This window comes from [Clostridium] innocuum, from assembly GCA_012317185.1.
GTDB lineage: Bacteria > Bacillota_I > Bacilli_A > Erysipelotrichales > Erysipelotrichaceae > Clostridium_AQ > Clostridium_AQ innocuum.
Genome location: CP048838.1, coordinates 1960833 through 2018503 on the forward strand (window position 1 = coordinate 1960833; position 57671 = coordinate 2018503).

Annotated in this window: 52 protein-coding genes and 1 other RNA gene (2 of these 53 cut by a window edge); 42 read left to right on the forward strand and 11 right to left on the reverse strand. The window is 45.1% G+C overall.

Annotated elements, in window-relative coordinates:
* The 4 genes from G4D54_09375 to G4D54_09390 all read right to left on the reverse strand — a co-directional run.
* A protein-coding gene (locus G4D54_09375) for a glutamine synthetase (protein QJA02623.1) crosses the window boundary here: on the reverse strand, positions 1-840 show its 5' portion. 372 nt of this gene lie to the left of the window's left edge; 840 of the gene's 1212 nt are visible here — the first part of the coding sequence; the start codon lies at positions 838-840; its stop codon lies beyond the left edge, outside the window.
* Between the two features lie 18 nt (positions 841-858).
* Entirely contained in the window at positions 859-1581 is a 723-nt protein-coding gene (locus tag G4D54_09380; protein ID QJA02624.1) for a glutamate synthase, read from the reverse strand.
* Between the two features lie 112 nt (positions 1582-1693).
* On the reverse strand, positions 1694-3199 hold the full coding sequence (locus G4D54_09385; GenBank protein ID QJA02625.1) for a 4Fe-4S dicluster domain-containing protein: 1506 nt from the start codon (positions 3197-3199) through the stop codon (positions 1694-1696).
* Complete coding sequence (locus G4D54_09390) at positions 3190-4293, reverse strand: glutamine amidotransferase family protein (protein QJA02626.1); 1104 nt, start codon at positions 4291-4293, stop codon at positions 3190-3192. Before G4D54_09390 ends, G4D54_09385 begins: the two co-directional genes overlap by 10 nt.
* Positions 4294-4597: 304 nt before the next feature.
* Between G4D54_09390 and gdhA the strand changes: the two genes are divergently transcribed.
* The 11 genes from gdhA to G4D54_09445 all read left to right on the forward strand — a co-directional run bounded on the left by gdhA (position 4598) and on the right by G4D54_09445 (position 18119).
* The gene (gdhA, locus tag G4D54_09395; protein QJA02627.1) at positions 4598-5932 is read left to right on the forward strand and encodes an NADP-specific glutamate dehydrogenase; all 1335 of its coding nucleotides are present in this window, start codon (positions 4598-4600) and stop codon (positions 5930-5932) included.
* A 114-nt stretch (positions 5933-6046) separates the two neighbouring features.
* On the forward strand, positions 6047-8143 hold the full coding sequence (locus G4D54_09400) for a glutamine synthetase type III (GenBank protein QJA02628.1): 2097 nt from the start codon (positions 6047-6049) through the stop codon (positions 8141-8143).
* 23 nt (positions 8144-8166) lie between these two features.
* Positions 8167-9879 carry an ammonium transporter gene (gene amt, locus G4D54_09405; GenBank protein QJA02629.1) on the forward strand — a complete coding sequence of 571 codons (1713 nt, stop codon included), beginning with the start codon at positions 8167-8169 and terminating at the stop codon, positions 9877-9879.
* 268 nt (positions 9880-10147) lie between these two features.
* Complete coding sequence (asnB, locus tag G4D54_09410) at positions 10148-11728, forward strand: asparagine synthase B (GenBank protein ID QJA02630.1); 1581 nt, start codon at positions 10148-10150, stop codon at positions 11726-11728.
* Between the two features lie 47 nt (positions 11729-11775).
* On the forward strand, positions 11776-13203 hold the full coding sequence (locus tag G4D54_09415; protein QJA02631.1) for an amidophosphoribosyltransferase: 1428 nt from the start codon (positions 11776-11778) through the stop codon (positions 13201-13203).
* A 622-nt stretch (positions 13204-13825) separates the two neighbouring features.
* Positions 13826-14143 (forward strand): anti-sigma factor antagonist, encoded by a 318-nt coding sequence (locus tag G4D54_09420; protein QJA02632.1) that lies wholly within the window; start codon positions 13826-13828, stop codon positions 14141-14143.
* Positions 14140-14577, forward strand: a complete 438-nt coding sequence (locus G4D54_09425) for an anti-sigma F factor (GenBank protein ID QJA02633.1) — start codon at positions 14140-14142, stop codon at positions 14575-14577. Before G4D54_09420 ends, G4D54_09425 begins: the two co-directional genes overlap by 4 nt.
* Positions 14555-15280, forward strand: coding sequence for a SigB/SigF/SigG family RNA polymerase sigma factor (locus G4D54_09430; protein ID QJA02634.1), 726 nt, complete (start codon positions 14555-14557; stop codon positions 15278-15280). Before G4D54_09425 ends, G4D54_09430 begins: the two co-directional genes overlap by 23 nt.
* Before the next feature lie 147 nt (positions 15281-15427).
* Positions 15428-16081, forward strand: coding sequence for a GNAT family N-acetyltransferase (locus G4D54_09435; GenBank protein ID QJA02635.1), 654 nt, complete (start codon positions 15428-15430; stop codon positions 16079-16081).
* On the forward strand, positions 16074-17126 hold the full coding sequence (locus G4D54_09440; protein ID QJA02636.1) for a hypothetical protein: 1053 nt from the start codon (positions 16074-16076) through the stop codon (positions 17124-17126). Before G4D54_09435 ends, G4D54_09440 begins: the two co-directional genes overlap by 8 nt.
* A 264-nt stretch (positions 17127-17390) precedes the next feature.
* Positions 17391-18119, forward strand: coding sequence for a sigma-70 family RNA polymerase sigma factor (locus G4D54_09445; protein ID QJA02637.1), 729 nt, complete (start codon positions 17391-17393; stop codon positions 18117-18119).
* Positions 18120-18322: 203 nt separating this feature from the next.
* Here G4D54_09445 and G4D54_09450 read toward each other — a convergent pair whose 3' ends face one another.
* The 3 genes from G4D54_09450 to G4D54_09460 all read right to left on the reverse strand — a co-directional run bounded on the left by G4D54_09450 (position 18323) and on the right by G4D54_09460 (position 21363).
* Positions 18323-19363: a M42 family metallopeptidase gene (locus G4D54_09450; protein QJA02638.1), complete on the reverse strand. Its 1041-nt coding sequence runs from the start codon at positions 19361-19363 to the stop codon at positions 18323-18325.
* Between the two features lie 21 nt (positions 19364-19384).
* The gene (locus G4D54_09455; protein QJA02639.1) at positions 19385-20641 is read right to left on the reverse strand and encodes an MFS transporter; all 1257 of its coding nucleotides are present in this window, start codon (positions 20639-20641) and stop codon (positions 19385-19387) included.
* Between the two features lie 65 nt (positions 20642-20706).
* A complete protein-coding gene (locus tag G4D54_09460) occupies positions 20707-21363 on the reverse strand; it encodes a TetR/AcrR family transcriptional regulator (protein ID QJA02640.1) in 657 nt (218 codons plus the stop codon).
* A 151-nt stretch (positions 21364-21514) separates the two neighbouring features.
* Between G4D54_09460 and G4D54_09465 the strand changes: the two genes are divergently transcribed.
* From G4D54_09465 to nth, 10 genes are all read left to right on the forward strand, one after another.
* Positions 21515-22039: a YqeG family HAD IIIA-type phosphatase gene (locus tag G4D54_09465; protein ID QJA02641.1), complete on the forward strand. Its 525-nt coding sequence runs from the start codon at positions 21515-21517 to the stop codon at positions 22037-22039.
* Positions 22032-23114: a ribosome biogenesis GTPase YqeH gene (gene yqeH / locus G4D54_09470; protein ID QJA02642.1), complete on the forward strand. Its 1083-nt coding sequence runs from the start codon at positions 22032-22034 to the stop codon at positions 23112-23114. Before G4D54_09465 ends, yqeH begins: the two co-directional genes overlap by 8 nt.
* Positions 23114-23398, forward strand: a complete 285-nt coding sequence (gene yhbY / locus G4D54_09475) for a ribosome assembly RNA-binding protein YhbY (GenBank protein QJA02643.1) — start codon at positions 23114-23116, stop codon at positions 23396-23398. Before yqeH ends, yhbY begins: the two co-directional genes overlap by 1 nt.
* A gap of 3 nt (positions 23399-23401) precedes the next feature.
* The gene (nadD, locus tag G4D54_09480) at positions 23402-24430 is read left to right on the forward strand and encodes a nicotinate (nicotinamide) nucleotide adenylyltransferase (protein ID QJA02644.1); all 1029 of its coding nucleotides are present in this window, start codon (positions 23402-23404) and stop codon (positions 24428-24430) included.
* A 16-nt stretch (positions 24431-24446) separates the two neighbouring features.
* Positions 24447-24785 (forward strand): ribosome silencing factor, encoded by a 339-nt coding sequence (gene rsfS / locus G4D54_09485; GenBank protein QJA02645.1) that lies wholly within the window; start codon positions 24447-24449, stop codon positions 24783-24785.
* The gene (locus tag G4D54_09490) at positions 24782-25495 is read left to right on the forward strand and encodes a class I SAM-dependent methyltransferase (GenBank protein ID QJA02646.1); all 714 of its coding nucleotides are present in this window, start codon (positions 24782-24784) and stop codon (positions 25493-25495) included. The genes rsfS and G4D54_09490 overlap by 4 nt, the downstream gene beginning before the upstream one ends.
* Positions 25492-26172 carry a 5'-methylthioadenosine/adenosylhomocysteine nucleosidase gene (locus tag G4D54_09495; GenBank protein ID QJA02647.1) on the forward strand — a complete coding sequence of 227 codons (681 nt, stop codon included), beginning with the start codon at positions 25492-25494 and terminating at the stop codon, positions 26170-26172. The genes G4D54_09490 and G4D54_09495 overlap by 4 nt, the downstream gene beginning before the upstream one ends.
* 180 nt (positions 26173-26352) lie before the next feature.
* Positions 26353-26811, forward strand: a complete 459-nt coding sequence (locus tag G4D54_09500; protein QJA02648.1) for a hypothetical protein — start codon at positions 26353-26355, stop codon at positions 26809-26811.
* Position 26812: 1 nt separating this feature from the next.
* On the forward strand, positions 26813-27349 hold the full coding sequence (locus G4D54_09505; protein QJA02649.1) for a DnaD domain protein: 537 nt from the start codon (positions 26813-26815) through the stop codon (positions 27347-27349).
* The gene (nth, locus tag G4D54_09510; GenBank protein ID QJA02650.1) at positions 27349-27996 is read left to right on the forward strand and encodes an endonuclease III; all 648 of its coding nucleotides are present in this window, start codon (positions 27349-27351) and stop codon (positions 27994-27996) included. The genes G4D54_09505 and nth overlap by 1 nt, the downstream gene beginning before the upstream one ends.
* Positions 27997-28235: 239 nt before the next feature.
* Here the strand turns inward: nth and G4D54_09515 are convergent, their stop codons facing one another.
* The 3 genes from G4D54_09515 to G4D54_09525 form a co-directional block, all read right to left on the reverse strand.
* On the reverse strand, positions 28236-31667 hold the full coding sequence (locus G4D54_09515; GenBank protein ID QJA02651.1) for a penicillin-binding protein 2: 3432 nt from the start codon (positions 31665-31667) through the stop codon (positions 28236-28238).
* Complete coding sequence (gene recU / locus G4D54_09520; protein QJA05182.1) at positions 31636-32226, reverse strand: Holliday junction resolvase RecU; 591 nt, start codon at positions 32224-32226, stop codon at positions 31636-31638. Before recU ends, G4D54_09515 begins: the two co-directional genes overlap by 32 nt.
* A 158-nt stretch (positions 32227-32384) precedes the next feature.
* A complete protein-coding gene (locus tag G4D54_09525; GenBank protein ID QJA02652.1) occupies positions 32385-35036 on the reverse strand; it encodes a penicillin-binding protein in 2652 nt (883 codons plus the stop codon).
* 312 nt (positions 35037-35348) lie between these two features.
* On the opposite strand from G4D54_09525, the gene G4D54_09530 reads away from it, so the two are divergent.
* The 20 genes from G4D54_09530 to G4D54_09625 all read left to right on the forward strand — a co-directional run bounded on the left by G4D54_09530 (position 35349) and on the right by G4D54_09625 (position 56151).
* Entirely contained in the window at positions 35349-35672 is a 324-nt protein-coding gene (locus G4D54_09530) for a DivIVA domain-containing protein (protein QJA02653.1), read from the forward strand.
* A 7-nt stretch (positions 35673-35679) separates the two neighbouring features.
* Positions 35680-36022: RNase P RNA component class B (gene rnpB, locus G4D54_09535), an RNA gene on the forward strand.
* Entirely contained in the window at positions 36017-36247 is a 231-nt protein-coding gene (locus tag G4D54_09540; protein ID QJA02654.1) for a hypothetical protein, read from the forward strand. Before rnpB ends, G4D54_09540 begins: the two co-directional genes overlap by 6 nt.
* A gap of 71 nt (positions 36248-36318) precedes the next feature.
* Positions 36319-37263: a helix-turn-helix domain-containing protein gene (locus G4D54_09545; protein ID QJA02655.1), complete on the forward strand. Its 945-nt coding sequence runs from the start codon at positions 36319-36321 to the stop codon at positions 37261-37263.
* Positions 37247-37837 carry a CDP-diacylglycerol--glycerol-3-phosphate 3-phosphatidyltransferase gene (gene pgsA / locus G4D54_09550; protein ID QJA02656.1) on the forward strand — a complete coding sequence of 197 codons (591 nt, stop codon included), beginning with the start codon at positions 37247-37249 and terminating at the stop codon, positions 37835-37837. The genes G4D54_09545 and pgsA overlap by 17 nt, the downstream gene beginning before the upstream one ends.
* A 2-nt stretch (positions 37838-37839) precedes the next feature.
* Positions 37840-38301: a CinA family protein gene (locus tag G4D54_09555; protein QJA02657.1), complete on the forward strand. Its 462-nt coding sequence runs from the start codon at positions 37840-37842 to the stop codon at positions 38299-38301.
* 32 nt (positions 38302-38333) lie between these two features.
* On the forward strand, positions 38334-39386 hold the full coding sequence (gene recA / locus G4D54_09560; GenBank protein QJA02658.1) for a recombinase RecA: 1053 nt from the start codon (positions 38334-38336) through the stop codon (positions 39384-39386).
* Between the two features lie 152 nt (positions 39387-39538).
* Entirely contained in the window at positions 39539-41092 is a 1554-nt protein-coding gene (gene rny, locus G4D54_09565; GenBank protein QJA02659.1) for a ribonuclease Y, read from the forward strand.
* Between the two features lies 1 nt (position 41093).
* Positions 41094-41879, forward strand: a complete 786-nt coding sequence (locus G4D54_09570) for a TIGR00282 family metallophosphoesterase (GenBank protein ID QJA02660.1) — start codon at positions 41094-41096, stop codon at positions 41877-41879.
* 149 nt (positions 41880-42028) lie between these two features.
* On the forward strand, positions 42029-42202 hold the full coding sequence (locus G4D54_09575; protein ID QJA02661.1) for a 4Fe-4S binding protein: 174 nt from the start codon (positions 42029-42031) through the stop codon (positions 42200-42202).
* A gap of 73 nt (positions 42203-42275) precedes the next feature.
* A complete protein-coding gene (gene miaB / locus G4D54_09580; GenBank protein QJA02662.1) occupies positions 42276-43712 on the forward strand; it encodes a tRNA (N6-isopentenyl adenosine(37)-C2)-methylthiotransferase MiaB in 1437 nt (478 codons plus the stop codon).
* A gap of 201 nt (positions 43713-43913) precedes the next feature.
* Positions 43914-45572, forward strand: a complete 1659-nt coding sequence (locus G4D54_09585) for a ribonuclease J (GenBank protein ID QJA02663.1) — start codon at positions 43914-43916, stop codon at positions 45570-45572.
* Positions 45573-45601: 29 nt separating this feature from the next.
* On the forward strand, positions 45602-47962 hold the full coding sequence (locus G4D54_09590; protein QJA02664.1) for a DNA translocase FtsK: 2361 nt from the start codon (positions 45602-45604) through the stop codon (positions 47960-47962).
* Between the two features lie 139 nt (positions 47963-48101).
* Positions 48102-49205: a BMP family ABC transporter substrate-binding protein gene (locus G4D54_09595; GenBank protein ID QJA02665.1), complete on the forward strand. Its 1104-nt coding sequence runs from the start codon at positions 48102-48104 to the stop codon at positions 49203-49205.
* A 212-nt stretch (positions 49206-49417) separates the two neighbouring features.
* Positions 49418-50959 carry an ABC transporter ATP-binding protein gene (locus G4D54_09600; GenBank protein ID QJA02666.1) on the forward strand — a complete coding sequence of 514 codons (1542 nt, stop codon included), beginning with the start codon at positions 49418-49420 and terminating at the stop codon, positions 50957-50959.
* A complete protein-coding gene (locus G4D54_09605; GenBank protein QJA02667.1) occupies positions 50937-52034 on the forward strand; it encodes an ABC transporter permease in 1098 nt (365 codons plus the stop codon). The genes G4D54_09600 and G4D54_09605 overlap by 23 nt, the downstream gene beginning before the upstream one ends.
* 3 nt (positions 52035-52037) lie before the next feature.
* The gene (locus G4D54_09610; GenBank protein QJA02668.1) at positions 52038-52991 is read left to right on the forward strand and encodes an ABC transporter permease; all 954 of its coding nucleotides are present in this window, start codon (positions 52038-52040) and stop codon (positions 52989-52991) included.
* Between the two features lie 117 nt (positions 52992-53108).
* Positions 53109-54365, forward strand: coding sequence for an insulinase family protein (locus tag G4D54_09615; GenBank protein QJA02669.1), 1257 nt, complete (start codon positions 53109-53111; stop codon positions 54363-54365).
* On the forward strand, positions 54346-55629 hold the full coding sequence (locus G4D54_09620) for an insulinase family protein (GenBank protein QJA02670.1): 1284 nt from the start codon (positions 54346-54348) through the stop codon (positions 55627-55629). Before G4D54_09615 ends, G4D54_09620 begins: the two co-directional genes overlap by 20 nt.
* 201 nt (positions 55630-55830) lie before the next feature.
* Positions 55831-56151 (forward strand): single-stranded DNA-binding protein, encoded by a 321-nt coding sequence (locus tag G4D54_09625; GenBank protein QJA02671.1) that lies wholly within the window; start codon positions 55831-55833, stop codon positions 56149-56151.
* An 89-nt stretch (positions 56152-56240) separates the two neighbouring features.
* Here G4D54_09625 and rpsD read toward each other — a convergent pair whose 3' ends face one another.
* Positions 56241-56843, reverse strand: coding sequence for a 30S ribosomal protein S4 (gene rpsD / locus G4D54_09630; GenBank protein ID QJA02672.1), 603 nt, complete (start codon positions 56841-56843; stop codon positions 56241-56243).
* A gap of 534 nt (positions 56844-57377) precedes the next feature.
* On the opposite strand from rpsD, the gene G4D54_09635 reads away from it, so the two are divergent.
* Positions 57378-57671: the beginning of a septation ring formation regulator EzrA gene (locus G4D54_09635; protein ID QJA02673.1), read on the forward strand. Its footprint extends 1461 nt past the window's final position; 294 of the gene's 1755 nt are visible here — the first part of the coding sequence; its start codon is at positions 57378-57380; its stop codon lies beyond the right edge, outside the window.

The window sequence follows — 57671 nt, forward strand, 5'->3', positions numbered from 1 at the left end:
GCAATTTAATGGATTTAGAAAAAGAGTCATATCACAAACTTTTGCAAGAATGCCCGCAATAATCTGGTGTAAATAATCTGAGTTATCATCTGCCTTAGCTGAAATGTTAATATGAAAACCGTTGCCTGGTTTATCAGCTAGTGGTTTAGGGCTAAAATCAGCTATCAATCCATTACATCCGGCAACGGTTTTCACAACTGTTTGAAAGGTCATTGCATTATCTGCGGCTGTAAGTGGATCAGAGTAGCGAAAATCAATTTCGTTTTGCCCGGGACCTTGTTCATGATGAGAACGTTCGGGATAAATACCCATTTGTTCTAAAGTAAGACAAATTTCACGTCGAATGTTTTCACCTCGGTCATCCGGGGCAATGTCCATATATCCGGCATTATCATATGGGTTTTTTGTGGCTTCTCCGGTTTCACTTACTGTAAAAAGGTAGAATTCCTGCTCAGCACCAAAGTAAAAATGAATACCTGCCTTATCTGCAACCTGAATAGCTTTTTTCAGTATAGAGCGAGTATCACATTCAAACGCCCTTCCATCAGGATACGATATATTGCAGAACAATCGAACAACTCGTCCATGTTCCGGTCTCCACGGCAGAGGCATTAATGTATCTGCATCAGGATGAAGAAGTAAATCAGAATGTGTTTCATCGCCGAAGCCGGCAATAGCGGAGGCGTCAATGGCAATGCCATCCTCAAAAGCATGAGGAAGTTCTTCCGGCATAATGGATATATTTTTTTGTTTGCCAAATACATCACAAAAAGCAAGTCTTATAAATTTAACATCTTCTTCGCTCACATACTGTAAAATTTCTTGTTTTGAATACTTCATAAGCGTACCTACTTTCTTTTAATTTGCTACATACATTTGCTTATATGGATTTTTGCTGTCAGGAGTAATGACGGTAAAAGAGGCATTTAATATAGTTTCTAGATCCTGTCCTAAATCAAGACAATATTCACAAAGGTATTCTTCGATTTCTTTCATATCATCTGAAGTTGCTACTTTGGCTGTAACCTGTTTTGGCAAGTTAATAGTATCATAATTCCCACGTAGATATATTTTACCACCATGCATGCCTGTACATGGGAAATGACCGACAATATGCTCAGTCTTAGAATTTAAGCCTAAAACAATAATGATTCCCCCTGCCTGATACTCACCTAAGAAACTTCCTGCAGAACCGCCGATGATCATGACAGGAATCTTACGTTTGTATGCCTTCATATGGATGCCGGCACGATAACCGGCATTGCCTTTTACATAGATTTTACCACCACGCATAGCATAGCCGGCAGCATCACCGATATTACCATGAATGATGATTTTTCCTTCATTCATGGTATCACCGACTGCATCTTGTGCGTTTGCATTTACTGTAATGACTGCGTCATTTAAATATGCACCGAGGGCATTTCCGGGAATCCCTAGTATGGTGATATTTTTATTAGACATACCGGCTCCGATAAAGCGTTGTCCACAGCATGCTTTTATAGTGTAGCTATCATCCGTTTTACGGATCATTTCATTTATTGTTTTGTAATCTAAACCTGTAGCATTTATCAATTGCATTATAGCATACCTCCCATCACATTTTTACGAGTTTCTTTAGAATGTCTTTTTAATGTCTCAAAATCGATGCTAACAGATGTATCATTTCTCTGTTAAAATCCAAATAAGCCGTTTATTCACCTGCATAAGAGATACCGAGAATTTCTAATTCTTTTTCGTTTAGACCAATTCCACGAAGCATCAGACGGTTACCACGCAGTGCTTCTATAGAATTAATTCCCATACCACCCATTAGTTCTTTGATTTCATGTTGCCATGCCTTCATTACGTTTACTAACCGTTTACTTCCAATTTCTGGATCGAGTCGTTTTACAAGATCAGGATTCTGCGTGGCAATTCCCCAATTACACTTACCACTTTGGCATGTCCGGCAAAGATGGCAGCCTAGGGCAAGTAAAGCGGCAGTGGCGATATAACATGCATCAGCACCTAATGCGATTGCTTTTACTACATCAGCGGCATTTCGGATACTACCACCGACCACTAAAGATACATTGTTGCGAATTCCTTCATCTCTAAGTCTTTGATCAACTGCGGCCAATGCCAGTTCGATTGGAATACCTACACTGTCACGTACTCTGGTTGGAGCGGCACCTGTACCGCCACGGAATCCGTCAATGGCAATGATATCTGCACCACTACGGGCAATACCACTGGCAATAGCGGCAATATTATGCACAGCAGCTACTTTAACGATAATAGGTTTTTTATACGCTGTGGCTTCTTTTAGGGAAAAAACAAGTTGTCTTAAATCTTCAATTGAGTAGATGTCATGGTGGGGAGCCGGAGAAATGGCATCAGAGCCTTCAGGTATCATTCGAGTACGAGATACATCACCGACAATTTTGGTTCCAGGCAAATGTCCACCGATTCCCGGTTTAGCACCCTGTCCCATTTTAATTTCAATTGCAGCTCCTGTATTCAGAAATTGTTCGTGTACACCAAAACGTCCGGATGCCACTTGGACAATTGTATGCTCGCCATAGCAATAAAAATCTTCATGCAAACCACCTTCTCCGGTATTATATAAAATGCCAAGCTCTGTAGCAGCAAGAGCAAGTGATTTATGAGCATTGTAGCTGATAGAGCCATAACTCATTGCAGAAAACAGTAACGGCATGGATAGCTCTAGTTGCGGCGGTAATTTACAAGAGAGCTTACCATTTGAAAGACGCTTGATCTTTTCCGGCTTTTTACCAAGATAAACCCGTGTCTCCATTGGTTCACGCAGAGGGTCAATGGAGGGGTTCGTGACTTGAGAAGCGTTCATAAGTATATTGTCCCAAAAAACAGGAAGTGGCTTTGGATTACCCATGGAGGACAGAAGAACACCTCCGCTATTTGCTTGTTTGTAAATTTCTTTTATAACATCATTCTGCCAGTTGGCGTTTTCACGTAAAGTACAATTGGTTTTTACAATTTTTAAAGCTCTAGTAGGGCAGAGGCTAACACAGCGCTGGCAATTTACGCAATTCGTGTCATCATATTTCATCATGCTTTTTTCTTCGTCAAAATAGTGAACCTCATTCGCACATTGTTGTTCGCATATACGGCAATGGGTACATCTGGTTTCATTTCTGACAACTTCAAATTCAGGATATATAAATTCTAAGCCCATTCATTTACACCTTCCTTCACTTTAACGATAACTGGTTCTCCGCCATCAGGTGCCCAAATGTTTTCTGCATGGGGCTCCATCATGCGTATTGCTGCCTCCTCACTGGCAATCAACACTTTATCGTCTTTTTCGCCAACAACCATCGAGCGTAGTTTAAGACGATCATTAAGAGCCATCAATCCTCCGTTAAAACCGAAAACAATAGAAAACGGACCTGTTATCAAGAGACTGGAAAAGATGGTTCTCAGATATTTTAATTTATCACGTAGTTCTAAGTTGCTTTCAGTAGAAATGGTGCTCCAAAAAGGTGCTGCAATCACATTGGCAACCTCTTCTAAAGTAAGTTCCTGTACGCGAAGAAGATAATCCATCATATATGTAATCACTTCTGTATCTGTCTGTAAGGTACATTTATATCCGAACATTTCAATAAAACGTCTATTTGCATCATAAGAGGAAATTTCACCATTATGAACAATAGAATAATCAAGCAGGGTAAAGGGGTGTGCTCCTCCCCACCATCCAGGTGTATTTGTAGGATAGCGCCCATGAGCAATCCAGGAATATCCTTCATATTCTTCTAATTTATAAAACACACCCACATCTTCGGGAAAGCCGACAGCCTTGAATGTTCCCATATTTTTACCACTGGAAAAAACATGGGCACCGGGCATATCTGTATTGATTTTCATAACAGTTCTGGCTACGAATTCCTTCTCGTCTAATTGCATGGTTGTCATAACGGATTTCAGAGGATCAACAAAATATCGCCAAATAATAGGTTCATCTGTAATGGTAGGAATCTTACATGTGGGAATCAGTTCAGAATGAATAATTTCAAAGTGTTCCTTCAGAAAAGATTCACATTTTTTTCTCGTGGTTCTGCAGTCATAAAACATATGGAATGCATAAAAATCCTTATACTGAGGATAAATACCGTATCCGGTAAAACCGCCTCCTAACCCATTTGAACGCTCATGCATGGGTTTCATGGAATCTATAATCATTTCTCCGGACATTCTGTTTCCTTCTTTGGAAATGACAGCAGCAATAGCACATCCGGACGGGATTCGTATTTGACCTTCTTTCTTCATAGAACTACATCCTTCCTTTCAAATATAACAAAAAAACAAAGACGCTCATTTAAACAGAAACTTACCTGTTCTTTAAATGAACGCCTTTGCTCACTTAAAAAATTTATACACCTGTTTACAGTTTTTGTCAATAAAAAGATTTGTTTTCAGAAAATGAATGAAAAAAAGGTGATTGACAAATGAAAAAAACGGGTGTATAGTCTGTAAGCGTAAAGGCAATGGCGTCTTTGAGGAATATACCTTGAAGAATCTTTGCCTTTTTTATTTTAGGAGACAAAGTAGTGTAAGAGAGGAGAAACATGGTATGACATATGTTGATGAAGTGATTGAACACGTAGTAAAAAAGAATCCTGCTGAGCCGGAGTTCCATCAGGCTGTGAAAGAGGTACTGGAGTCTTTAAGAGTTGTGGTAGATGCAAATGAAGAAAAGTATCGAAAGGATGCCCTACTTGAGCGTCTGGTTCATCCCGAGAGACAGATTATATTCAGAGTACCTTGGATAGATGATAAGGGACAAGTTCAAGTTAATACCGGGTACCGTGTTCAGTTTAATAGTGCAATCGGACCATATAAAGGAGGTCTTAGATTGCATCGTTCTGTAAACTTAAGTATCATTAAGTTTCTGGGATTTGAACAAATTTTCAAAAATGCACTTACAGGTTTACCGATTGGCGGTGGTAAGGGTGGTTCTGATTTTGATCCTAAGGGGAAGTCAGATCGAGAAATCATGGCATTTTGTCAGAGTTTTATGACAGAGCTTTGCAAGTACATAGGCGCAGATACGGATGTTCCGGCAGGGGATATCGGTACCGGTGCGAGAGAAATCGGTTATTTGTTTGGTCAGTATAAGAAAATTCGCGGAGTATATGAGGGGGTTCTTACTGGAAAAGGTTTAAGCTATGGTGGATCTTTGGCAAGAAGCGAAGCTACAGGTTATGGTTTATTATATTTGACTGAGGAATTGTTGAAGCTAAATGGCATTTCACTTAAAGGAAAGACAGTTGCGGTTTCCGGTTCAGGAAATGTTGCAATCTATGCTATAGAAAAAGCGCTGCAATTAGGGGCGAAGGTCGTGACAGTAAGTGATTCTACCGGATGGGTATATGATGCCGACGGGATTGATGTTAGAGTTCTTAAGGAAATCAAGGAAGTTAAGAGAGCAAGACTAACGGAATATAAGAGTTATCGCCCGAATTCAGAATACCATCAAGGTCGTGGTGTATGGTCTGTAAAGGTAGATTTGGCACTACCGTGTGCAACTCAGAATGAACTTACGTTGGAAGATGCAAAACAGTTGGTAGCAAATGGCTGTTTAGCTGTATGTGAAGGTGCAAATATGCCTACCACACTAAAAGCTACTCAATATTTACAGAATAATGATGTTATTTTTGCCCCGGGTAAGGCGGCGAATGCTGGCGGTGTTGCAACATCTGCTTTGGAAATGTCTCAAAACAGTATGAGAATGAGCTGGTCATTTGAAGAAGTGGATTCTAAATTAAAAGATATCATGGTAACCATATGTCATAATATATCGGATGCTGCAGAAAGATATGGAGCAAAGGGGAATTATGTATTAGGCGCGAATATTGCAGGATTTGAAAGAGTTGCAGATGCCATGAGTGCACAAGGTATTGTATAAATTATATAAGAAGTAAAGGCAAAGGCGTCTTACATGCTGTATATGCATGAAAGACGCCTTTCTTTTATGATAAATAGTATAAAAGAAGGACAGATAGAAAAGGAGGAAAACATTATGAAGAATGTTTCGAAGTATTTTGGTAGTCTGGTGTTTGATGATAGGGTAATGAAAGCAACTTTATCTGCAGAAGTATATCAGTCATTGAAGAAAACGATTGATGGAGGAGAACGGTTGGATATCAGCGTGGCAAATGCGGTAGCTGACGCCATGAAAGATTGGGCAGTGGCAAATGGAGCTACTCATTACACACACTGGTTTCAGCCTCTCACCGGAATTACCGCAGAAAAGCATGATAGCTTTATAAGTCCTTCACCGGATGGTGGAGTTATTATGGAATTTTCAGGAAAAGAAATGATTAAGGGAGAGCCTGATGCATCATCGTTTCCATCCGGAGGACTTCGAGCAACTTTCGAAGCAAGAGGATATACTGCATGGGATCCTACATCTTATGCATTTATTAAGGGTAAGACATTATGTATTCCTACTGCATTCTGTTCTTATGGTGGGGAAGCCTTGGATAAGAAAACTCCATTACTTCGTTCTATGGAAGCACTGAATAAGCAGGCTCTTCGGATTTTACGTTTATTCGGAAATGAGGATGTAAAATATGTGCGTACTTCGGTAGGGCCGGAACAGGAATATTTCTTGATTACTAAGGAGATGTTTGATAAGCGCCCGGATCTTCAATATACAGGTAGAACACTTTTCGGTGTAAAGCCTCCAAAGGGACAGGAAATGGATGACCACTACTTTGGTGTCATTAAGCCGAAGGTTGCGGCATTCATGGAGGATTTAAATGATGAACTATGGAAGTTAGGAATTCTCGCAAAGACCGAACATAATGAAGTGGCTCCGGCACAGCATGAATTAGCGCCTATTTATACTACAACAAACATTGCTACTGATCACAATCAGCTTACTATGGAGATTATGCAAAAGGTTGCTATCAGACATGGTTTGGTTTGTTTACTTCATGAAAAGCCTTTTGCAGGAGTGAATGGCTCCGGTAAGCATAATAACTGGTCCCTTGCAACAGATACCGGTGTGAATCTTCTTTCACCGGGGGAAACGCCATATGAAAATGCACAATTCCTATTATTTCTATGTGCAGTTATCAAGGCAGTCGATGATTATCAGGATTTACTTCGTATTTCTGTCGCAACAGCGGAAAACGATCACAGATTAGGCGCCAATGAGGCTCCTCCTGCTGTAGTATCGATGTTTTTAGGTGATGAACTGAATGCGATTTTAGAAGCAATCGAAACAGATGCACCATATATAGCAGCCGGAAAAACGAAGATGAAACTGGGAGTAAGTGTACTTCCTAGATTTACAAAAGATACGACAGATCGTAATCGAACATCACCATTTGCCTTTACCGGTAATAAATTCGAATTCCGTATGCTTGGCTCATCAAACAGCATAGCTTGTGCAAATATTATGTTGAATGCGGCAGTCGCGGAGTCTTTGAAGATTTATGCGGACCGATTAGAAGGTGTAGAAGATTTTGAATCAGCACTTCATGAAATGATTAAGAAAACCATTAAGGATCACAAGAGGATCATCTTCAATGGCAATGGATATGATGACAATTGGATCAAGGAAGCTACAGAAAAGAGAGGACTTTTGAATTACTGTACAACAGCGGATTGCATGCCACATTTAATGGATAAAAAAAATGTGGATATGCTTATATCTCATAAAGTATTTACTGAAAGAGAATTGGAATCAAGAATGGAAATCATGCTTGATAACTACTGTAAGACCGTTATTATTGAGGCAAACACTATGGTGGTAATGGCAAAATGCTCCATTGCTCCGGCGGTTGAAAAATTTACCGCAAGTCTGGCGAAAAATGCTTCCATAAAGAAAAGTTTTGATGATTCTATTCCATGTGCATATGAAACAGGTTTAGTAAAAAAGTTATCTATCCTTACAGACAAGATTGACATGGCTGTTGATGAGCTAAAGACCTCTCTTGTGGAAATTCAGGATGTCAGAGGAATCATAGAAGAATCTGTCATGATTAGAGATGAGATACTAAGAAAGATGAGCGAGCTTAGGATTGCTTGTGATGAAGCGGAAATGCTTACATCAAAGGAATATTGGCCGTATCCTTCCTATGGGGATATTTTGTTTAGTGTGAAATAAATAAAGAAAGAGGGATGAAAATTATGTTATATAGTCCGGTGAACACGATTTGGGTACTTGTTGGAGCTGCATTGGTATTCTTTATGCAAGCGGGTTTTTCACTCTGTGAGGCAGGATTTACCAGAGCTAAAAATACAGGTAATATTCTTATGAAGAATTTAATGGATTTCTGTATAGGTACACCTGCATTTTGGTTAGTAGGATTTGGCATTATGTTTGGTGCAGGAAACGGTATCGTGGGATCATTTGATCCCCTTATCAAAGGAGATTACGGCCATATACTTCCATCGGGTGTGCCGCTTTGGGCTTTTGCAATTTTCCAGATCGTGTTCTGTGCAACATCTGCGACCATTGTTTCCGGAGCCATGGCAGAGAGAACAAAATTCAGTGCATATTGTATTTACTCTGCTGCCATTTCATTGTTGATTTATCCTGTTTCCGGACATTGGATCTGGGGTGGGGGATGGCTATCAGAGCTTGGATTCCATGATTTTGCAGGTTCAACCGCAGTCCATATGTTGGGGGGTGTCTGTGCAATGATCGGAGCTGCTATTCTAGGACCACGTATCGGTAAATATGATAAGAATGGTAAGCCAAAAGCAATCTTAGGACATAACATTACATTTGCGGCTCTTGGTGTATTTATTCTTTGGTTCTGTTGGTTTGGTTTCAATGGTGCATCTACTGCCGGTATGGATAGTGATGCATTGATGGAAACCGCAGGACGTGTATTTTTCAATACAAACATAGCCGCAGCAGTGGCTTGCTGTACTACTATGATTTTTACCTGGGTACGATATAAGAAACCGGATGTATCAATGACTTACAATGCAGCCCTTGCTGGTCTAGTTGGTGTAACTGCAGGTTGTGATGCCGTCTCCTCAGTGGGAGCAGCCGGTATCGGTATCGTATGTGGTATTTTAGTAGTATTATCAATAGAATTTTTTGATAAGGTTGTTAAAATTGATGATCCTGTTGGTGCGGTATCCGTTCATTGTGTCTGCGGAGCAGTGGGTACGGTTCTAACCGGATTATTCGCAACAGGCGTTACTACTGAAAAAGGTTTATTCTATGGAGGTGGTTTACATTTCTTTCAGGTTCAGACATTAGGTGTAATATCGGTAACAGCATATGTGGCAATTGTCATTACCATTGTGTTTCTTGTTATCAAACACACGCTTGGACTTAGAGCTGATAAAGAAGATGAGCTTACAGGTCTGGATATTTCAGAACATGGTTTGCTTACCGCCTATGCAGGATATGCAATGCTTCCTGATATAAGTGAAGAAGACGGTGATGAGCCGGTAATGGTGGCGCAAGGTGTTCCTGTTGCCGAGGCGGTTGAAGTAAAAAAGATGCCAAGTCTTCTTGATGGAATGCCTAAGATTACAAAAATTGCAATTATCTGTAAGGAACATAAGCTTGAGGCATTAAAGACATCTATGATGAACCTCGGTATTAAAGGAATGACAGTTTCCCATGTACTGGGATGTGGTGTACAGAAGGGGAAACCGGAATATTATAGAGGTGTTCAGGTAGAAACTACCCTACTTCCGAAGGTTCAAGTGGATATCGTAGTAAGTAAAATACCGGTAAGAAGTGTAATTGATGTAGCGAAAAAAATACTTTATACAGGACACATCGGAGATGGTAAGATTTTTGTCTATGATGTAGAGAATGCTGTAAAGATTCGTACCGGTGAAGAAGGGGTCGATGCTCTTCAGGATATAGATTAAAAATAAATAAAAGCGTTTGAGAAAAGAGAAGTAACATAGGTGATTGCTCACAGCGAGTATGGGATAGTGAGAGCCATATAGTGGAGCCTATGCGAATAACACTTTTCGAGCTGCAATCTGAAAAGATATTCTTAGTAGGTGCGCCGTTTCGTTATGCGTAAAGGAACTAGTCTTGTTGAAGACTTGGAAAATGAGAAAAAATATAGGTGGCACAGCGAGTTCAGCACTTGCCCTATAGAATGCTGAAACTGATTTCGGAGGAAAAAATATGTGTTCTATAATGGGTTATTGCAGTCGCAGTGCTGCCTATGATACGTTTATGAAAGGATTTGAGGCAACGATTTCACGGGGACCTGATGACAGTAGAGTAATCGATACCGGAAAAGGTTATTTGGGGTTTCATCGATTGGCAATTATGGGACTTCATGACGCCGGTATGCAGCCTTTTCAGTTGGATAAAAGCTATGCTGTTTGCAATGGAGAAATATATGGATTTGAGGAACTTAGAAGCAGGCTGTCAAGAAAGTATGAATTCAAGAGTGATTCAGATTGTGAAATAATTTTGCCCATGTACAAGGAATATGGTACGGCTATGTTTGCCATGCTGGATGCGGAATTTGCATGCATCATTTATGATGGGGAACGTGAAGAATATATCGCAGCAAGAGATCCGATCGGTATACGGCCATTATATTATGGTTATGATAAGCAGGAGGCTATTATCTTTGCCAGTGAGCCAAAGAATTTAGTGGGTATAGTTGAAAATATCATGCCGTTTCCTCCCGGTCACTATTATAAGGATGGGAAATTTATATGTTATCTGGATATTTCAATAGCTGCGAAAGTTTGTGAAGATGATTTGGAAAAAGTATGTAGAAATATTCGTGAAAAGTTAGTTTCAGGTGTGGAAAAACGTCTTGTAGCAGATGCAAAAGTTGGTTTTTTACTTTCAGGGGGACTGGATTCTTCCTTAGTTTGTGCAATTGCAGCTAAAAAAAGTAAAGATGCAATCAAGACATTTGCAATAGGCATGTGTGAAGATGCTATAGACCTGAGATATGCAAATCAGGTGGCAAATCATATCGGAAGTGATCATACTGAGATTTTTATGACACCGGATGATGTAATTGCATCGCTTAGAACCGTGATATATGTATTGGGTACTTTTGATATTACTACGATTCGGGCTTCGATAGGAATGTATCTGATATGTAAAGCGATTCATGAAAAGACGGATATCAGAGTTTTATTAACAGGTGAAATTTCAGATGAATTATTCGGATACAAATATACAGATTTTGCGCCAGATGAGGAAGCTTTTCAACTAGAATCACAGAAGAGAATAAAAGAACTCCACATGTATGATGTGCTTCGAGCTGATCGCTGTATCTCTGTGAATTCTCTGGAAGCAAGGGTCCCGTTTGGGGATATAGATTTTGTAAAGTATGTAATGTCTATCGATCCCAAGCTGAAAATGAATCGATATGGAAAGGGAAAATATTTGCTTCGTCATGCTTTTGAAGATGGAGATTATCTTCCTGATGAAATCCTGTGGCGAGAAAAAGCTGCATTTTCAGATGCGGTAGGACACTCTATGGTTGATTACCTGAAAGCATATGCTGAAGAAATATATACAGATACAGAGTTTAAGGACAAGTGTAAGAACTATAATCATGCGCAGCCATTCACAAAAGAATCTTTACTATACCGTGAGATATTTGAAGAGTATTATACGGGACAAAGCAAAATGATCGTAGACTTTTGGATGCCGAATAAAGAATGGGACGGCTGTCATGTAAATGATCCATCGGCAAGAGTTCTTTCTAACTATGGTGATAGCGGAATTTAGAAAAAGACAGATATGATGTGCGCTTATAGAAATAAGGAGATGAATGAATGGCGATACATGAGGAATGTGGCGTGTTTGGAATCTTTGGCACTAAGAGGGAAAATGTTGCAAACACTGCTTATTATGGTTTATATGCACTACAGCATCGGGGGCAGGAAAGCTGTGGGATCGTTGTAAATGACGACGGTGTATTTTCATCATATAAGGATTTGGGACTTGTGAGTGAGGTATTTTCGAAAGATACACTATCAAGTTTATCGAAAGGAAATATGGCGGTCGGCCATGTAAGATATGGAACAACAGGAGGAACTACCCGTAGTAATACTCAACCCATGGAAGTAAATCATCAGAGGGGAAAAATGGCGATAGCACATAATGGAAATCTGAGCAATTCATTGGAACTTCGAGATAAATTAGAACTATCCGGTGCAATTTTTAATACCACAAGTGATACTGAGACAATTGCTTATGTTATTACAAGAGAAAGACTTAAGGTTTCCAGTATAGAAGAAGCGGTAAGTAAAGCAATGAATTCTTTGGAAGGTGCTTATTCATTGGTGCTAATGTCTTCTACCAAATTAATTGCGGCAAGAGATCCACATGGATTCAGACCGTTATGCTATGGAAAGATGATGGATGGGAGGTATGTAGTTGCTTCAGAGAGCTGTGCATTATCTGCAGTAGGAGCAGCCTTCATAAGAGATGTTCTCCCAGGAGAAATTGTTGTTTTTAGTAAGGAAAATGTCGTATCTCGAAAAGAACACTGCAATAAAGAAAAGAGAAAGACCTGTATCTTTGAATATATTTATTTTGCCAGACCGGACTCTGTAATAGATACTATTTCGGTATCATTGTCAAGGTGTAAAGCCGGTGAATTATTGGCAGAAAGTTATCCTGTAGATGCAGATGTTGTGATCGGAGTTCCTGATAGTGGCATGGAGGCAGCATTAGGTTATGCAAATGCATCTAAAATACCATATGGAATCGGTTTAATAAAAAACAAATATATTGGTAGAACCTTTATTTCTCCGGGTCAGGATGAACGTCTAGATCAAGTAAGAATAAAATTAAGCCCCGTTAAAAATGTTATAGAAGGTAAAAGAGTTGTATTGATTGATGATTCCATTGTCAGAGGTACAACCAGTAAACGTATTGTAAAACTACTCAAAGATGCCGGCGCAAAAGAAATACATATGAGAATTTCCGCACCGCCATTTTTACATCCCTGCTATTATGGTACAGATATTGATTCAGAAGAAAATCTGATTGCCTGTCATCATAACATACGGGAAATAGAGGAAATCCTAGGTGTTGATTCTCTTGGATACTTACCGATTGAAAAATTAGGCAGATTGGTAGAGGGAACTGAATATTGTGCAGCATGCTTTAATGGAGAGTATCCGACAAATATACCGAAGGATCTTCGAAAAGATCGTTTTGAAGGAAAGTTATCAGAAAAAATCTGTTCCGGGTAGGGAAAGGAACAGTTTGCATTCAGAACAAGGATAGCTGATATTGATACTGCGTAATGCATGGTTTAGGGAATGACTACCTATACTATTATGGAGAATGAAAGTATTCATAAGAGTGGAAATCGGTTCTGATGAATCATCATAATTTCAGAATCTGGATTTACTTGGTTGAGATAAAACAGTTATAATCATGGAACCTGCTTATCTGGCCAGTGTAGATGCCGATGTTATTGCAGGCAATCGTATATTCAAAAGGTGCTGCAGCTGTTTTTACAGAGGAAGGACAGAAACAGATTCTTAAGCAACATAACAATTTACAAGCAAGATTCAGCTTGTTTAATGAACGCATTGGATATGTTGGGGTTTTGATATAGCATGGAGATAAAAATGCATTCTATTTTTCTAATACATTTCTCTTATCTATGTAACTTAATGACATCGGGGCTTTAGCATATCTGTTTTGTGAAATGGCAGAAATGATTCTCGAGAAAGGCTTCCTGTAAACAGCAAGCTTCGTCCTTATGCATGAAGGATAAAGTTTATTCTGTCGAACCTCCGGATGCTTTGTCGAATATCCCCAAAGGCAAATGAAAACGTGGTAAGATGATGACCGGAGGGATGAAACATGAAACATCAGTATATTGACGGTATCCTTTACTTTTATTTTTACGGGGATCTGGATAACCTTACCGTTTGCAATCTCAAGCAGATATGCATCGACCTGATAGAAAAATATCAGCCCAAAACGGTAAAGCTTGATTTTGAAGAGGTCACTTTTGTGGACAGCACCGGCATCGGCTTTGTCCTGGCACGCTACAAGCAACTGCAGAAGCTGCATGCCCAGCTTATTTTATGCAATCTGTCCAGAGTGAACCAGACGCTGTTTAAGATGTCCGGGATCTTCCAGATCATGAAACATGAGAGAAATGAGGTAAAGCTATGAATACGATGAAACTGGAATTTGTAAGCAGACTGGAAAATGAGGCATTTGCCAGAACGAGTGCGGTAGCTTTCCTGATGCCGCTGAATCTGGATATGGAAGCGATTATGGAAATCAAGACGATGCTGGCAGAGGCAATTGTCAATGCCATGATACACGGCTATGAGAGCAGAGAGAGCGGAACAATCGTATTACAGATCTCCTATGATGAGGAATTCATACATATGACGGTTCAGGATGAGGGCTGCGGCATTGATGATCTGCAGCTGGCAATGCAGCCATTATATACGAGTAAAAAGCATATGGAGCGAAGCGGCATGGGGATGACGATCATGCAGACCTTTGCGGATGATTTCCATATTGAATCAGAAAAGGGAAAGGGAACGCTTGTCACGATAAAGAAAAGAATCCAACATGGAAAAGACAGCGAGCAATGAGGAGCTGATTGAACGGATCCGATTGGGGGATGAAGAAGCGAAAAGCTGCTTTGTTCAACAGAACAGCGCGCTTGTCTATTCGATTATCCGACGGTTTTCCCGACAGCGGATATCGAATGAGGATCTGTTTCAGATCGGCTGTGTCGGTCTGATGAAGGCATTAAATAATTTCGATACCAGCTATGAGGTGAAATTTTCCACCTATGCGGTTCCCATTATCATGGGAGAAATCAAGCGGTTTTTCCGTGATGACGGCAGTATCCGTATTTCCAGAAGTCTGAAGGAAGGCTATCTGCAAATGGTGAAAGCCAAGGAGGTTTTGCTGCAGAAGCTGAATCATGAGCCGACCTATCAGGAGATTGCCGATGCAATGGAGCTGGATGTGGCGGATGTCATACTGGCCTTTGAAGCAAACCAGTTCATTTATTCACTGGATGAAACGATCTATGAAAATGACGGCTCTCCGATTCTGCTGGAGGACAAGGTTTCCAATAAAAAGGAAGAGGATGTCGTCATGAAGGTTTCTCTGCGTGATGAAATTCAGAAGCTGGATCAGCGGGAACAGCTGCTGCTGCATTATCGCTATGATCTGTCCATGAAGCAGGAGGAGATAGCACGGAAGCTGAATATTTCTCAGGTCCAGGTCAGCAGGCTGGAAAAAAAGATTATCAAGAAGCTGAAGGAGCGTCTGGCAGTTGCCTGATGCTTTTTTATAGCACAGAATTGTTTAAATCTGCCGGTGGAAATCAAATGCTTCACTCTGCATTCCTGCCTGTACGCTTCTACTTTCTTGTGCCGTGTGAAAAAACATGCTATAATATGAGTTCGAAAAAAGAATGGATGTGTAAGTATGCCGTTATCTGAATTTTATCTGATGAATGACGAGCAGATTGCTTCGCTGCATGAGCAGCTTGCAGAGAATTTTTACGACGACGATTTATATAAGACGGTATTCATGGATGACAGAACCCGTTTAAAGACCTTGCGCTACCTGTTTCGCCACTATGTAAAGGCATTGAAGCCATACTGTCATTTTCTGGCGGATAGTGCAGAATGCAAAAGTGTCATGGTGGTATGGGATTCCACTCTGGAACAGCCGCTGCAGTATCATCTGCAGCTGCTCTGGCTGAATTTGAAAATGATTCCCATGCTGGCAGGACTGCGGTCTGTAAAAAGCATACGGCATGTCATCGAATGCTGGGATATGTTTACGAGCCGCTGGATTCAGGAATTCGTACAGGGTGATTACCTGCATCTGGATTTGTTTTTCACAGAAAAAGAGCTGCGCGGAACCGGCATCGGCTCTGCCATGCTGAAAGCGCTGCTTGTTCATGCGCAGGAAATCGGCAAGGATGTCACAATGGAAACGCATCATGCGGAAAACCTTTCCCTTTACTATAAGGCGGGCTTTGTGCTGATGAGTGAAATCACACATCCCGATCATGACATCCATCAGTATAATCTTATGCGAAAATGCATTCGAGAGGAGAATCTGAATGAATAGTAAACATCGTGTGCACAATTTCTGGAGCAATTTTCTGACGATCCAGCAGCCGCTGGAAACCGCTTTACGTGAGCAGGACCGTCATGAATATGAGCATCTGCTCAATGATATCAATGAACAGCTGAAGACCGTATGCGGCTGTAAGCTGGAAGTGGAAATGAGTGAAACCGGTTTTTTTGAGATGACATTTGCAACCGGCGGCGATAAAACCGCACAGCTTTGCAGCGCACTGCTAAAAAAGGATGCTCCGCAGCAGCTCAGTGAAAACTGGATCATCAATGCCTTCCGTCCGCCTTTGAGTGAGCGTGCATTGAACAGTTATCTGCAGCTGAACGGCCAAACGGTTCGCGGTGCGGATTTTAAGGTATATTATACAATTGAAGAGGAATCTAAAACAGTAGAGCTGAAGGTTTACTGTGCAGCGCTACAGGGACTGGAGGAAACCAATAAGGAAAGCATTGTTGCCTATATGCTGGAGCTGTTTATCGGAGAGCTGGAGTTTGAAGCACGTATTTCCCGCGTAGAAATCCTGGATGCGGAAATCGATGAGGAAAATGTCTGCCTGCTTCCCAATCTCTATGAGGATCTCTGTGATATTATCATCGATCAGGAGTGGATGGAATATCATGATCCCTTATCCATCTATATGGCCTATAAGCTGGATGAAAAGCCGGTTAGTGAAACTCTGCGCCGGGATATGAAGCTGATTGTCACCACCAATCCGCAGCTGCAGGAGGAGGTCCTGAATAAGGAGTATGCGACCTGCAAGGATTTTGCCGATAAGGGTGGAGAATACGGCTATCTGTATTATGAAAAGCTGTATGAGGATGAAAAGGAAGCTCTTGTCCGGCAGCAGCTGGAAAAAGAAATCAATGACCTTCTGTATCCGATGTCCATTGCGCGTACGATGGGCGGTGCCATCGGTATGTATTATTCCTATATTGATCTTGCGGTGTTCGACCGTGACGGCTTTGCGATTGCATTGGAAAAAATCAATGAAAAGATGAAGTTTAAAATTTATTATCATTCCTTTTTGGAAGACTAGGTCCCACAGGGGACCTTTTTTGAAGCCTTGGGGATGTATTGTATGCTTTTACAGTTATGGCACAGGTTAAATCGGATATGCAGAATTGCAGGGTCTGAAAACATCACGTGAGGAAATACGGGACAGAAGCTGGCAGTATGAAAGGCATATAGAAATCACTGCTTTTTCAAGCTGTCGGGTAGGAGGACAGGTGCCGGTTTTCCTTCCGTCACTTTCTTAACATAAAACAGCGTCTGCTTCCATATACTGGTAACAGGTGATCGTATGTTTACAACAATATTTGAAGTGCTTTCCAATGCGTTATGCTATGTGGGCTACATCCGCAGCAATTCCTTTCAGCAGCCGCTGGACAAGGAGGAGGAGGCGCGCTGTATCTCCTTGCTGAGCGAGCGCGATGAGGAAGCCAGAAACAAGCTGATTGAACACAATCTGCGTCTGGTTGCTCACATCGTAAAGAAATATGATATCAAAAAGGAACAAACGGAGGATCTGATCAGCATCGGTACCATCGGACTCATTAAGGCAGTGGATTCCTTTAAACCGGAGAAGGGACATAAGCTGACAACCTATGCCTCCAAATGTATTGAAAATGAAATCCTGATGTATCTGCGCAGCAGTAAAAACTATTTTCAAAACGTTTCATTAAACGAACCGATTGCCACAGACAAGGATGGCAGTGAGATAACTCTGATTGATGCCATTTCCTCACCGGAGGATAGCAGCATTATCGATGATATGATCGTGGAGGATAACATCGCGCGTTTAAAACGTTATATCCATGTTCTGGATGCAAGAGAGCTTGAAATTATCACCAAGCGCTTTGGTCTGTACGGGCAGGAGGAGGAAACACAGCGGGAAATCGCCAGACAGCTGCATATCTCACGCTCCTATGTTTCCCGAATCGAAAAGCGTGCCTTTATGAAAATTTACCGGGAGTTTCAAAAGGAAGAAAAACGCAAGGAGCGTCTGCGTCAAAACAAGGAGAAGGAGTAGGTCAAAACAGCTTCTGATTCTTCGCTGTCTGAGGCTGCTGCAAGAACTGGCGGATGCACTGGATCATGTGCACGCATTGCAGCGAAACGGTATGCAGTATTAAAAAAATTGCAGGCAGGGACGCATAGTAGTCTGCTGTCGGATGTATACAAAAAGCAATGCTGTGCGCATTGCTTTTTTTCTTTTGAGAGGAACTTTGCTTTCTATTTACTCAGCAGATAGGCATACAGCAGCTTAGCCGTCTGCACAACGCTTTGGATATGACAGCGCTCCATGCCGTGGGATGCAAAGCAGCCCATACCGAATGCTGCAGCATACACATTGTTCCCTGCACGTATCGCCGCACTGGCATCGGTGCCATAATGATAAAACACATCCACACTGTAATCCAGCTTCTGATCCCCTGCAAGATGAATCAGCTTTGTTGTCAGTGCTCTATCATAGGGGGTGTAGTTATCCTTTGCACAGATACTCACCTTGGTTTCACTGCCGCAGTAATCCGGACCGATCAGGCCGATATCCAATGCGACATACTCACTGACCTCCTGTGGCAGATAGGCGCCGCCGTGTCCGATTTCCTCATACAGCGGGAAAGCGAACAACGTGGTATACTGCGGCTTTCTGCCGGTTTTCTGTAAATCCTCCAGCACTGCAAACACGGCTGCCACTGCCGCCTTGTCATCGATGAAACGGGATTTGATGAAGCCGCTTTTTGTAAATCGATAATCCGGATCGATGGAAATGATGTCTCCATGCTCAATCCCCAGTGCGCGCACCTCATCACTGCTGTGTACCAGCTCATCCAGAATGACCATCATATTGGATTCCTCGCGCACGGCGCTTCTCGCATCATCAAACACATGGGTGGAATGCGATGTGCAGGCAAGCAGACCGGTGATCGTGTTTCCATCCCGTGTATGCACCTGAACGCTGCAGCCTTCAATATTGTTGTAGTTGATGCCTCCCAGATTGCGTAAAGCCAGTGTTCCGTTATCGTTGATATGGCGAACCATCAGGCCGATGGTATCCAGGTGAGCACCGACACAAACCGTTTTTGTCGTATCCTCTCCCTCCACCCGGATATAAGCGGTGCGCTTGCGGTCATACGTAAGTGTATATCCATACTTCTTTGCAAGGCGTTCCATCAGCGGATGAATCTCCTCATAATAGCTGACCGGACTCGGTGTTTCAATCAGCATCCTTGTCAGTGCCTCTATCGTTGTTTCTTCTACATGATATTCCATGATATGCCTCCTTAAACGTTTTTATTGTATCAGGACAGCCTCCTTTTCACAATCATTTCCAATCGTTTTTAATGCATTTCTGCTGAGGAGGGAAATGATAAGGGAGGCAATGCAGGCAAATAGGATCAGAATATCCACTCTTGTCGCAAAGGTCTCCAGCAGAATGCCGTACAGGGACTGACCGATCGGGTAGGAGCACATGACGACCATGGTGACCATGGATGCCACCTTTCCCAGCAGATGATTCGGTGTGGATTTCTGCAGGAAGGTCTGCGCGTAGATATTGAATAAGGCCGCAAACAGCATGATGCAGATGCTGGATACAAAGATGCAGGCATATGCGATATATACCGGGGTGTGCAGGAATAAAACCAGTGCCATCGGGAGCAGAAACAGACTGCCGCTCAAAAGAAAGCGCCATGCACCGGACATATCCACCCGCTTTAAAAAGAACGGAAGTGCAATGCTGCCGGCAATGGAGCCGATACCGGTTGCGGCTTCCAGCCAGCCATAGAAGGTTGGCGGAAGCTGCAGGGTGATATTGGAAATGACAGGCAGACCGACGGTGATAAAGCTGGAAAGAACCAGATTCAATCCCGCTAAGAGCAGTAACAGATGAAGGAGGGTCGGATTATCATGCCGCAGAAAGTGCAGGCTCTGGCGACAGTCACTGCGTATGATGGAGAGCATGGAGCCATCTGTTGCCACCCGCTGAAAGGGAATACGCATGATGCATTCCAGGATGGCGGATAGAAAGAAGGCAGTTCCGGAAATATTCAGTAACAGAGAAAACGGCAGGAAGGAAAACAGAAAGCCGCCCAAAATAGGTCCGAGCAGGGTTGCCAGTGCATTGATCTGTACAACAATGCCGTTTGCCTGCATCAGCTGATTCTCAGAAACAAGCAGCGGAATGCTTGCCTGTACGGAGGGCTGATAGAATGCCTGTATGATAGACAATGAGATCATGAGTATGGCAACCAGCACAATACTGAACCCCCTTGTGCTTACCATGGAAAAGCCGAAGATGAGGAAGGAGGTCAGAAAATCAAGATTGAGCATGATGCTTCTTCTGCTTACACGATCCGCCAGAATACCGCCGAAGGGGGATAGCAGAATGGTCGGAAGTATGGAAACCGCCAGTATGGTCGCAAATATGGATGCACTGCTGGTAACCTGCAATACATAGAGAGACAAGGAAAAACGCAGAATTGCGTTGCCGAACAGGGAAATGATCTGTCCGATAATCATGAGTATAAAATTACGATTGAAAGCTTTCATAAGGGAACATCCTTTCTTTATGATACCAAACGACGGTATGTATGTTGATTAAGAGAAACTACCCGTCAGGGTAGCTCATGCATGGATTGTGCAAGGATGCGGAAATAGCTTGTCAGCTCCTGCTCGAGAGGCTCATCGATGACCGGTATGCCCATGGAATCACACAGCGTGCGAAAGTAGGCGACCTTTGCCGGTATCGCATCCAGCTCCTTTAAAACGATGGGGGAACAGATCCAGTAATTCAATAGCAGCATCAGCACCTGTGCAGCACACAGCGGGTCCTGCTGGCGGATACTGCCATCCGCCATTCCTTCCTCCAGAATGCGTTCCACAATCTGGGAATTGACACTTAAATTTTCTGCCATGCCACTCATGAAAATTTTCGGATTCTTCCAAAGATTTATGGATATGGTGTCAATCTGCTTCTTTTCTTCATTTTGAATCTGTCGGTAAATGATGGCACGAAGCTTTTCGATACCGGTTTTATCACTGGCATTTCGCAGCAGCTCCATCTGGGTATCATTGTGATAGCAGCGTTCACTCAGTGCTTCGATAATTTCATCCTTGGATTTAAAGTGATGATAGATGGCGCCCTTGCTCATACCGAGGGCATTGACGATGTCCTGTATCGTTGTTTTCTCATAGCCCTTCTCATTGAAGAGCGCCAGAGAAACCTCCAGAATTTTCTCCACGGTTCTCTGCGGGTATTTATTGCGTGCCATAGCTCCTCCTTTATCATACATACGTTTGGTATGTATATATCCTATCATATCGGAAGTGACATGTAAAGCCTGCTTGTGAAAAATCAGTTTGAAGTGAGAGGGAAATATGATAAAATAGATATGATTTATGCGAAAGATAGGAGAAATGAGGATGTTGAAGCTGTTTACTCCCGATTATTATATCCATAGCTTTTCGGCTCTGCGCCCGGAGTATCTGTTGGAGCATGGTATTCGCCTGCTCGTCTGTGATATCGACAATACGCTGGTGCCGCATGATGTGGCACTACCTGATGAAAAGGCTGTACAGTTTATACGCGGCATGCAGGAGGCGGGAATCCGGGTCGTGTTTATCAGTAACAACGTGGAGGAACGCGTTGAAACCTTTGCGAAGGGACTGCAGGCGGACTGTTATCCGTTCGCTATGAAGCCGCTGCCGAAAACCTACCGGAGAATGCTGAAGGAGCAGGGCGTTGATAAGAAGGAGGTCGCTGTGGTTGGGGACCAGCTGATGACGGATATTCTGGGAGCCAATCTGATGGGGCTGCATACGGTTCTGACAGCACCTGTGGTGACCAGGGATTTGTCATTCACAAAGTTTAATCGTTTTTTTGAAAATATCGTATTTCGGCTGCTGCAAATAACAGGGCGGCTTCGTAAAGGAGAGTATGATGAGTAATAAGATATGTAAGGGCTGCGGTGTCGTATTGCAGAGCAGTGATGCCGCCGCAATCGGATATACACCGAAAATGGAGGCAGACTATTGTCAGCGCTGCTTCCGTATCCGGCATTATGATGATGTGGTCATCAGTATGAAGCAGGGCATTGACAGTGATGCTGTACTGCAGAAGATCAACGCCATGGATGCGCTTGTGGTCTGGGTGGTTGATCTGTTTGATTTTGAATCCAATCTGCTGCCGGGTATCAACCGTCATCTGCTGGGTAAGGATATCCTTATGGTGGCGACCAAGCGCGACCTGCTTCCTGCAACTCTGGGCAATGAGAAGCTTTCACAGTTTTTGCTGCGCCGTTTAAAGGAAGAGGGAATCCTTGTTCAGGGAATTGTGGTCTGCGGAGATCTGGCTGCACATGCCCGGCGTGAGGATAATGCATCCGTCGATGAGGTGTGTGCGGCGATTGCACATTACCGTAAGGAGCGTGATGTTGTTGTCATGGGCATGGCGAATGCCGGAAAGAGCACTCTGCTGAATGCCATCTGTGATGGCGTTGATCTGACAACCTCACGGCATCCGGGGACTACGCTGGATTTCAATTCCATTGCGATGGAGGGCTATCAGCTTTATGACACACCGGGACTGACCCGTATGGATTCCTTGCTGACGCATGTGGATGATGGTCTGCTGAAAACGGTGATTCCGTTAAAGCCCTTAAAGGCCAGAGGCTATCAGCTGAAGGGCAATCAGACACTGTCGCTGGGCGGTCTTGTCCGACTGGATCTGATCAGGTGTGAACAGGTCAGCTGTGTTGCCTATTTTTCGGAAAGGCTGCCGCTGCACCGCAGCAAGCAGGAAAAAGCGGATGTATTGTGGGCACAGCATTATGATGAAATCCTTTCTCCGGTGATTGGAGAAAGAGAGCATATGAAAAAATTTTCGTATGGACATGTGCAGGAACATAAGCTGGATGTCGTAATCCATGGCTTAGGCTGGTTCTGTATCCGTGGTGATGTGGCTTCCGTGGATGTCTATGTGGCACAGCAGGGCAATGTAACGTTTAGAAAGGCGATGATATAATGTTAACAGGAAAACAGAAAAGTGAGCTGCGCGGGATTGCGCAGACAAGAAAACCACTCTTCCAGATGGGGAAGGATGCAATCAGTGAAAATCTGATCAAGACGATATCGGATTCACTGGAGGCGCATGAGCTGGTCAAGGTATCGCTTTTAAAGACCTGTGCGATAACGGCAAATGAGGCTGCCGTCACCATCAGCGCTGCAACACACAGCGAGGTGGTGCAGGTGATCGGGCGTACCTTTACGCTGTATCGGCGAAGCAAGAAAAATAAGCTGGGGTTATAGTATATGCGGATCGCGGTACTGGGCGGAGCCTTTGATCCGATACATAACGGACATCTGCAGATTGCAAAGCAGGCACTGAAGCAGCTGCGCGTGGATGAGGTGTGGTTTATGCCGAGTGCAGCAACGCCGTTAAAGCAAACGCAGGCTGCCTCCTTTTCGGATCGTGCGGCTATGGTATCTCTTGCTATCAGGCCATACCGGCATATGAAGCTGTGCACGCTGGAGCATCAGCTGGAGGGTGTTTCCTATACCATACGTACGGTGAAGGAGCTGAAAAAGCGCTATCCGAAGCATTCCTTCTGCTGGCTGATCGGGGATGATCAGGCGAGGCAGTTCGACCGATGGAAGGACAGCGAGGAGCTGAAGCACCAGCTGCCCTTTTATGTGTTTTCAAGAGAGTGGAATGCGGAGCAGCTGCCTGTTGGTCTTCGGCGGGTCGTCATGCCGCTGATTCCGGTATCCAGCAGCGAGATTCGAAAGGGGCATAAGCTGTATCAGGTACCTGAAGCTGTCCGTGCATTTATGGGAGCACATGCGCTGTATCTGGAAAGCATGGTGAAGGAGCGGATGAATGAACACCGCTATCTTCACAGCCAATCGGTCGCACAGCTGTGTGTCGAACTCGCGCAGGCGCATGGTCTGGATACCAGAGCTGCCTATATTATGGGAATAGCACACGATGTATGCAAGCAGCTTCCGTATGAGAAAGCGAAGGCTTGGATGCGTGCACATATGCCGGACCACCTGGAGGAAGCAGCCGCGATATGGCATGGCTATATCGGAGCAGATTATGTGAATAAGGTTTTTCATATTCGTGACCGGCGTATTCTGCAGGCGATATATCATCATGTGAAGGGAAGAAACCGAACGGATTATGACCGCATTCTGTTTATCGCAGATAAGCTGGATCCCTCACGCGGCTATGATTCCGGTAAAGAAATCGAAATCAGCAGGAAAAGCCTGAAGAAGGGCTACCGTGTTGTGAAGCAGCAGCAGGAGGCTTATCTGAAAAAAGAAGGCACATTGAAATAAGGTAAGGAGCTACTATATGGATGAATTATTGAGTATTGTACAAAAGGCAGTTGATGAAAAGAAGGGGGAACGCCCACTGCTGTATGATTTTCGCGAGCTGAATCCCTTTATCGATCACGTTGTGATCTGCAGTGCGCCGAGTGTACGGCAGACACATGCGATTGCCGATAATATCAAGGACCGTGTTCGTGAAAACGGATACGAAATTCGTGCGATGGAAGGGAACAGTGAATCCCGCTGGGTGCTGGTTGATTTAAACAGTATCGTCGTTCATGTATTCATGAATGAGGAGCGTGACCATTTCCAGCTGGAGAAGCTGTATGCCGATCTGCCGCATGAGGATTTTTCATTATGATGTATGAGCTGCTGGCGCATGTCTATGATGCGCTGGTTAAGGATGATGAGGCGACAGCCTGCTGGGTGGAGCTTGTCAAGGCGCATATCCGGGGAACAGAGCTGCTGGAGCTGGCCTGCGGGAGCGGGGAAATTACCATCGCTCTTGCGCAGGAGGGCTACCACGTTGATGCGAGTGATCTTTCCGCTGCCATGATTGAGGAAGCAAAGAAGAAGCGCGGCAGTGAGCGGGTGTCATGGAGCGTTATGGATATGTGTGATTTGCATACGGATAAAAGCTATGACGGTATCCTTTGTCTGTGCGACAGCTTCAATTATCTGTTAAAGGACGAGCAGGTGCGTGCGTTGTTTCAGGGCGCCTATCAGCATCTGTGCGAGAACGGTGTTTTTCTTGTGGATATGCACTCCATGGATCGCCTGGAGGAATTTGCAGAGGAATACAATGAAGCGGGGCATGTTAAGGAGCTGGAATACCAGTGGACCATCACCAGCGAGGATGACCGGATTTATCAGAATTTCGCTTTTTATGATAGTGAAGGACGTGTGACACTGGAACAGCATGAGCAAAGAGTTTATGAGCCTGCCTGGATTCTAGCGGAATTAAAAAACGCCGGCTTTCAGGTGGAGGTCTATACGGATTTTACACAGGCGGGAATCTGTGAGGGAGAAAAGCAGTTTTATATCTGCAGGAAAGCGGGAGGTATACAATGATTGCAGTGATTGCAGCAATGGATAAGGAAGTGGATGCCATCGTATCCATTATGGAAAGTCATGAGCATCTGATGAAAAGCGGAATTGACTTTGATAAGGGAATACTGGCGGGCAAAGAGCTGCTTGTGATGAAAAGCGGTGTCGGTAAAGGAAATGCCGGTATGGCAACGACGATTCTGCTGGAGAATTTTTCGATCGATTGTATCGTCAACATCGGGACGGCCGGAGGTCTGCTGGTGCAGCAGAATATTCTGGATGCCGTTATCAGTACACAGGTCGTTCAGCACGATTACGATACGAGTCCTGTGGATGGAGCTGATGGAATCGGTCTGTATTTTGAAGCGGACCAGGATCTTGGTGACATGTGCGAGCAGGCATTGAACAAGCTGGGCGTTGTGGTGCATCGCGGTCTGGTGGCAAGCGGAGATCAGTTCGTTGCCCGGGAAGCGCAGCTGCAACGGCTGAACGAGCTGTTTCCGGATGCAGTCTGTGCGGAGATGGAAGCCGGTGCGATTGCTCAGGTATGCGCTCATTATCATATCCCCTTTGTCGTCCTGCGCTCACTTTCCGATGTAGCACACAGTAAGGACTCCCATATGGATTTCATGACCTATGTAGAGCATGCCTCCTCACGCAGTGCAAGCTTCTGCAGGGAACTGATGAAGTGCATGGCATAAGACGGAAAACCCGTCTTTTTTCTTACAATTTTATCCGTTGCGTGGGCATAGAATGCGATTTCTGATATAATGATAAGGCGGAGTGAGTTTGCAGCTGTTTCTAAATCTGCAAAGGTTTTTTCAAGACAAATCCTCTAAAATTGTGTATAATAAAAGACAGAAGTGTAAAGGAGGTACGCAATGAAAATCAATGGAAAATCGCTGGCGGTAAGTATTGGTTTGCTTGCTGTACTGCTGATTGTACTGCTTGTGGAATCCTCGATCTTTATCAGTGGACCATCCCGTAAATATGAAGAAAAAATTGATGAACAGATGAGTGCCATCCGGGATACGTATAAGGAAATAAAAAATCTGCGGCGTGATGCATTCTATTACATTACCTATGTGGGGGAGGATGCGGACAATTACGTCTGGTTTAATGATAAAGGGAAGGCAATCGTATCCAGAAAAAAGGATACGGAGCAGACGGATAAGGTAAAGCAGGAAGTGCAGAAGCGCTATGGCGCAAAGGAAATACAGGTTGCACTTGGGTATGGATATGATAATCCGGTGTATGTTGTGGATTGCTCGGCCGGAGAGATTCTGCTGGATTATGACAGTCTGAAGGAAGTCTATTATCTGAAAAAGGGAGAAGCATAATATGGAAAAGTGGTGGAATGAGCGTTGTATCAACCGCAGGGACTGGATTTTGGATCATTTGAAGGAGCTGAGTCTTACCATTGAGGAAATCATGGTGGTTTTGATGATTGATTTTATGAATGAGTATCAGATACCGATCACACATGGGATTCTGGCAGATAAGCTGAAAAAGGATTCCGATGAAATTGATGATATCCTTTCTCATTTAAGTGCCAAGGGCTATCTGGCGCTGCAGTTTCAAAACGGAAAAATCCTGTTTAATATTGATGGTGTTTTTGCGGATAACAGTGAAAAGAGTCTGGCGTTTGATCAGTCCTTATTCGATCTGTTTGAATCGGAGTTTGGCAGACCGCTGTCACAGATGGAGCTGCAGCGCATGGCTGACTGGCTGAAGGACTATGAGCAGAAGCTGATCTGTTATGCGCTGCGCGAAGCGCTGACCTACGATCATAAAAGCTTTGATTACATAGAGCGTATTCTGGTGGAATGGAAAAACCGCGGTATGACAGCTGAGAAATACGAAGGGGGAGAGCGCTGATGACAACGGATGAAATTCTGGATATACTGGAAGAGATGTTTCCGGATGCCCATTGTGAGCTGGAGCACAGAAATGCATTTGAATTGCTGGTGGCTGTTGTATTGTCTGCACAGACGACAGATGCGGCGGTCAATAAAGTGACGCCTGCCCTGTTTGAAGCCTTTGGAACACCGCAGGCGATGGCGGAGGCGGATATACGCGACATTGAGGATAAGATACGAAGAATCGGCCTGTACCGCAACAAGGCGCGCTCCATTCAGAACCTCAGCAGATCACTGCTGGAATCCTTTGACGGTGTTGTTCCGGAAAGCATGAAGGAGTTGACCTCTCTGGCAGGAGTTGGCCGTAAGACTGCCAATGTCGTTCGCAGTGTCTGCTTTGATATTCCCAGCATTGCAGTGGATACGCATGTAGAACGCATTTCCAAGCGACTGGGGCTTGCTAAGGTGCAGGATAGTGTAGAAGTCGTAGAACAGAAATTAAAGCGCAAGCTGAAGCGGGAACGCTGGAACCGCGCTCATCATCTCTTTATCTTCTTCGGGCGATATTTCTGTACAGCACGAAATCCGAAATGTGAGGAATGTCCGTTTAAGGAGTTTTGTAAAAAGGATAAGCTGGAAGCATATCGGAATTCCAAAAAGGCATAAAACGATCCATTGCGGGTCGTTTTTTTTGAATCAGATGAAACCTTGGTACTCCATAATAACATATAGAATATGAAACATGGCAAGCTGCCGGTATTTATTGCTAGGCTGATACTGAGCGCAGATGTGCGGAGCATTGTGTATCCCAGACAATGCATAATCTGCGTGTAAGGTGCAGCTGTTTGAAAGAGAGAAGAAAAAGGATGGTTCTAAGAATCATCCTTTTCTACTATTATCTGCATTTATTGCGCAGGCTTTAAGACCTCTGTCAGGGCAGCGTTTACCTTAGCTGTCTGTTCATCAATCTGTGCCTGTGTGGCATTTGCATCGCCGTATACTGTTTTTGCAGTATTCAATATACTGTCAAATTGAAGTACACTTTCTACCGTATAGGAGTTACGGTTGATGGCGTTTCCTTTATTGATTGCTTCATTTAATGCATCACGGCTGATCACCGGCTTCTGTACCAGCGTGTTGATGGCATTGTTCACGGCAGAGGTTTGTGCATCAATTTGTGCCTGTGTGGATTTTTTATTGTCATAGACTGATTTTGCGCTGTTTACGGCAGCGTTTAATGCATGGATGCTCTCTGGTGTATACAGAGAGGTATTGATGCCTGCCGCCTTGGTAAGGGCAGCATTCAGACTGCTCTTATTTGCGCTGGATACCAGACCGTTCAAGGCTGCCTGCAAATCTGCCTTCGCCTTATCAATATCCTCCTGTGGAGCCATATCATCCTTTAGAATTTTTTCCGCAGCTGCAATTGCCGCCTGCAGCTTGCTGTAGGTTTCCGCCGTATAATCAGAGGATTTCATACCCTTGGCAGAGCTTACTGCAGATTTCAATGCCTTATTGTTTGTTTTGGAATTAGCGATTGTTAATGGATTGTTCTGCTTGGCAGTTGCCAGCCATTCGGACTTGATCATACCGCCGCCATAGCTGCTGATGCCGCCCGGACTGGATATCATATGCTCATTTCCGGTTGCGATGCTGTCCAGCATATATTTGTTGATCCAGCCCGGAATATTGGCATTCAGTATTTCTTCGCTGATATATGTAGGTTTGCCCTCAATACCGCTGTCAAAGCCGCTCCACGTAGCGATGGTGTATTCGCTTGTGTAATTGATCATCCATTCATCCTTCATAGGGCCGCCATACTTCCAGGCATCATCCGCCCAGTCACTCGTTCCAGTCTTTCCATATACCGGATAGGCACCAAAGCCTAAACGGCTCATTAAATTCCAACCACTGTCTTTCCCGAAAATTGCACGGTAAAGCAGATCGCTGGTCATGTAGGCAGCCTGCGGAGATAGCGGCTGATGTGTTTGAACCTTTGCCTTGATGGTTTTATCTTCGTTTTTGTATACGATTTTCCGTACCATATGCGCCTCATTGTAGGTGCCGCCATTTGCTAGTGTCGCATAAGCCGCAGCCATTTCGGTAGGGGAGGCCATCATACCGGAAGCCCCTATGGAATACTGAATATCCATGTTCTTTGCGACATCCGGATCAAAGCCCATTTTCTTGGCATAGCTGATCATTTCATCATAGCCAACGCGATTTAACAGGGCATCAAAGGTATTGACCGCTGGGGTGTTCAAAGACTGTGCAATCGCACGCTCCATGGATACCTTGCCATTGTATGTACCGTTTGCATTGATAACATTCCAGTTACCGAAGCTGATTGCCTTGTCTACAAATACACGGGAGGTACAGTAACCAATTTTATCAAAGGATGGAGCGTAATCAAAGATCGGTTTGATACTGGAACCCGGCTGATGCGGCTCACGGAAACGGAAATGCACCTGACCGTCTGCGGATTTGATGTCGGTTCTGCCTGCACTCACAGCGATAACTTCACCGTTTTTGTTATTCAGAACAGTAAAGCCGATTTGATAATACTTGTTATCGGTTAAGCCGACGACCTTTCCGCTGGATGCCTTGTTTGCGGCCTTTTGTGCATTGATGTCCAGTGCTGTGTATACCTTCATTGGCGTTGTAGCCGGATCAACCCCGTATTTATCGATGATTTCATCCGCCGCTGCACGCACATAGTCCTTATAAGGGTCCAGTTCAGCAGCATCCGGCTCTCCGGCAACCTGAAACGCCAGCTTTGTTGCTTTTGCCAGCTTGTATTCTGTCTCTGTTATGTAGCCGTGATTCAGCATTTGATACAGTGTTTCATCCCGCCGCTTCATTGCCTGCTGATAGTAATTGTCACCATCGATGATGCCGTTGTAGGGATTGTTGCTGTTTGGCGCATTGATAACGCCGGCGAGGAAAGCACTTTCCGACAGGTTCAGATCCTCTACGTTTTTGCCAAAGTAATATTGTGCACCTTTTTGGATTCCACGGGTATGCTGACCGAAGTTGATCTGATTCAGGTATCTTGTCATGATGTCTTCCTTGCTCAATTCGTCATCCAGACACATGCTCAGATAAATTTCCTGAATTTTGCGTTCGATTTTTTCCTTGGTGCTGAAATATTTTCCTTCCTTCTGCATCTTGTCTTCCACAGGCTTCATGATGAAATTGTCGACCGTCTGCATGGTCAGCGTAGAGCCTCCCTGTGAAAGGTCACCGGATTTCATATTGTTGAATGCGCTGGAGATAAAACGGGGAAGGTCAAATCCGTTATGAGAATAAAAACGGGAATCCTCGATAGCCAGAAAAGCATCAATTGTTGATTGCGGAACCTGTTCATAGGTGATGTTTTCGCGGCTTTCTTCTCCCAGCTCTCCGATGATTGTCTTACCGTCACTTGCATAGAAAACAGACGGCTCGTCACTTTTCATCTTTTCTACCATTCCATCAGGATCAGCCTTATGTGCGATGTGGTAAAGCAGATAAGCACCTGTCCCGCTGCCAAGTAAGGCGATTGTCAGAAAAGCAATGATAATGCCGTTGACGATTTTACGCCCTCTGCTCAGCTTTCCTTTATTTTTCTCAGGCTTCTTTTTACGATTGGCAGAGTCTGCTTCCTCAGCTTCCGCACTGACAAGCGTTTCCTCATTCAGTATGTCTGTGTTGACAACTTCTGCCGAAACAGGCTCCTGCACAGCTTGCTCTGATAAAGTCTCATCCTCAGAAGAGGCGTCTTCTTCCAGGCTTGCTTCTGGAGTGTCCTCTGCAGGGATAGCTTCCTCATTCAGTATGTCCGTGTTGACGGCTTCTGCTGAAACAGGCTCCTGCACAGCTTGCTCTGATAAAGGTTCATCTTCAGAAGCGACGTCTTCTTCCAGGCTTGCTTCTGGAGTGCCTTCTGCAGGGGTAGCCTCCTCAGAAACGGTTGTATCTGCAGAAGCATTCTCTGCGGTGTTGAAATCAGACGGCATTCCTTCTGCACCAGCTTCTGTCTTTGCAGCTGCTGCATCGGATACTTCTGTTGTGGCTGACGTTTTTTCTTCATCAGTATCATTTTCTGTCACTTCAGCTTTCGTATCAGCGTCCACTGGGGCTTTTTCTGTATCCTGTGCAGGTCCAGTCTCCAATGCTGTCTCAACCGGTACTGCTTCCTTTTCCTTTGAAGCTGACCTATCTGCTTCCGTGGAGCCTTCCGCTTTCACAGAAGCCTGTGAATCCATGTCATCTGTTGTTTCTAAGGTGTCCTTTGCTTCTGGTTGCTGCGGTGATGCATTCACATCAACCGTTTCCTCGTTTGGATTTTGTTCCATATGATTTTTCCTCCTTGAAGTACAGGGCATCGACGTTATCAAGATAACATAATCTCGGTGTCAGACCCATACGGATAAGGGAACCTACTTCCTTCACTTTCATGTAAGATATCGATTTGCGTTCTCCCTCATAGTACATGTCAATCAGTATTGCGGCATCGATCAGATAGGTTTCTTCGAAGCAGGTGAAACGGATAATGAAAAATCCGATTCCTCCATGCTGTATCACCTTTTTTAAATGCTCAATCTGATGTGGATGAATGCTTTTGAAGGGGAACGAGGTCTTCTGCCTTGTTTCCTTTGCTTCAAAATCGATAGCTCTTCCACGATAGATACCGTTGTAATCTGTTGTACTTGGTGTTTTATAATAGGCTTCCGTAATTTTGGCGGCACTGCGCTCAGGGTAATCAACCTTGACAACCTGTATTGGTGTCGGCTTCTTATGTATCAATGCACGATCGCAGCTGCAGTAATATGCATTGGAATCATTCAAATCATTCTCCAACGACATCCCTCTTCCCATGTGGTTATCCTGGGCTTTAACGGCTGGTGTCGGCATCACTTTTCTATTTGGATATCCTATCACATTTATCACCTTTTTCTATTATATACAAATTTCCTTCTTATTTCTACTTTTGCGGGCAATGTTGTTGGAAAAATTTACTTTTATAAAGGTAAAGAATAAAAGACAGGATCATAAATCGATCCTGTCCTGCTTTATGGTGCCGGTGTTTGATTATTCTGGTTGTTCTGGGTATTGTCCGAAGGAGGTGTTGTACCGTTGCCGTTGTTTGCGTCGCCACCGGTATCCGGCGGTGGTGTGGTTTGCACAGGGGAGCTGATACAATTCTGCACAGCTGTATTGATGGCAGCGGTCGCCGCATCAATCTGTTCCTGCGTACTGTCCTTATTCGCGAGCACACTGTTACCGCTGCTGATTGCACTTTGCAAAGCCGCAACCTTATCGCTTTGATATTTGGTGGTATCCACATAGCCCTGCGCACTGTTCAGGGCCGAGCTCAGTGCCGAGGTATCCGTCTTCGGTGTTTCCTCTTTCTTTACAAGTCCCTGCATGGCGGCTTCCAATGCACTTCGTGCCGCATCGATTTCCTCCTGTGTTGCCGCAGAGTTCGCCATCACTTTTCGTGCCGCATCCAGAGCTTCCTTCAGCTTGGCATAGCTTTCCGCCGTATAATCATCTGCATTCATGCCTGCAGCACTGGATATTGCCGCTTCCAGCTTGCTGTTGGTGACATTCGCATTTTGTTCTGTCATCGGGTTGTTCTTTGCTGCCGAAGAGAGCCATTCTGTCTTGATCAGACCGCCGCCATAGGAGCTGATGCCATCCGGCTGTTGAATACGAACAGCGTTGGAACTGATGGTATCCAGCATGGATTTGTTGATCCAGCCGGGGATATTTGCGTTAATCATATCCATTGTGAAATATGCGCCTTCCTTTGCTGCATCAAAGCCTGACCAGGTCGCGATTGTGTATTCGCTTGTATAATTTATCATCCATTCATCCTTCATTGCGAGAACGGGAATACCGTATGCCACACCCAAGTCGGCCCAGTCACTGGTGCCTGTCTTACCATAGACAGGATAGGCGCCGAAGCCAAGGGAACCCATCAGGTTTTCACCCTTTGTTTTGCCGTTTACTGCCTTGTACAGCAGATCACTCATCATATAAGCTGCCTGCTCGGACATGACGCGCGTTTTCTTCGGCTTGTTGTCGAAGGTTCTGGATTCATCCTTATATTCCACCTTTGTGACCATGTGCGGTTCAATATAATAGCCGCCATTAGCCAGGGCTGCATAGGCAGCTGCCATTTGCGTTGTGGAGCCCTTCATTTCCGCACCACCGATGGAATACTGAAGACTGAAGGCATCGGCAACCGAATCACTGAAGCCTAAATTCTTTAGATACTGAATCATTGCATCCTGTCCTTCACTCTCCAGAAGAGCCTGCAGGGATTGCACGGCAATCGTATTCAGGGACTTGGATACAGCACGCTCTAGGCTGACCTTTCCATAGAAATTGCCATCGGAGTTCTGTACAGACCATCCGGTGAGATTCAGCGGCTTATCCTCCATGACACGGGAGGTAGCCCATCCCAGCTTATCAAAGGTTGGCGCATAATCCAGCAGCGGCTTGATGGTGGAGCCAACACTCTTCGGCTCTGTATAGCGATTCAAATAGGTCTTGGATTCCACATCGCCTCTGCCTCCGGAAACGGCGACGATTTCGCCGGTCTGATTGTTTAAAACAGTGAATCCGATTTGGAAATTGCTGTCCGAGAAGAATTCGACAGACCTACCGCTGGATAATTCATTGGCATGATCCTGTGCATGGATATCCAGGGATGTATAGATTTTCATGGGAACAAGTGCAGGATCCTCTCCGGTAAGCGCCTGTACTTCCTTCGCAGCTTCATATACATAGTCGTAATATTTATCAGAGCCGGCAGATGATTTTTTCTTCTCTCCGGTCAGCTGGAATGCCAGCTTTGTGCTTTTTGCCAGCTTGTATTCGGTTTCCGTAATATAGCCGTGCTTCAGCATCAGATTCAGTGTTTCATCTCTACGCTCACTCGCATACTGATAGAAGTTATCACCGGTGCTCTTGTCGTAGCCACGGTAGGGATTATAGCTGTTTGGTGCGTTGATGACACCGGCTAGAAAGGCACTTTCCGCCAGATTTAATTCCTCAACATTCTTACCAAAATAATATTCAGCACCCTTTTGAATACCGCGGGCACTGTCACCGAAATTGATTTCATTCAGATACTTCGTAATGATTTCTTCCTTGGACAGGTCCTTTTCCAGACTCATACTCATGTAGATTTCCTGTACCTTACGTTCTACTTTTTCCAACGCGGAATATGTCTTGCCCTCTTTTTCGGCCTTTTCCTCTTCCGGCTTCATGATGAAGTTGTCGATGGTCTGCATGGTCAGTGTGGAACCGCCCTGCGCAAAGCTTCCGGACTTTACATTGAATAAAGCACTGGAAATGAAGCGGGGAAGATCGAATCCGTTATGGGAAAAGTAACGGGAATCCTCGATTGCCAGAAAGGCATCGATCGTAGACTGGGGAATTTGCTTGTAGGTGACATTTTCCCGGCTGACACCGCCCCATTCATAAATTTTCGTACCGTCTGCCGCATAAAATGTCGATGGCTCCCGATTGACGATTTTATCCGCCATATCATCCGTATCCACAGAGCCGACAATCGTGCTCAGCATGAAGAATACGGAAACCCCTCCGACCAGTACCAGTGCCAGAAAAACGATGACAATGCTGCGGAATATCCTTCCACCGCCCTGTCCTGATTTCCTGCGGACTGCCTTTGGCTGTTGCTTTTTATCCATATGATGTTTCCTCCTTGTCGTATCGAATGCACACGATCAGTGTGTCAGATATTTAAAGTTATGATTGTGTCATTTACACATCCTATATCATAATCTACTATAAACAATTTTACAAACGATTTCCACCGCTTTAAGAAAATCGTTTGAATTTTCACATAGAAATCACATCGTCCCACGCTTCCACAGTGTGCCTGCGGCAACCTTATAATAATACACGTGTATGTCGAAACGTAGGAAAGTGTGCGTTTGTGTAATTTTCCCTTGCTTTTTTCTGGAAATTCTGAGAAACTATGTAAGTGGAAGGTGAAATTCATGGAAAAAAGATTCAAGCTAAAAGTGGAAGATGTATTGAATAAACAGTTTAATATAGATTTCAAGGGATATTCATCCGTAGAAGTGGATGAGTTTCTGGATCTTGTCATCAATGATTATCAGGAATATGATGCCATGATTGAGAATCTGGGGGAGCGTCTGCAGGAATATGAAAAGCAGATTGCTGCCATGAAGGCGAAAATCATCGAGCTGGAAGGGAAACAGGGAGCTGTTCAGGAGGAAAGCGTTGCTGCAAATGGCAATGTGGATATTCTGAAGCGTCTGACCCGTCTGGAAAACGCGGTGTTTGCCAGTAAAAAATAAACTGCTTCTTCTGCGGCAGTCGCTGGCCGTAAGGTCAGAGGAAAGTCCATGCTCGCACATTCTGTGATGAATGTAGTGTTTGTGCTGGATGAAACGATAAATCCAGGCAGCGTAAGCTGACGGCTGGAGAAGGCCTGTGGTGAAAGCTATGGCGGACTCCTTTAAAAGTGCCACAGAAACGAGCTTTTCGGGAAACCGGAAAGATGGAACGGGTAAACCCCGCAAGCGAGAAACCCAAATTTGGTAGGGGAATCTAATCACGGCAAAACGAAGCCAGTGATCGGAACGTGGAAACACGTAGATAAATGACTGCCACTTTCGCAAGAGAGTACAGAACATGGCTTATGCAGTGGAAGCAATCAGCGAAGGCGCGTCCTTCGCTTTTTCATGTCTTTACATGCAGGGAAGGCGGGCTGAAAGAAGCCTTGGTAAACAACAGGCTATCCAAAGAGAATGCTATTCGAATCAGCCGCAGCCTTTTCCTGTTCTACGGTATGAAAATGAGGGATTTATGGGATAAAAAAGTGAAAGACGAATTTTGTGAAGGTTTCATTTACATAAAAGAATTTGACTGATATAATAATAGAGATTATAAAATCTGTTCATACTGATATGTGACAAGTTAAGATAAATAAAGAGGTGCTCTATGGAAGAAATCGGTAGACTGTTAAAAGAGAAAAGATTAGAGCTGGGGCTGACCATCGAAGAAGTGAGCGATCAGACACGCCTGACTCAGAAACATATAAAAGCGCTGGAGGAAGGAGACATCGGTTTTTTTCATGATGATCTGTCTTATCTGCGCTTCTTTGTGAAATCCTATTGCGATGTACTGGGACTGGACTTTGAGGACATCAAGGATGAGCTGCGTAAGGATGTTAATGATTACACCATGACCTTTACAACCTCGGCACAGATCAACCATGAGGAAATTGAAAAGAATATTGCAAAGTCGGAAAAGCTAAGCAAGGTTTCCACAGCGAATGTAAAAACGAGGCAGAAGCGACGGTTTCGCAAGCCGGATATGTCTCTGGTATCCCTGATTGCCATTGTGGCAGTCGTGGCAATCGTTATCATGTTTGCGTTTGTCGTATTTCTGAAATCGGATGCAGGTAAGGGGAAAACAGCGAATAATGCGCAGCCAACTGCACCGGAGCAGACGGAAAACGGTACGAATAAGTATCCGAGCAGCGACGAAAAGAAAGAGGAAGAGGGACAGCAGAAGGAAGAGGAAAAGGAAATCAGTATATCCAAAATCGATGCGACCCATTACACCATTGAAAATCTGAAGGACGGGGAGGAGCTGAATTTTGAAGTTACCTTTGCGGGAAGCTCCTCCGGATTCAGCGCCAGTGTTGACGGCAAGGTGCTGGATGAGCCAAAGGCACAGGTATACGAATACAAATCCTCTGCAAAAGGAACAGTGAAGGCGAAAAAGGGCATGAAGCTGGAGCTTTATGTCGGCTATATGTATAATACACAGTTAAAGATCAATGACAAGAATGTAAAGCTGGATGATTCCATTGTGAATTCGAGCGGTGCCATCACACTGGAGTTTACGATTGCGGGTGACAGTGATGAATCTTCCAAATAAGCTGTCGATGTTTCGCATCGTACTGGTTCCGGTTATCGCCTGTATCTATCTGTTTACAGATTTGCCGGAGGCCTTTGGTGCTGATGTGAGCGGTGAGCATATTGCTGTCAGCATGACGGCACTGCTTGTACTGATTCTGTTTGCAATTGCGAGCTTTACCGATTACTTGGATGGATATATCGCAAGAAAGCACAATCTGATTACCTCCTTCGGGAAATTTATCGATCCGATTGCGGATAAGCTGCTGGTGAATACGATGTTCATCCTGTTTGCAGTGGACGGTGTGGTACCTGCGGTATTTGTGCTGATTATGATATGGCGGGATATGATCGTGGATGGACTGCGTATGAATGCCAGTGCCAAGGGCAAGGTGGTTGCTGCCGGTATGATGGGCAAGGCGAAAACGGTGCTGCAGATGTTCGCCATCATCTTTCTGCTGTTGAACAACCTGCCGTTTGCGTTTGTATCACTTCCTGTCGCTGATATTCTGTTTTATGCGGCAGTGGCGGTGTCGGTGGCAAGCGGAGCAGAGTATTTCCTAAAGCTGAAGGATATTGTCATGGAGACAATGTAAATATGAAGGCATTGATCGAACGCCTGAAAAAGGACAGGCTGACCATTGGCAGCTGTGAGAGTCTGACTGCCGGTCTGTTCGCAAGTACAATAGCAGAAGTCAGTGGTGCTTCTGCTGTTTTAAAAGGCAGTATTGTCACCTATTGGACCGAATGCAAGGTCAATGTTGTGCATGTGCGTGAAGAAATTGTAGAGAAATACGGGGTTGTCAGTGCACCCTGCGCAAAAGAGATGGCGGAAAAGGCAAGACTGCTGCTGGATGTCGATCTGTGTGTATCCTTTAGCGGTAATGCGGGGCCGGACACCATGGAGGGGAAGCCGGCAGGTCTGGTTTATTGTGCGATTGCAGACCGGCACCGCTGTGAGGTTTATGAATTTCATCTGACGATGGAGCGCAATGCATTGAGAAAAAAACTCGTTGAGGAAATGGGAAAGCAGGTCATCCGTTTTCTGGATGCATGCTGATTCGTAAATATAATTGGAAAAAGGAGAAATGAATGGAAAAAGAGAAAAAGTCCCAGGATAAGGACACAAAGAAAAAGAATCTGCTGGATGATACATTAAAGCAGATTGAAAAACAGTTTGGAAAAGGCTCCATTATGAAGCTTGGAGATCGTGCTTCTGTGGAAATCGATGCTATATCCTCCGGGTCCATCAAGGTGGATGAGGCATTGGGAATCGGTGGATATCCGAAGGGGCGAATCGTGGAAATCTACGGTCCGGAGTCCAGTGGTAAGACAACGCTGGCTCTGCATGCCATTGCGGAGGTACAGAAAAAGGGCGGACGCGCAGCCTTTATCGATGCGGAAAATGCCATTGATCCCACCTACGCCAAGAATCTTGGTGTCAATATCGATGATTTGATTCTTTCCCAGCCGGACAGCGGAGAGCAGGCGCTGGATATTACAGAAATGCTGATCAAGAGTGGTGCAATCGATCTGGTTGTTGTCGATTCCGTTGCGGCACTGGTGCCGCAGGCTGAGCTGGACGGTGAGATGGGGGATGCAAATGTCGGCTTGCAGGCCCGTATGATGTCCAAGGCCATGCGGAAGCTGAGCGGTATTATGAACCGCAGTGAATGTACGGCTATCTTTATCAACCAGCTGCGAGAAAAGGTCGGCATCATGTTTGGAAATCCGGAAACGACGCCGGGGGGAAGAGCGCTGAAATTCTACTCCTCTGTACGTCTGGATATCCGACGCAGTGAGGCCATCAAGAACGGTACGGATATCATCGGTAACAAGGTGAACGTCAAGGTTGTAAAGAATAAGGTTGCACCTCCGTTTAAGGTTGCACAGATTGAAATTATGTATGGTGAGGGAATCTCCTATGTGGCAGAGCTGCTGGATCTTTGTGTGGATCATGATATCGTTATGAAAAGCGGAGCATGGTTCTCCTATAACGGCGAGAAAATCGGACAGGGCAAGGAAGCTGCCAAGACCTTTATCAAGAGCAACCCTGCACTGATGGAGGAGCTCGGCGCAAAGCTGCGAGAGAAAACCGCACCGCAGAAAGCTGAAGTAAGTGAGGAGAAAAAGGAGGAAGCATAGGCTTCTTCTTTTTCTGTAAATATGGAAACACTTACATAAATTCACGCATTTTTGTGAAAAGTGCGCTTTTTTGTTGAGAAAAATGTGAAAATTATGTACAATATAATACAGAGAGAAAACTCTCTGAGAAAGACGAATGGAGGAATTGTGGTATGGATAATCCACTTATCATCTTTTTGTCTGTGTTGACAGGTCTTGCCATTGGTGTGGTAATCATGGTGATTATCTCCAAGGCGGGTTTAAATAAAGATCAGCAAAAGGCATCCATGCTGTTGAAGGAAGCGGAAACAAAAGCCGATTCCATGGTAAAACAGGCAGTGCTGGATGGTCGTACACAAGCTCATGAATTAAAGATTGCGGCTGAGAAGGAAATTAAGGAACGCAAGCAGGAAGTGACCGATATGGAAAACAAACTGCTGCGCAGAGAAGACAACCTGAATTTCCGTGATGAAACGTTGACCAGCAAAGAAAAGCAGATCGATGTGAAGAGTGCGCAGTTAGCTGACAAAATGGCAATGCTAGATAAAAAAGATAAAGAATTACAGGAAAAAATTGATGTGCAGGTAGAGGAGCTAGAGCGTGTTGCTTCCCTGACAACTGCCGAAGCAAGAGAAGAACTGATGGCCATCACAGAAAAGCGTATGGAAAAAGAAACGATGGCATATATTAAAGAAAAGGAAGAGGAAGCGAAGTCCATTGCGGACGAAAAGGCACGCAATATCGTCGCCCTCAGTATTCAGCGGATTTCCTCTGATGAGGCGGTGGATCGCACCGTATCCGTCGTATCACTGCCAAGTGAGGAAATGAAGGGAAGAATCATCGGTCGTGAAGGTAGAAATATCAAGGCGATTGAACAGGCAACCGGTGTTGATCTGATCATTGATGATACTCCGGAAACAATTACCGTTTCCTGCTTTGACCCGATTCGAAGAGAGGTCGCAAGACTGGCTCTGGAGCATCTGATCAAGGACGGACGTATTCAGCCTGGACGCATTGAAGAGGTTGTACACAAAATCAAGAAGGAAATGGATACCAATATCATGAAGACCGGTGAGGATACCGTCTTCAAGCTTGGCATCGGCAGAATTGATCGAGAAATCATTCGTCTGATCGGACGTTTGAAGTATCGTTTCTCTTATGGACAAAATGCACTGCAGCACAGTATGGAGGTTGCTCACCTTACCGGTATGATGGCAGCAGAGCTGGGCTTGAACCAGCAGCTGGCGAAGCGTGCAGGTCTTCTGCATGATATCGGAAAGGCACTGGACTTTGAAGTCGAGGGCAGTCATATCGAGCTGGGCTACAAGTTCTGTAAGAAGCATGGAGAGCGTGAGGTTGTCTTAAATGCCATCCAGTCACACCATGGGGAAGTGGAACCGCAGTTCTTGATTTCCAATCTGGTTATCGCAGCGGATACGATTTCCGCAGCCCGTCCGGGTGCGCGCTATGAAGCCCTGCAGAATTACATCAATCGTCTGGAGGAGCTTGAGAAAATCACGAAGTCCTTCGATGGGGTAGACAGCGCCTATGCTATTCAGGCAGGACGCGAGGTTCGCGTAATGGCGGTGCCGGAGAAGATGGATGATCTGGGATGCCATAAGCTGGCCCGTGATATCAAGGATAAGATTGAAGCTGAGCTTACATACCCCGGACAGATCAAGGTGACGGTCATTCGTGAAACCAGAGCCTGCGAACTGGCGAAGTAGCATGAATATTCTGTTTCTTGGAGATATTGTCGGCTCCGTTGGAAGAGAGTGTGTGCGGGAGCAGCTTCCGCGGCTGAAGGAGCAGTATGAAATCGATTTGGTCGTTGCCAATGCTGAAAATTCGGCACATGGTAAGGGCATTACCAGAAAGATTTATCATCAGCTGCTTGCCATGGGCATAGATGTATGCACCATGGGAAATCATACCTTCTCCAAAAATGATATTTATCAGTTTATTGAGGAGGCAGACCGCATGGTTCGCCCAGCCAATATGGAGCCGCTGGAATATGGGCAGCATACCGTTGTTGTAAAGGTCAACGGCATGCGCGTTGCCATCACCAATCTTTGCGGTGAGGTCTGGATGAATAACGTTGTGGATTCTCCGTTCTTCTGCATGGAGGATATCCTGAATGACATTGATGCGGATATTTATCTGGTTGATCTGCATGCGGAAACAACCAGCGAGAAGATCGCCTTTACCTATCAGTTTGCCGGACGTGTGCAGGCGGTTGTGGGAACCCACACGCATGTTCAGACGGCAGACGAGCGTCTGGTATACGGAACAGCGGCCATCACCGATCTGGGGATGTGCGGTGCCTATACCAGTGTGTTGGGGCGGGATGTACAGGAGATACTGACACGCTTTACAACGAATGAGAAAACGAAGTTTAAAATAGCGGATGGTCCGGGAATTCTGTGTGGTGCCGTGGTTCGTATTGATGAGACCGCAAGAAAGGCAATACACATAGAACGTATCCAGATTCGTCCCGAACAAGCAGAATGCTAAAGCCGTGTAATTCACGGCTTTTTCTTTACCTGCGGTGTGTGATTCAACTGTGAAGGATGTAGAAAAATTCACATCTTTTTCATAGTGAAAAGCTTGCACTGCGACGGGTATATGGTATAATAGAGGAGGTTGTAAAGGAGGAATAAACAATGGCAGTTAAAGTAGATGTAGATACTTGCATCGGTTGTGGTGCATGTGTAGGTGTTTGCCCGGTTGGTGCTCTGAGCATGAACGATGATGGTAAATCCGTATGTGATGAAGGAACTTGTATTGACTGTGGATCATGCGTAAGCGCTTGTCCAGTTTCTGCAATCTCTCAGTAAACCAAGCCAATCAGCTTGGTTTTTTTAAGTAAGTCCGCCATCGTGGATGGCTTATATAGATAGGAGTTTGATTATGAAAAAACAACCGGGATGGGCACTTCCCAATCTGAAGGATGCCCAGGTAAGAACAACCAAGGAAGCCGTCATTGAGAAATCGCTGTTTCAGATACCGGAGCAGATTCGATTGCTGGGACAGGGAAAGAAATATTATCTGCGCACGTATGGCTGTCAGGCGAATGAACGGGACAGTGAAACACTGGCGGGCATTCTGGAGGAGATGAATTTCACTGCGGTGGAGCATCCCGAGGATGCGGATCTGATTCTGATGAATACATGCGCTATCCGAAAAAATGCGGAGGATAAGGTACTGGGGGAAATCGGCTCCCTGAAACGCTTGAAACGCAAGAAGCCGGACCTGCTGTTTGGACTGTGCGGATGCATGGCACAGGAGGAGGATGTTGTTGCCAAGCTGCTGGAAACGTATCGTCATGTGAATCTGATTTTCGGCACCCATAACATTCACCGTCTTCCGGAGCTGCTGTATGATGTCATGGTGAATGGAAATCGCAGTGTTGAGGTGCTTTCCAAAGAGGGGGATGTTATTGAAAATCTGCCGGTTCGCCGCTTTGGCAAGCATAAGGCATGGGTAAACATCATGTACGGTTGCGATAAGTTCTGTACATACTGCATTGTGCCATATACCCGGGGGAAGGAACGCTCCCGTATGATGGAGGATATTCTGGAGGAGGTACGCATTCTGAAAGCAGAGGGCTTCAAGGAAATCACGCTGCTTGGCCAGAATGTCAATTCCTATGGAAAGGATTTGCATATGGAAGGCGGTTTCGCAGGACTGCTGGAGGAAACGGCAAAGATAGGAATCGAGCGCATCCGCTTCACGACGAGTCACCCGTGGGACTTTACGGATGAGATGATAGATGTGATTGCACGCTATGATAACATCATGCCGTTTATTCATCTGCCGGTACAAAGCGGGGACAGCGATATCCTGAAAATCATGGGAAGACGCTATACCAGAGAACAGTATCTGACGTTATTCCACAAGATTAAGGAACGGATTCCATATTGTGCGATCTCTACCGATATCATCGTCGGCTTTCCAAATGAAACAGAGGAGCAGTTTCAAAACACGTTGTCTCTGGTGGACGAATGCCGGTTTGATAATGCCTTTACCTTTATCTATTCGCCGCGGGAGGGGACGCCTGCGGCATCCATGGCGGATAATGTTGAGCTAGCGGTTAAGCAGCGCCGTCTGCAGGAGCTGAATGAGCGCTGGAACCTGTATGCGCGTGAAAAGAACGAGGAATATCTGGGAAGTGTTGTCAAGGTACTGGTGGATGGTGAAAGCAAGAAGAATCCGGAAGTGTTCAGCGGGTACACGGAAACCAATAAGCTGGTGAATTTCAGGCGGACGACTGCACAGAGCGGGGATATCGTTTCAGTGAAAATTACGGCCTGCAAAACATTTTCACTGGATGGAGAACAGATATAAAAGTGAGAAATCACTTTTTTTCTTGTCAAAATATGATAAAATAGGTCGTATGGGCGTAATTTTCTTATGAGAAGGGCATATTTTTGTTTTTTTTCATGGAACTAATGGTATAATAGGAATAGTTTATCATGGGGTTCAATATTCCTTATTGCATAGAAATACGATCATCATAATAACAATAAAAACGGAGGTATTTAGATTATGGATCAAGTACGCATTTTTGCGCTTGGCGGACTTGACGAAAACGGCAAGAACATGTACGTTGTCGAAGTCAATGAAGCCATATTTATTATTGAAGCCGGATTGAAGTATCCGGAATCGGATCAGCTGGGAGTGGAATTCATTATACCGGATTTCTCCTATCTGATTCAAAACAAGGACAGGGTCAAAGGGATTTTTATCACGCATGCGCATGATGATGTCGTAGCGGCTCTGCCGTATCTGCTGAAGCAGATCAATGTTCCGGTGTATACTGGAAATCTGACGGCAAACATCATTCACGATATGCTGAAAAAGGAAGGCATTAAGAACGTTAAGATTCACCGTATGAAACGTGCAAGCAAACAGACGATAGGCGGAGTGAAGGTGCGCACCTTCCCAATGACGCATGCCTTTCCGGATAATTTCGGACTGGCTATCACAACGGATCAGGGCTATATCGTTTACACCGGTGAGTTCATTATTGATTACGATATGCTGCAGCAGGAGTATTTGTGTGATCTGAATGAGCTGAGCGATATCGGAAAACGCGGTGTGCTCTGTCTGCTTTCGGAATCACAATCCGCAGACCGCATCGGTCATACGGCACCAAAGCATCGTATCACCAATCTGATTGAGCCGATTTTTGAAGCGAGTCACAGCCGTATCCTCATTTCATCGTACTCACAAAGTCTGTTTCGCATTATTGAGATTATCGAGCTGGCGAAGAAATATAACCGAAAAATATTCTTCCACGATAAAGGGATGCGCGAGCTGCTCCATCAGCTGGAGCTGGTGAAATACTACCATGTTCCAAGAGAGATGGAAGTAAAAGAAAAGGACTTTAAAGACGATATGGAGGATGTTGTAGTTCTGATTACGGGAAATGGAAAGAATCTGTTCCGTACAATGTCCAACATCGCCAATCATGAGGATAAGTTTGTGAGCTTCCGCAAGACGGATACAATCATTGTCGCATCACCGATTGTCAGTGGTACCGAGCTGGATGCGAACAGCATGGAAAATGAAATTTACAAGGAAGGCGGCAGAATTTTTACGCTGGATTCCAAGACGGTGCTGTCCATGCATCCAAGCAGTGAGGATTTGAAGATGATGCTGTATCTGTTCCAGCCGAAATATTATAGTCCGGTCAAGGGTGAATACCGTCACCTGTTTGTGAATGCCAATCTGGCAAGCAAGATGGGCTACTCCCCGGACCGTATCCTGATTCTGGAAAACGGACAGGTTGCCCAGTTTGAGGAGAAAATTTTAAAGAGTGTCGCAGAGCATCTGGAGCTGGAGGATACCCTGATTGACGGTAAAGAAAACTGGGATGTCACCGGTGTGGTGTTGAAGGATCGTGAGGTGCTGTCCACGGACGGTGTCATGATTATCGGTGTCGGTGTCAGTCATAAGACAAAGGAAGTTATCAACGGACCGGATGTGCAGACGCGTGGTCTGATCTACCTGAAGGATGCGGATTACATCATCAAGGAGGTCGGCAATATCATGGAGAAATGCATTGAAACGGCAGTCAAGGAAAAACGCTATGACAATCTGACCGTGCGCGGAGAGGCCCGTGAGAAAATAAGCAAGTATCTTTCAAAGGAAACCGGTAAACGGCCGATGGTGCTGCCGGTGATTCTGGAAATCAATATATAGGACGATAAAAGAAGGGATAGGAGGCGCTTATGGCGAAATCGAAAACAAGAAAATCGCAGAAACAGAAGCAGATGGTAGAAAATGAAGTCCTTGTCTACATTTATTCTCTTGTCCTGATTACCTTGTCGATTATCGGAGGTTTGCAGATTGGCTTTATCGGAGAACTGACGACGAGCATTATCAAATATGTGTTTGGAAATCTGTATGGGGTAATCTATGGTGTGATCATCGTGCTCTGTGTCATGATGATGCTGAAGAAATCCGTACGGGATGTCCCGATGAAATATCTGATCGGCATCGGCGTGCTGCTGTGTGCCTGGATCATAGCAGCCAGCATTCCGCAGAATGAAACGCTGAAGGGGATGGATATCCTGTCGCGTTATCTGCAGGATTCCATGCTGATCTTTCGAGGGGAAATTGCAGCCAAGGGAGGCCTGATCGGTGCCTTCCTGGTTTCTTTATGTACGTTTCTTTTTGATTATAAGGGAACGTGGATCATTGTCATAGCCCTTCTGATACTGGCACTGATCCTGCTGCTGAGCGGCTCCGGCTTTGCAAGGCTGAAGGCGGGCGCAGTCTCTCTGGTAGCACCGTTTGTCTCCATGCGTAAGAACCATGCGGCAAAGGGGGATGCCCGAAGGGAACGCAAGCAGCAGGTGAAAAAGGAGAAGAAAGAGCAGGAGGCGGAGCCGAAGGAAGCGAAAAGCATGTTCGGCAAGATCAATATTGATGAGCGTGTGCGCCCTGGACAGGTGTCGTTTCTGGATGTGGATGATGATTTTGATATTCAAAGTGACGGAAGAAGCACTGCATTTCTGGCGGATAAGGAGCATGCGCTGGAAGAGGAATCGGATGTGCTGGATAAGCGGGCGTTTAAGGAAGCGGAAAACAAGCGAATCATTGAGGATACCATCGGCGGTGAGGATACCTTTGTGTCCAGCTTCCAGGAGGACTGGAGCAAGTACAAGCTGCCACGTTTAACCCTGTTAAAGGACGCCGGTAAAAAAAGCCGTTCAACAGCGAATGTGAGTGCGGCAAATGACGCCGGACGGCAGCTGATTGAAATTCTGGATCAGTTTGGTGTCAAGGCTACCCTTGTGGCTACCCATATCGGACCTGCGGTCACAAAATTCGAAGTTAAGCCGGATCTCGGTGTCCGGGTCAATAAAATCAGCAACCTTCAATACGATATCAAAATGGCACTTGCTGCCAAGGATATTCGCATCGAGGCACCAATTCCCGGAAAATCGGCAGTCGGTATCGAAATTCCGAATGTAGAAAAAACAAGCGTCAGCATGAAGGAGCTGATGAAAAATATTCCGGATAAGCTTGCACAGAGTAAGATGCTGTTTGCCCTTGGTAAGGATCTGATGGGAAACTGTGTCTATGGCGAATTGAACCGTATGCCGCATTTACTGATTGCCGGTGCGACAGGAAGTGGAAAGTCGGTCTGTGTCAATTCCATCATCACCTCGATTTTGATGCGCGCCAGACCGGATGAGGTCAAGCTGCTGCTGGTCGACCCGAAGAAGGTGGAGTTTACACCATATAAGGAGATACCGCATCTGCTGGGACCGGTGATAACGGATGGGGATGAGGCAAACCGCGCATTGAAGGTCATTGTCACAATGATGGACAACCGCTATGAGCTGTTCTCTATGGCCGGTGTACGGAATATCGCCGGCTATAATGCCCACATAGAAGCACATCCGGAAGAGGGGCTGAGTCCGCTTCCGTGGGTTGTAGTCATTATCGACGAGCTGGCGGATCTGATGCTGGTAGCTGCCAAAGAGGTAGAAGCAAGCATTCAGCGTATCACCCAGCTGGCTCGTGCTGCGGGCATTCATCTCATCGTTGCGACACAGCGCCCGAGTGTGGATGTTATCACCGGGATCATCAAGGCGAATATTCCATCCCGTATCGCATTTGCGGTCAGCAGTGCTGTGGATTCCCGTACCATACTGGATCAGATGGGGGCGGAAAAGCTTTTGGGATACGGAGATATGCTGTATGTCCCGGTTGGTGAAACTGTGGCAACCCGTGTGCAGGGTGTGTTTGTCAGCGATGATGAGGTCGCGGATATCTGTGAATTTGTATCCCGTCAGGGAAAACCGAAATTCGACGACGCCTTTGTACGGCTGGAGCTGCTGGATGGCGGTGTAGGGCCGACGAGCAGTGAGACCGGTGACCCATTATATGATGAGGTAAAGGAATTTATTATCTCGACACGCAAGGCAAGTACATCCTTGATTCAGCGTAAATTCAGTATCGGCTATGCACGGGCTGCACGTTTGATCGATACGCTGGAGGATAATGGCATCATCGGGCCTGCAAGAGGCAGTAAGCCGCGTGAGGTGTATGCGAAGAGCGAGCAGGCAGAAGAAGAATGAGGACGGTTACATAATGTAACCGTTTTTATTTTTGCTGAAATCCAGCAAAAATGCGATTATTCCATTTACAAACGTAAGGAAAAACGCTAAAATAAATATGTAATGAAGAAGCTTCATACAATAAGGAGGAAATGCAAAAATGAAAAAGTTTTTATGCGTTGCCGCATCGTTGCTGATGGCAGCATCTCTGACTGCCTGCGGAAGCAAGGATGAAGGGAAGAAGGATGATGGGAAAGCATCTGAATCCAAGGCCGATGTTGTCATGATTACCGATGTGGGTACCATTGATGACAAATCATTCAACCAGGGTACATGGGAAGGTGTCAAAGCCTATGGTGAAGAAACCGGTAAAAAAGTTGAGTACATTAAACCGACAGAGAAATCAGACAATGCCTACAAGGAAGCTATCGATCAGGCTGTTAACAAATACAAAGCGAAGGTTATCGTAACGCCAGGCTACCTGTTTGAACCATCAATCTATGAAAAGCAGGATACATATCCGGATGTTAAATTCATTCTGATTGACGGTTATCCAAATGACGGCGCTCAGGAAAACGCAAAATTCAAAACTGCAAAGAATACCGTAGGTATCAAATATTCTGAAAACGAAGCCGGCTATATGGCTGGTTATGCCATCGTTAAGGAAGGCAAGACAAAACTTGGCTTCATGGGTGGAATCGCTGTTCCTGCAGTTGTAAACTTCGGTTACGGCTTCGTACAGGGAGCACAGGACGCTGCCAAGGAAATGAATGTCGAAATCGAAATGAAATACAAATATACCGGAACCTTCAATCCAAGTGCTGAAATTCAGTCTGAGGCAGCATCCTGGTATAAGAACGGAACACAGGTGATCTTCTCCTGCGGTGGTGGTATCGGAAACTCCGTTATGGCTGCTGCTGAAGCAAACAAGGGTCTTGTAATCGGTGTCGATGTTGACCAGTCCAACGAAAGCAGCACAGTTATCACTTCTGCATACAAGCAGCTGGCTGTTTCTGTAACCAAGGAACTGAAAGCAATCGATGATGAAACCTTCCCGGGTGGAGAAAATATCGTTCTTGGTGCAAAAGACGACTCTGTAGGTCTGCCAATGAAGACCAGCAAGTTTGAAAAATTCACACAGAAGGAATATGATGCACTGTATGCTAAAATCAAAGAAGGCAAAATCACCATCAAGACAAATGAAGACTTCAAGGATCCTACACAGATCAAGGCTTCTAAGGTAAAACTGGATTATATCAAATAACATAATCATACGCAGGACAAGGCTGTCTACAATCGTAGGCAGCTTTTCTGATTTTTTTCATCTTCCTGTTTGCGAACAGGTAGAAAAAAAGGTATAATAAAATAGGACAAAAGCTTGAAAAGGGTATAGTGAAATAATCGTACGCATAGATGCGGTATCAGTACAGATACTATTTTCACAATGCTCAACAGGCATATGATTGGAGTGAAACCATGGAATACATCATTGAAATGTGTAATATCACAAAAGAATTCCCGGGCATTATTGCCAATGATGATATTACACTGCAGCTGAAAAAAGGAGAAATCCATGCTTTGCTGGGAGAAAACGGTGCCGGCAAATCCACCCTCATGAGCGTTCTGTTCGGTATGTATCAGCCGGAAAAGGGATGTATCAAAATGAATGGGGAAGTTGTCAGTATCAATAATCCCAATGACGCCAACCGCCTTGGTATCGGAATGGTGCATCAGCATTTTAAGCTGGTTCATAATTTCACTGTGCTGGAAAACATCATTCTGGGTGCGGAGGATGTGAAAAACGGATTGCTGACGATGGTCGAGGCGAGGAAAAAGGTCGTCGATTTGAGTGAAAAGTATCATTTGAATGTTGATGTGGATGCCATTACCAGTGAGATTACCGTCGGTATGCAGCAGCGTGTGGAAATTTTGAAAATGCTGTATCGTGACAACGAAATTTTGATTTTTGATGAGCCTACGGCGGTTTTGACGCCGCAGGAAATCGATGAACTGATGGGCATCATGAAGGATTTGACAAAGGAAGGAAAATCGATTCTGTTTATCACGCATAAGCTGAATGAAATCAAGGCAGTTGCGGATCGCTGCAGTGTCCTGCGCAAGGGGAAATACATCGGAACCATTGATGTGAAGGATACGAGCAAGGAAGAACTGTCGGAGATGATGGTTGGCCGCAAGGTTAATTTCAACGTGGAGAAGCAGCCGGCGCAGCCAAAGAGTGTCATGCTGGATGTCCGCAATCTGAGTGTTGCCAAGAAGGGACATCAGGACGTTGTAAAAAACGTGAGCTTTCAGGTACATGAGGGAGAAATCGTCTGTGTTGCCGGAATTGACGGTAACGGACAATCGGAGCTGGTCTATGCCTTGAGCGGTCTGATGGATGTCAAGGAAGGCAGCATCCGTCTTGGGGAAAAGGATATCACGAAGACAAGTATCCGTAAGCGCAATCTGGAGGGTCTTGGACATATTCCGGAGGATCGTCACCGCTATGGTCTGGTTCTGGATTATCCACTTTCCTTCAACATGGTACTGAAGTCGTATTTTACAAAGAAATTCAGTAATCACGGCTTTTTGAAATTTGCGGATATTACAAGGTATTCGGATCAGCTGATTGAGAAATACGATGTCCGCAGTGGACAGGGCAGCAAAACAACGGCCAGAAGCATGAGCGGCGGGAATCAGCAGAAGGCAATTATCGCCAGAGAAATCGAAAATGATCCAAAGCTTTTGCTGGCAGTTCAGCCGACCCGCGGTCTGGATGTCGGTGCCATTGAATACATACATTCCCAGCTGGTCAAGGAACGGGATGAGGGACGTGCAATCCTTCTGATATCTCTGGAGCTGGATGAGGTCATGAATCTTGCGGATCGCATTCTCGTCATGTATGAGGGTGAAATCGTCGCAGAGCTGGATCCGCAAAAGACTACGATTCAGGAGCTTGGTTTATACATGGCAGGATCAAAGAGGGGGGCAAAATATGAAAAAGCTGTTACAGAGTGATGCATTCAAAAACTTCGGCTCTTCCGCTATCGCGATCCTGATCGGATTACTCATCGGAGCTGTTGTTATCTTTATTTCCAATTCCAGTGAGGCGCTGGACGGTCTTCGCACCCTGCTTGCCGGTCCGGTTGAGGATGGTACGCTGGGAATCGGAAGGGTGCTGTATTATGCGGTGCCGATCATCATGACCGGTTTATCTGTCGGGTTTGCATTCAAGACAGGATTGTTTAATATCGGAACCCCGGGGCAGTTCATCATAGGTGCCTTTGCGGCTGTCTACGTCGGCGTGAAGTGGACCTTCCTGCCGGGCAGTATCCATTGGCTGGTGGCAATTCTCGCTGCCTTTATAGCAGGCGGCCTGTGGGCGGTCATTCCGGGTGTCATGAAGGCCTATCTGAATGTGAATGAGGTTATTTCCTCTATCATGATGAATTACATCGGTATGTATCTGGTGAATTATTCCGTCAGTCTGGTGCTGTTTGATGCACTGCGCAATCAGTCCCTGCCGGTCGCTTCCACGGCGGTCATACCGAAAATGGGTTTCGATAAGATTTTTACCGGTTCCCCGGCAAACGGAGGCTTTGTTATTGCCATACTATTTGTCATTCTGATATATATTGTATTGAATAAGACAAGCTTCGGCTATGAAATGAAGGCCTGCGGCTTCAATAAGGACGCAAGTAAATACGCCGGAATCAATGAAAAGCGCAATATCATTCTTTCCATGGTCATTGCCGGTGCGCTTGCCGGAGTCGGCGGCGGGCTGCTGTATCTGAGTGGCTCGGGCAAATTCATTGAGGTTGTGGATGTTCTTCCTGCCGAGGGCTTCAACGGTATCCCGGTAGCATTGCTTGGTCTTTCCAACCCAATCGGTGTTCTGTTTGCGGGACTGTTTATCGCTTATCTGAATGTCGGCGGAAATGCCATGCAGCAGTTTGGTTTTATTCCGCAGATCGTTGATATCATTATTTCCTGCATTATCTACTGCTCTGCACTGTCCTTGATGATTAAGGTGTGGCTGTCGAAGCGCAGGAAAACAAAAGAGCTGGGCACAGCGAAAAAGGAAGGTGAGTAAGCTATGGATACAATATTCTTTCTGGTACAGCAGACATGGTTTTTCGCCATTCCGCTGCTGGTCGTAGCACTGGGCGGTCTGTTTTCTGAACGAAGCGGTGTCATCAATATCGCACTGGAAGGTATCATGCTTATCGGAGCCCTGTGCGGTATCGGGTTCATCCATATCTTCAATCATGCCATGCCACCGCAGCTGTTGCTTCTGTGCGCTGTGCTTGTGGCCGGTGCAGCAGGCATCGTCTTCTCGTTATTTCACGCCTTTGCGGCAATTCATATGAAGGCGGATCAGGTCATCAGCGGTACTGCGCTGAATACCTTTGCGCCTGCATTCTGTATCTTCATCGCCCGGACCTTCCAGCAGACACAGCAGGTTCAGTTTGAGAATGTATTCCGTATTGAATCCGTTCCTGTGCTGGGATCGATTCCGATCATTGGAGACCTGCTGTTTAAGAACACCTACATAACGACCTATATCGGTCTATTGTTTCTGTTGCTGGCATGGGTGATTATTTACAAGACCCGTTTCGGTCTGCGCCTGCGTGCCTGCGGAGAGCTCCCTCAGGCTGCGGATTCTGCAGGTATCAGCGTTTACAAAATGCGCTATGCAGGCACTCTGATTTCCGGCTTTCTGGCCGGTATCGGTGGACTGATTTTTGTTGTTCCTACAAGCAATGTGTTTAATGCGGATGTTGCAGGGTATGGATTCCTGGCGCTGGCCGTGTTGATCTTCGGTCAGTGGAAGCCATTTCGCATCTTCTTTGCGGCGCTGTTCTTCGGCTTTATGAAGACCGTAGCGGCAACCTCCAGCGGTATTCCGTTTCTGGCAGGACTCAACATTCCTCCCTACATCTATAAGATGGTGCCGTATATCGCAACGCTGATCGTTCTTGCCTTCGTTTCGAAGAATTCGGCGGCACCGGCTGCCGAGGGCGAACCGTTTGATAAAGGAAAACGCTAAAACTGATCGAGTTGATCAGTTTTTTTTCATTGACAGATGTGTTACAATTAGAACCATGATGCATATAGGCATGGTAATTGAATGAAATATGCGCATACTACTACTGGAGGTATGATTATGCAGATAACAAACGGAGTACAGCTCCATTTTATGAAAACCGAAAAATTTAAGGATATCGGTATCAGCATTCGTTTCCGCAGTGAGCTAAAGCCCAAGCTGGCGGCATCCCGCTCGCTGCTTGCGTTGATGCTGTGTGATCGATGTAAAACGTATGATACAAAGAAAAAGATGAGTGATTACCTTGATTTGCTGTATGGGGCAACGCTTAATGCACAAACAGCCGGCTATGGCAGTGCGCAGATTGTGGAGCTTCGCAGTAAAATCATCAATCCCCGCTATGTGCAGGGAAAGCAGCAGCTATTGGAATCACTTTTTTCCTTTCTGCGGGAGGTTTTATTTCAGCCGCTGCTGCAGGAGCATGTTTTGGAGGAATCCCGCAGTATCTTAAAGGCAAAAATTGAGCGTATGGAGGATGATCCCGCACAATATGCCATCACACAGGGACTGAAGCTTGCCGGAGAAGGGGATTATCTGGGAATATCCGCACTTGGCGATGTAAAGACACTGATGCAGCTTACGCTGGAGGATGTGAAGGCTGCATATCAGCGCATGCTGGAGGAGGATGTGGTCGATATTTTGATCTGCGGTGCATTTGATGATGCACAGATGGAGCAGCTCGTCAAAGAATACCTTCCCTTTGTAGCCCGTAAGCAGGAAATAAAAACCTTTTATAAGGTACAGAATCAGCTGCACGATGAAAGAAAAACAGAGTACCGGAATATTACACAGAGCAGCATTATGATGGTCTGGTTTACGAATACAGCGATCAATGATCCGGATTATTATGCACTGCGCGTTGCAAATGCGATGTTTGGACAATATTCGACCTCATTGCTGTTTCAGGAGGTGCGTGAGAAAAACAGTCTTTGCTATTCCATTTACTCCAATCTGATTTCCTATGATGCAGCACTGGGTGTCACCACCGGTGTGGAGAAGGAGCATATCGACAAGACGATTTCATTGATTCGCAAGCAGTTTCAACGTATTTGTGAGGGGGATTTTACAGCAGATCTGCTGGAGGTTTCAAAGCAGATGATTGTCAATTCATTAAAGGCAAGCAAGGATTCTATGAATTCTCTGATTGCGCTGCAGTATCAGAATGTGCTACTGGATCGGCAGTGGAACACCGAGGATATCATTGAGCGGATTCAGGCTATCAGGCACGAGGATATTCTTCGTGCAATGCAGGCGTGTGAGCTGAAGATGACATTTGTTCTGACAAAGGAGGATGCGGATGAAAACAATCACGAATAAGCGCTATGGAGAAAGCTACGTAGAGGAAACTCTGGAGAATGGGCTGCATGTTGTTCTCTGGCAGAAGCCGGATTATGAAAAATCGCTTTTCATGATGGCGACACCGCTTGGTGCCATGGATATGAAGCAGGTGGATGAACAGGGGAAGGAATTGCATTTTCCTGCAGGAATTGCTCATTTTCTGGAGCATAAGATGTTTGAAATGGGGGACAGTGATGTCATGGAGCTGTTTTCCCGCATGGGGGCCAGTGTGAATGCCTTTACCTCCTATACAGAAACAGCATATTACTTTTCAACGACATCCGATGTAAAGGAACCGCTGAATCTGCTTCTGGATTTTGTGCAGGAGCTGGATATCAGTGAGGAATCCGTGGAAAAGGAAAAGGGGATCATCATACAGGAGTTGCATATGTATAAGGAAATGAGTGATTCCCGACTGCTTATGGAAACCTTTTCCTCCCTGTATCAGCAGCACCCGCTTCGCTATGATATCGGTGGTGATGATGAAAGTGTAAACAGCATCACACTGCAGCAGCTGCAGGATTGCTATGCACTGAATTATCATCCGGCATCAATGATTCTGGTCGGTGTCAGCAAGGAGGATCCCAAAAAGCTGCTTGCGCTGATCAAGGAAAATCAGAAGAAAAAGACATTTGCACCGATTTCCAGTGTTAAGCGTCTGGCTTATACGGAGCCGAAACAGCCCGCGAGGGAAAGCTTTTCCTTCACTATGGATGTCAGCCTGCCGAAGCTTTCGTATGCCTGCAAGCTGCAGGGTATTGAGGATGTCTATGCCCGTACCAAGGCGGAGTGGTGTATCAAAATCATGCTGGATGCTGTGTTCAGTTCATTGAATCCGGATTTTCAGCAATGGCTGGATGAGGGAATCATCAATGACTATGTCGGCAGCGAGGTTGATCTGGGAAAGGACTACGGCATGGTGATGTTCTATGCGGAAACGACGAAGAAGGAGGCGTTTCTTGCGGTTGTCAAAGCGGTGCTCGCCCGTATCAGCAGTGCCGATATTACACAGGAGCTGCTGGATCAGCTGAAAAACCGCTATTTCGGACAGTCTGTGCGCAGTCTGAACAGCTTTGATGATATTGCAATCACCTATGTTCGCAGCTATTTTGATCAGGCGGATTTCTTCCGGCTGCTGGATGTGCTTTATGAAATTACACTGGAGGACATTCAACGGGTCTGTGCAGCTCTGAAGGAAGCGCCAGGCACACTGGTGGAGCTGCTGCCGGAAAACTGCTCGTAAAAATTACCTTATTTGTCAGAGAAAGCAATGAATACGCTCACGAAAGAGCCTTCATTGCTTTTTTTATGGAATTTCTTTCCATACCGGACAAATAATGCGGTTTGCGCAAATACAGGGAAACAGCGATAATATAGGGGAGCTTGGGAGGGATGTTCATGCGGTGAGGTATAGCATTTAGAAAAAAGAAAGGATGGTACACATATGAACGTGATAGCTTTTGTAGGTGAACTGACGGAACTGTCAGAAATCCGTACATCGGCAGCCGGGAATCGTTTTGCGACTATGATGATTCGTGTTCAGCGCCCCTTTGCGAACAGCGAGGGTGTTTATGAATATGACAATCTGAATATCATGCTCTGGAAGGGCATTGCGGAAACGGCGATGGCGGCAGCGCAGGTGGGAGATCATGTGTCTGTAAAGGGACGCATGCAGTCACATACCTTTGAAGGGCAGGACGGCAAGCTGCATCGCAGCTATGATCTGATTGCGGAGCACGTTTCCTTTATCAAAAAGGAACGCTGAAAAAAGCGAAGAGGGAACAGCTCCCTCTTCACTGCATTGGCTGTCATGGTAATATTATAAAAAAATCCGGATATCCGGATTTTTTAACATTATCTGTTGTAGAATTCTACTACCAGCAGTTCGTTGAACTCGGAATTCAGCTCACTGCGCTCTGGCAGACGAAGGTAGGTACCCTTCTTTGCATCTTTATCAACATCGATGAATGCTACGGTATTCAGTGTTGCTTCCAGTGCCTCGTTGATTGCCTTCATATCTCTGGATTTCTCCTTGATTTCCACAACCATACCTGGTTTTGCGATAAAGCTAGGGATATCAACTTTCTTACCGTTAACCAGAATGTGTCCGTGGTTAACCAGCTGACGAGCAGCACGGCGAGTGCGGGCAAAGCCCATACGGTAAACCAGGTTATCCAGACGGGATTCCAGCAGACCCAGGAAGTTGTCACCAGTTACACCCTTCATCTTGCTTGCTTTGATGAAAGTGTTGTAGAACTGACGCTCGTTCAATCCATACATGTAACGGATTTTCTGCTTTTCACGCAGCTGCTGTCCGTAGTTTGTTAATTTTACACGTTTCGTAGGTCCGTGCTGACCTGGTGCATATGCACGTTTCTGAAGCTCTTCTCCGGTTTCCAGAATAGAGAAACCAAGACGGCGGGATGTTTTCCAAACCGGTCCATTGATTCTTGACATGAAAATCCTCCTTATTGTTTTATGGCTATAAAACAATAACAGGTACAAATCATTTTTACATGGTGTTCATACTCACGATATCTTCGCTCAGCAGTAAGTTACGCAATACCCCGCAGAAATCTGCGTCATGAACGCTATATGTAAAGCATTTGCATTCTGCTATCCATTTTACGCCACTTTACTATAACAGAACGAGGAATGGATGTCAAACAGAATTTATTTTTATGACTCAATTTTTGATGTAGTCCTATCGTTGCATATTGTGGAATGCTCGTCATCCCTGCATATACAAACCTGTTAAAGATAATACCTTGAAGCTTTGATTTCTAAAAGCTCGACGGACAGAGAAACATGCGTTGTTTGTCTATAAATGCTATCCTTTCCATGAGGAGTGATAAATGTGTGATGCGGCATTGTGTGAAAGAAAAATAAGACACGCATCATTTCTTCTAGAATAAGCATAATTTCTGATTTCTTAATCGTATAAATTATGATACAATATACCTAGTGAATTCGAATGGAAGAGGTGTCTGTATGGAGAATTTTATCAACAATGTCAAAAATGTTGTTTCCCTTGATGTTTTGATCTATATAGTGATTGCGCTGGTCGCCATCGTCATACTTACGATCATCATGATGGTCCTGCGTCAAAAGCAGGCAAGAAAGCAATTGGATGAACTGGAGCTGAGCTACAACTCGCTGAAGGGAATTCCACTTGCTTTTAAATTGAACAAGGCTGTGGCACTGTCACGGGTCAATGAGGAAATGAGTCAGCGTGTGGAAAGCTGCCGTACGGATTTTGACAATATTCAGGAGCAGCTGAAGGAA

Coding starts and splice junctions, on each gene's coding strand:
- G4D54_09585 (QJA02663.1), top strand. CDS start 43,914: ATGGATCAAGTACGCATTTTTGCGCTTGGCGGACTTGACGAAAACGGC.
- nadD (QJA02644.1), top strand. CDS start 23,402: ATGCGGATCGCGGTACTGGGCGGAGCCTTTGATCCGATACATAACGGA.
- G4D54_09390 (QJA02626.1), bottom strand. CDS start 4,293: ATGAAGAAAGAAGGTCAAATACGAATCCCGTCCGGATGTGCTATTGCT.
- G4D54_09555 (QJA02657.1), top strand. CDS start 37,840: ATGAAGGCATTGATCGAACGCCTGAAAAAGGACAGGCTGACCATTGGC.
- G4D54_09380 (QJA02624.1), bottom strand. CDS start 1,581: ATGCAATTGATAAATGCTACAGGTTTAGATTACAAAACAATAAATGAA.
- G4D54_09620 (QJA02670.1), top strand. CDS start 54,346: ATGAAAACAATCACGAATAAGCGCTATGGAGAAAGCTACGTAGAGGAA.
- G4D54_09615 (QJA02669.1), top strand. CDS start 53,109: ATGCAGATAACAAACGGAGTACAGCTCCATTTTATGAAAACCGAAAAA.
- G4D54_09460 (QJA02640.1), bottom strand. CDS start 21,363: ATGGCACGCAATAAATACCCGCAGAGAACCGTGGAGAAAATTCTGGAG.
- G4D54_09540 (QJA02654.1), top strand. CDS start 36,017: ATGCAGTGGAAGCAATCAGCGAAGGCGCGTCCTTCGCTTTTTCATGTC.
- G4D54_09575 (QJA02661.1), top strand. CDS start 42,029: ATGGCAGTTAAAGTAGATGTAGATACTTGCATCGGTTGTGGTGCATGT.
- G4D54_09595 (QJA02665.1), top strand. CDS start 48,102: ATGAAAAAGTTTTTATGCGTTGCCGCATCGTTGCTGATGGCAGCATCT.
- gdhA (QJA02627.1), top strand. CDS start 4,598: ATGACATATGTTGATGAAGTGATTGAACACGTAGTAAAAAAGAATCCT.
- yqeH (QJA02642.1), top strand. CDS start 22,032: ATGAGTAATAAGATATGTAAGGGCTGCGGTGTCGTATTGCAGAGCAGT.
- yhbY (QJA02643.1), top strand. CDS start 23,114: ATGTTAACAGGAAAACAGAAAAGTGAGCTGCGCGGGATTGCGCAGACA.
- G4D54_09545 (QJA02655.1), top strand. CDS start 36,319: ATGGAAGAAATCGGTAGACTGTTAAAAGAGAAAAGATTAGAGCTGGGG.
- G4D54_09570 (QJA02660.1), top strand. CDS start 41,094: ATGAATATTCTGTTTCTTGGAGATATTGTCGGCTCCGTTGGAAGAGAG.
- G4D54_09525 (QJA02652.1), bottom strand. CDS start 35,036: ATGGATAAAAAGCAACAGCCAAAGGCAGTCCGCAGGAAATCAGGACAG.
- G4D54_09600 (QJA02666.1), top strand. CDS start 49,418: ATGGAATACATCATTGAAATGTGTAATATCACAAAAGAATTCCCGGGC.
- G4D54_09505 (QJA02649.1), top strand. CDS start 26,813: ATGGAAAAGTGGTGGAATGAGCGTTGTATCAACCGCAGGGACTGGATT.
- G4D54_09385 (QJA02625.1), bottom strand. CDS start 3,199: ATGGGCTTAGAATTTATATATCCTGAATTTGAAGTTGTCAGAAATGAA.
- G4D54_09590 (QJA02664.1), top strand. CDS start 45,602: ATGGCGAAATCGAAAACAAGAAAATCGCAGAAACAGAAGCAGATGGTA.
- nth (QJA02650.1), top strand. CDS start 27,349: ATGACAACGGATGAAATTCTGGATATACTGGAAGAGATGTTTCCGGAT.
- amt (QJA02629.1), top strand. CDS start 8,167: ATGTTATATAGTCCGGTGAACACGATTTGGGTACTTGTTGGAGCTGCA.
- G4D54_09610 (QJA02668.1), top strand. CDS start 52,038: ATGGATACAATATTCTTTCTGGTACAGCAGACATGGTTTTTCGCCATT.
- G4D54_09425 (QJA02633.1), top strand. CDS start 14,140: ATGAATACGATGAAACTGGAATTTGTAAGCAGACTGGAAAATGAGGCA.
- miaB (QJA02662.1), top strand. CDS start 42,276: ATGAAAAAACAACCGGGATGGGCACTTCCCAATCTGAAGGATGCCCAG.
- G4D54_09530 (QJA02653.1), top strand. CDS start 35,349: ATGGAAAAAAGATTCAAGCTAAAAGTGGAAGATGTATTGAATAAACAG.
- G4D54_09415 (QJA02631.1), top strand. CDS start 11,776: ATGGCGATACATGAGGAATGTGGCGTGTTTGGAATCTTTGGCACTAAG.
- G4D54_09400 (QJA02628.1), top strand. CDS start 6,047: ATGAAGAATGTTTCGAAGTATTTTGGTAGTCTGGTGTTTGATGATAGG.
- G4D54_09445 (QJA02637.1), top strand. CDS start 17,391: ATGTTTACAACAATATTTGAAGTGCTTTCCAATGCGTTATGCTATGTG.
- G4D54_09500 (QJA02648.1), top strand. CDS start 26,353: ATGAAAATCAATGGAAAATCGCTGGCGGTAAGTATTGGTTTGCTTGCT.
- G4D54_09420 (QJA02632.1), top strand. CDS start 13,826: ATGAAACATCAGTATATTGACGGTATCCTTTACTTTTATTTTTACGGG.
- rpsD (QJA02672.1), bottom strand. CDS start 56,843: ATGTCAAGAATCAATGGACCGGTTTGGAAAACATCCCGCCGTCTTGGT.
- G4D54_09450 (QJA02638.1), bottom strand. CDS start 19,363: ATGGAATATCATGTAGAAGAAACAACGATAGAGGCACTGACAAGGATG.
- G4D54_09605 (QJA02667.1), top strand. CDS start 50,937: ATGAAAAAGCTGTTACAGAGTGATGCATTCAAAAACTTCGGCTCTTCC.
- rsfS (QJA02645.1), top strand. CDS start 24,447: ATGGATGAATTATTGAGTATTGTACAAAAGGCAGTTGATGAAAAGAAG.
- G4D54_09515 (QJA02651.1), bottom strand. CDS start 31,667: ATGGAACAAAATCCAAACGAGGAAACGGTTGATGTGAATGCATCACCG.
- rny (QJA02659.1), top strand. CDS start 39,539: ATGGATAATCCACTTATCATCTTTTTGTCTGTGTTGACAGGTCTTGCC.
- G4D54_09430 (QJA02634.1), top strand. CDS start 14,555: ATGGAAAAGACAGCGAGCAATGAGGAGCTGATTGAACGGATCCGATTG.
- recA (QJA02658.1), top strand. CDS start 38,334: ATGGAAAAAGAGAAAAAGTCCCAGGATAAGGACACAAAGAAAAAGAAT.
- G4D54_09495 (QJA02647.1), top strand. CDS start 25,492: ATGATTGCAGTGATTGCAGCAATGGATAAGGAAGTGGATGCCATCGTA.
- G4D54_09435 (QJA02635.1), top strand. CDS start 15,428: ATGCCGTTATCTGAATTTTATCTGATGAATGACGAGCAGATTGCTTCG.
- recU (QJA05182.1), bottom strand. CDS start 32,226: ATGCCGACACCAGCCGTTAAAGCCCAGGATAACCACATGGGAAGAGGG.
- G4D54_09625 (QJA02671.1), top strand. CDS start 55,831: ATGAACGTGATAGCTTTTGTAGGTGAACTGACGGAACTGTCAGAAATC.
- pgsA (QJA02656.1), top strand. CDS start 37,247: ATGAATCTTCCAAATAAGCTGTCGATGTTTCGCATCGTACTGGTTCCG.
- G4D54_09465 (QJA02641.1), top strand. CDS start 21,515: ATGTTGAAGCTGTTTACTCCCGATTATTATATCCATAGCTTTTCGGCT.
- G4D54_09455 (QJA02639.1), bottom strand. CDS start 20,641: ATGAAAGCTTTCAATCGTAATTTTATACTCATGATTATCGGACAGATC.
- G4D54_09490 (QJA02646.1), top strand. CDS start 24,782: ATGATGTATGAGCTGCTGGCGCATGTCTATGATGCGCTGGTTAAGGAT.
- G4D54_09440 (QJA02636.1), top strand. CDS start 16,074: ATGAATAGTAAACATCGTGTGCACAATTTCTGGAGCAATTTTCTGACG.
- asnB (QJA02630.1), top strand. CDS start 10,148: ATGTGTTCTATAATGGGTTATTGCAGTCGCAGTGCTGCCTATGATACG.